Genomic DNA, 55,939 nt, shown 5'->3' with positions numbered 1-55,939 from the left:
TTCTGGCCATGCTTGCCGTCCTGCTGCTCGGATCGTCGATCGTCGTCATCGGCAGCGGCAAGCAGTCGGTTTTCTGGACGGATTACGCGTCGGCGTCGATGATCTATTGCGCGGTCGGCATCATCGCCGGGACGTACTTGTTCATCCGCCAATTCGCCGGCTGGCTGCTGCTGCGGCTGAGCCGGGGAAAGCGGTATTTCGGCGGCAATACCGTGCTGTGGTCGTCCTCGATCCGGTTCCAGATCCGCGGCAATACGCTCAACCTGTCGTTCATCTCGCTGTTCAGCACCGTCCTGATCTTGCTCATGTGCTTCGTGTCCATCAATTACTCCGTGCAATTCGAAGCGGTCGGCCGCAATCTGCCGAACGACGTCGCGTACGAGTCGAAGAGCAAGGCCGTCGACGACGACGTGAAGGGGGCCATCGCGTCTTCGGGGCACGGCATCGAAGACGAGCGCGCCTTGACCCTGCTCCGCGCCGAGGCCGTGACGGATCCCGGCGTCGCGTTCGAGAATCCGGAATACTTCTTTCCGGGCGTCCTGCTCGCCTCGGCGTCGGACTATAACGCGATCGTCGCGGCCCGGCATGACAACGGCAAACCGGTGCGGCTGGACGGCGACCAAGCCGTGTCGCTGTCCCAAGGGATGGACTTCCCGGAAACGATGCCGGACGGCGGCGCCCGCTTCACCGTTCGCGCCGCGTCGGAGACGACGCTCAAGCTGACGGAGAAGCGCGATTACGCGCTGCTCGGCTGGGCGTCGGATCCCGTCACGTCGATGGTGAAGAAGCCCGCGCTGCTCGTCGTCTCCGACGCGAAGTACGCCGAGCTGAAGGAGGGCGCGGAGACGGCGAGCTACATCATCTACGATATCGCGGACGCGGGCAACGCGGAGGAGCTGTCGAAGCGGCTGCACGCGATCGTCACGAAGGAGCCGGGCACGTACTATTCGTCGTTCGCGGACGTCTACTCCAAGCAGATCGAAGGCTCTTCGCTGCTGCTGTTCGCGAGCGCGTTCCTGGCGCTGATCGCGCTGTTCGCCCTGGCCGGCGTCATCTACTTCAAGCAGCTGCGCGAAGCGACGGAGGCGCAGCGGCAGTACGCGATTCTCCGCAAGCTCGGCGTCGGCAAGCGGGAGATGATGAGCGTCATCCGCAAGCAGCTGCTGTTCGTCTTCGCCCTGCCGCTGCTGCCGGGCCTGATCAACAGCTGGCTGATCATCAAGACGTACATTCTGGATTCCGTGCAGGATTTTCCGAATCTGAAGGGCATGGTGTGGGGCATCATCGCGCTCTACTTCCTCATCTATGCCGGCTTCTATCTCGCGTCCGCCAATCTGTATTACCGGATCGCGAATCGGTCGGCATAAGCGCCAAACACCCCGGGAGACGGCTTCGTCTCCCGGGGTGTTTGGCGTCGTTCCCTTGCATGGCGCGCAGTCGCCGTGGGGCCACCAGCCGGGGATGCTTGCGGCGTATCGCCGCTGCCCTGCGTACGGCGCCGCGATCGGCTTTGGCCTCGCGGATTCGGTTACGAGGCCGTCGGCTTCGGCCAGCCGGCCGTGCGGGGGCCGCGTCTATTCGACCCCCGCGGAAGAAGGCTGCAGCATCTCCCGGTACGGGTCGTGGCTGCGCGGGAAGTGCACGGTCATTTCCGTGAACCGGCCGAGTTCCGAGACGCACGTGATATAATGGCCCAGCTTCTTCGACAGCTCTTGGGCGAGATAGAGGCCCATCCCCGTCGATTTCATATGGATGCGCCCGTTCGTGCCGGTGAAGCCGCGGTTGAAGATGCGCGGCAGGTCGCGGGGTTCGATGCCGATGCCGCTGTCGCGGATGACGAGCCGCTTCTCCTTGTCGTCCGCTTCCGCCGCGATGCGGACTTCGCCGCTGACCGGCGTGTACTTCAGACTGTTCGACAGCAGCTGGCCGAGAATATAGGGCAGCCACTTGGAATCGCTCTGCACGATCGCCGGGCCGACGTCGAGGGACAGCCGGATTCTTTTGGCGATGAACGCTTTGGCGCTGCCTCTGACGACTTCCTTGACGAGCGGCTCCAAGTCGCAGTTGACGAGCTCGTAGTCTTGGTTGAAGTTGTCCAGCTTGGCGTAGTAGAGCGCCTGATCGACGTACTGTTCGATGCGGGTGAGCTGTTCCTCGAGCGTGCGCGGCTCCACCTCGGTCTGCTGCATGAGCCGCAGGACGGAGATCGGCGTCTTCACCTCGTGGAACCAGGACACGATGAAATCATAGTATTCCTTCTGCCTCGCGTGCACCTCGTTCAGCGCGCGGATGTGGCCGCGCTCCATCTCTTCGACGAGGTCCCGGTACGCTTCGGCTTCGAGCGAGAGCGGTTCGCCGTCTTCGCCGGCCAGCGTCCGGACCGCCTGCGCGCTGCGATAATACCGGTAGCCGAAGAAGGCGGCCATGAGCAGCGATTGCAGGACGACGACGTAGACGAGGCTTTCGAATCGCAGCCGGCTGCCCGGCTCCGCGTACCAGATCAGCATGACGAGTCCGAACGTCGCGGCGCAGAGCAGGATGTACGGCCGTTCGTAGCGAAGGAAGCGCAGCACGTTCATTCCGCGATATACCCCATTCCTTTGCGGGTCGCGATGAAGCCGTCCAGGCCGAGCTCGGCGATTTTGCGCCGGAGGCGGTTGACGTTGACGGTCAGCGTGTTGTCGTCGATGAATTGGTCGTCGCGCCACAGCGCCTGCATGAGGTCGTCGCGGGACACGATCGTCCCGGCCTTCCGCATCAGAACGCCGAGGACGATGAACTCGTTGCGGGAGAGCTCCGCCGTTCTGCCTTCGTAATCGACGGAGGAATTGGACAGATTGAGCCGAAGTCCGCGATGAACGAGCTGCAGGCTCTCTTCCTGGTACGTATAATTGCGGCGCAGCAGGGCATTGACCTTCGCGACGAGAATCTCGAGTTCGAACGGTTTTTGCACGAAATCGTCGCCGCCCATATGAATGGCCATGACGATGTCCATGTTGCCGCCGCGGGACGAAAGGAAGATGATCGGCACGTTGGACACGCCGCGAATTTGCCGGCACCAGTAAAAGCCGTCGTACACCGGCAGGTTGATGTCGAGCAGGATCAGATGCGGGCGCCGGGCTTCGAATTCGCGCTTCACGTCTTCGAACGCGGTCAGCTCGAAGACGTCGTACTGCCATTTGCGCAGCGTGGCGGCCACGATGGCCCGAATGTCCGCGTCGTCTTCCACGAGCATGATTTGAAACAAAACGGAACGCCTCCTTCGGTGCGTCGGGCGGGGGTTGTCTACGCCCCAGTATACCAGATGCAGGAAGGCGCGTCGCGCGGCGGAAGGCCATAGGGCCGCAGGCGGAGCGGGAAAGCCGGCGGGGCGGTTACCCTTCCCGCGCCGGGCGCAGGCTTCGGCCGCGGGCGAAGCCGTACAGCCCCGCGGCCAAGCCGAGCAGAAGCACGCCGGCCGCCAGCCACGGATGGAAGCGGAGCGTCGCCGCTTCCGCCAGCAGGGCGCCGCCCGCGCCGGCGCCGGCGGCCAGGCCGAGGTGGATCACGGACGTGTTCACGCTGAGAATCAGATTGGCCGACTCCGGCGCCTGCTGAATAAAATAGCTTTGGATCGCGGGACCGGCGGCGAACATGGCGAACACGACGACGCCGAGCAGCAGCGTGCCGGCGACCGGCGAAGGCGCAAGCAGCGGGAGCAGGAGGAGCGCGGCGGCGTGGAGCGCGACGCCGGCGGCGATCACGGGCGCTGCGCCCCAGCGGTCGACGCCGTAGCCGCCGATCCGCGAGGCGGCGGCGCCGACGGCGCCGAAGGCGAGCATCGCGGCGCCGACGCCGGACACCCCGTAATGGAGCAGCTGCTGCAAATACGGCGTCATGAACGTGAAGAGGACCGAGTTGCCGGATTCGCGGAAGAACGTGAGCGCGAGGGCGCTGACGACGACCATGCTCCCGATCGCCTTGAATTGGCGCCGAAACGGCACCGGCGCGTCGCCTTCGAGCTTCGGCAGCAGCCGGTACAGCAGGAAGACGAAGGCGAGGCTGACGGCGCCGAGCAACAGGAAGATCGCCTGCCAGCCGAACCGGCCCGCGACGGCGATGCCGATGGGCACGCCGAGGATCATCGCGCTGCTGAAGCCGAGCACGATCGTCCCGATGGCGCGGCCGAGCTTCTCCGGCGGCACGAGGCGGGCCGCGGCGCCGAAGGCGACGACAAGGTAGACGCCGGAGCTGACGCCGAGCAGCATGCGCGAGAGCAGCAGGTCGGCGAACGACGAGCTCGCGCCGGAGGCGAAGCTGCCGAGGATGAACGCGCCAAGCGCGGCAAGCAGCACTCGGCGACGTTCGAGCCTTGCCGTCAGGGAGACGACGACGGGCGTGCCGACGGCGAACGCGCCGGAATAAGCGGTAATGAGGAGGCCGGCTTCGGCCAGCGGGATCTTCAGGTCGGCGGCGATCACGTTCAGGATGCCGGAGACGACGAGCTCGGACGTCGCGGTGAAGAACGCGCCGAACGCCAAGGCGTATACGGCGAAGCTAGGGGTGGTTTTCATGGCTTTCATTCCCTTCCGGTCATTGGTAAGCTTGCTCTTGGCTGTAGTATAATAGAGCCGCTTACCTTTCGTAAGAAGGCAAATGAAACGGACCTAATACAACTTAATTGACTAACTAACCAAAAGTAAGTTAATGGCGGATGAAATGCATAGAAGGGGTGGGAGAAGATGAACGGGAAGAAGAACGATCCAAGAATCGGCCCGGCGTCGACCGAACCGCGGGACGCGCGCTTGAACGATGGCGGGGAGCCTGCGGCCGAACCGCGGCCGGCATCGCAGCCGGGGCAGCAGCCATCGCGGTTTACCAATATTTGCTCCGTGCTCGAAATTCTCGGCGCCAAATGGGCGTTTCTCGTCATCGCCGAGCTGACGTCGGGGCCGAAGCGCTTCAATCAGCTGAACCGGGATTTGAAGGTCGTCAAGACGCAGTCGCTGACGGACGTGCTGCGGCATCTGGAACGGAGCGGCATCGTTCGCCGGGACGTATTCCCGACCGTGCCGGTTTCGGTGGAGTATGCGCTGACCGAGAAGGGGTATGGGTTTCAGGACGCCTTGAAGGAGATGGAGAAGTGGGCCGTCAAATGGGGGGACGGCGCGAATAACGATCCCCGGCTGCAAGCGGACGGCTGAAGGCTCGCGCCGCCGCCGAAGCGCGAGATCGCCGCAGCCGCCGAAGCGCGAGATCGCCGCAGCCGCGCCGGGCCGCGAATCCAGTGCCGGGGCGGCTGCCGAACGCCGTCAATTCTGCCGGTGACGGAACGGCTTGCCCGCGGCCGATGCTCACGGACTTCCGTCTTGCCAGCCCATCCGCGCCTTCAGGGCGACGATCTGGGCGGTATGATGGCGGCCGTGCCAGACGAACCGCTCGATCGCCTGGTCGAGCGTCATCGCGCCGTGCGTCGGGCTCGTCACCGTGCGGGCGAACTGCTCCGGCGATAGCCCGCGCAGCAGCAGCGCGAACCGGCGATGGAGCGCGTCCAGCAGCGCGAGCGGCGCCGCGACGCGGGTATCCCGGTAGTCGCCGAGCTCCGCGAACGCGTTTTCGCGGAAAGTAGCCGCGAGCGGCGCCGGTTCCGTCAGCGCGCGCTTGAAGCGGATATACGCGTTCAAGTCGGCGTCGGCCAAGTGATGCACGATCTGAACGACCGTCCAGCCGCCCGTCCGGTACGGCGTCAGAAGCCGCGAAGCGGATAGCGGCTCCACCGCGGCGCGCAGCGTTCCCGCGAGATCGGCGACCGCTTCGATCAAGCGCAGCCGGTCGGCCTCGCCCAGCCGCGCGGCAGGCTGAAAGCGGCCGAGCGGGAAACGCAGAGCTTCGAGTTCCGAGTCTTCCATCGCCAACAACCTCCGTTTCGGTTTTCGGCGGCCGAATGAACCGGCGGCCTCGGTATGGCACGCCGCCCGCCTGGCCGTTCGCCCGGTCATTCGCCGATCGTTCAGCCCAGTCTTTCGCCAAGCCGACCTGGATCTCCTGCCGCTTGGCGATTGACAAGCTCCGGCGGCGGGGGTATCATTCAGCACATTGAAGATCACCAAGCGCGCGAATCGGCTTTATGGATCAACCACCCACGCCGCCGGCCTCGCTCGGGGGAGAAGGAGAGGACGAACATGTCGATGGAAAACAAGCCGGCCTGCTGCTGCGCGGCGGGAAGACGGACCATGGAGAAGCCGGGCGCGATCCGGGAGGATTCGGAAGCGCGGGCGGGAGATGAACTGGCGGCCGCGGCGGAAGCACCGCATGCGCCGCATGCGCAGGATCGTCTTCAGGGCATGGCGCTGCTGCCCGGCGGCGAATTTCTGATGGGCACGAACGACGCGGAGGGGTTCCCGCGGGACGGGGAGGGGCCGGTGCGGGAGGCGAGCCTGTCGCCATTTTATATGGATGCCTGCGCCGTGACCAACGCGGCGTTCGCCGCGTTCGCGGCCGAGACCGGCTATGTGACGGAAGCGGAACGGTTCGGCTGGTCGTTCGTCTTCCATCTCTTCGTGCCGGAAGCGGCGAAGGCCGCGGCCCGTCCCGCGCCAGGGGTGCCGTGGTGGCTCGCCGTCGACGGCGCCTGCTGGCATAAGCCGGAAGGCGAGGGCTCGGGCATCGAAGGGCGGGAGGACCATCCCGTCGTCCACGTCTCGTGGCATGACGCGGCGAGCTACGCGCAGTGGGCGGGCAAACGGCTGCCGACGGAAGCGGAATGGGAATACGCCGCGCGCGGCGGCCTGATCCAGAAGCGCTACCCGTGGGGCGACCTGCTGAAGCCGGACGGCGAGCATCGCTGCAACATTTGGCAGGGGAAGTTCCCGGACAAGAACAACGCCTCCGACGGGTATGCCGGCACGGCGCCCGTCCGCTCGTTCCGGCCCAACGGCTACGGCCTCTACAATATGGTCGGCAACGTCTGGGAATGGTGCGGCGACTGGTTCTCGGTCCGCCATGCCAAGCCCGGCAGCCGGGATCCGCGCGGTCCCGCTTCCGGCACGGCCCGCGTCATGCGAGGCGGCTCTTACCTGTGCCACCAGTCGTACTGCAACCGGTACCGCGTCGCCGCCCGAAGCTCGAACACGCCGGACAGCTCGACCGGCAACATCGGCTTCCGCTGCGCGGCGGACGCTTAATAGCTCGATGTTCGGCATCCCGGCCATGGGTGCCGCGCGACGAAACGAAGGGAGGCGGCTATCGCCGTCTCTACGGCGCAAAGCGCGCGTTTGCCCGGGAATGGTTGCGGTGCGGAGGGAACTGTGCTAAAATCGGCACAATAAGAGAGACAGGGGCGTTCACGAACATCGATGGCTCAATTGAAACGGTTTGGCTTCGGCCTTCAGGCGCTCATCGTGCTCGCGACGAACGACGAGCTGCGCACCAGCTCGGATATCGCGGAGCAGATCCAATGCGAGCCGACGGCGCTTCGCAAAATATTGGCGCAGCTCGCCGACGCCGGAATCGTCGAAGTCCGGCAGGGCCGCTCCGGCGGCTACGAGCTGACGCGCCCGCCCGGCGCAATCACGCTGTACGAGGTGTATTCGTCGCTTCACGACGAGCAGCCGCAGTGGGACCGGATGCTGGACACGACCGGCAACCACGGCTTCGGGCAGCGGGCGAACGAGTCGTTCCGGAAGATCATGGCCGACATCAACACGCAAGTTACGTTGGTGCTCGGCAATTATACCGTGGCGGACTTGATTCGGCCGGATTAAAACCGACGCGGCGTCCGACGCAAGAACGGCGCTCGAATTGACGGGCGCGGATGTCGAAGCGAATCCAAGATCCGAGTCGATCCCGGTACGCCAAGCGAATTTAGATGATGGAGTCGATGCCGGAGGTCGAAAGTAAATCCCGGCCCCTAGTCGATTCTGGAACTCGAAGCGAATGATCGAATCGATAACGGAGCTCGAAAGTAAATCCCGGCTATCGGATCCAGGCTCTCGAATCCAGGCTATCGAATCGAGCCTTCTAATCGACGCAATCACAGCCTCCGCATCGGGCACGGAGCGCGAACCGCCGAAAAGGCGAAATTTTTTTTGCTCAAAATGTGCAAATCATTGCTCATATTGCCCCTTTTCATAAAAAACGGCAACATATGGCATTCTGACAGAGAAAGCGAGGAGAAATGACCCATGAGCGAGCGCAAACCGCTCCGCCTCGGCAGCCTGGTCGCGACGATCGTCCTTGCGGTCGCCGGCGGGCTGCTGTTCAAGCTGCTGCACATTCCGATTCCGTGGCTGCTCGGGCCGATGATCGCGATGCTGATCGCGAACAACGCGATCGAGAACCGGTTTTACTGGCCGCAGCAGCTCCGCAATACGGCGCTTATCATCGTCGGCTACACGATCGGATTGTCCCTCACCGCGGCCGCGCTGAAGGAAATCGCGCACCAGCTTCCTTACATGCTGGTGATGGCCGTGCTGCTGCTGGCGTACTGCGCCGGCATCGCCTACGTCGTCTCGAAGTTCTCCGGCATGGGGTACAAAACCGCTTTGATGGGGAGCATCCCGGGCGGGCTGTCGCAGGTCATCCTGCTGGCGGAAGAGACGGAGGGCATCAACATTACGGCCGTCACGTTCACCCAGGTCACGCGGCTCATGATGATCGTCATCTGCGTGCCGCTGATCGTGTTCAGCCCGATCCTGGGCCAGACGCACGACGCCGCGGCGACGGCGGCCGCCGCCGCATCCGCCGTGCAGCCGACCTGGGGCGGATTGTTCCCGAACATCCTGATCTTCGCCGTCGCCGGCGTCGCGTGCGCCCTCCTCGGCAACCGAATCAAGCTGCCGACCGCGTACATGCTTGGCCCGGCGATCGGGACGGCGGCGCTGCAGCTCGCCGGAGTGCACGGACCGGCGCTTCCCGGCACCGTCATCGAAGTCGCCCAGCTGATGATCGGCATCTACGTCGGCTTGATGCTCCGGCCGCGGCAGCTGCCGAACAAGCTGAAGAACCTGTCGCTCGCGCTCGGCAGCAGCGTGCTCCTGATCGCCGGCGCGCTCGGCATGGCGCTGCTGCTGTCCGCGCTGCAGCCGGTCACCGAAGCGACGGGCCTGCTCAGCCTAGCGCCCGGAGGCATGGACCAGATGGGCATCATCGCGCACGAGATCCACGCGGATCTGTCGATCGTGGCCGGCTACCAGCTGTTCCGGATGTTTTTCATTTTCTTCGTCGTTCCGCCGCTGCTGCGGATGGTGCTCCGCATCCAGCCGGGCGACCGCGTGAAACGGCGCGGCGCCGCCTAAACCCATTTAACGGAGGTATCGGACATGGAAGCTTTGAACCTGGATTACGCCAAAACCGCGCTCGTCCTCATCGATTTGCAAAAAGGCATCGTCGGCCTGTCGCCGAAAGGGCCGGAGATCGTGGCCAACGCCGCGAAGCTGGTCGAACGATTCCGCGCGCGGAACGGCTTCGTGTCGTTCGTGAAGGTCGATTTTCTCGACGGCAAGGAAGCCTTGAAGCCCGCCACGGATCAGGAGCCGCGGTCGGGCGCCTACCCGGAGGGCTGGGCGGAATTCGCGCCGGAGCTCGAGGTCGGCCCCCGCGACCACGTCGTGACGAAGCGCCAGTGGGGCGCGTTCTTCGGGACGGATCTCGATCTGCAGCTCCGCCGCCGCGGCATCGGTACGATCGTGCTCCTCGGCATCTCGACGAACATCGGCGTGGAGACGACGGCGCGGGAAGCGTTTCAGCTCGGGTACGATCAAGTCTTCATTACGGACGCCATGGCGGCGATGAGCGAAGAAGAACATGATGCCACGTGCCGGTTCATCTTTCCGCGGATCGGGAAGCTCCGGACGACGGAAGCGTTCCTGGACGGCATCGGCTCCTGACGGCCGCTATTCGTCGCGTTGCGAATCAAGCAGCTTGCCCGCGCGGGCAGGCTGCTTTTTCGTCTGCCCGGAGGCTGGCTCGGCGGCGTCCGCCGCGTCCGGAGCGACGAACTCGCCCCGGCGAATGCGCCGGTCCCAATCCGCTTCGCGAAAGCTGCGTATCTTCTCGGCCACGTAGATCGTTTCCATCATGGGTTTTATTCCTCCCGGCATGCGGTATCGGTGCGCTGCATCCTCATTATCGCGTGACGGCAAGGGCGTAAAAAGTGTAGAATCATACACAACGCGTTCCCCTTTTGGCAACACGGAACCGAACGGAGGCTGAAGCAATGTTGACCTATGAACGGTATTTGGCGCTGTACGCGCGCTTCGCCGGCGAGGCGGGGGCGGGGCAGCCGGTGGAAGTCACGCTCGATCAGCTGGCCGAAGCGCTGTTCTGCTCGCCGCGCAACGTGAAGCTCATCCTGCGCAAGCTGATCGACGAGGGCTTCGTCGATTGGCAGGCGGGGCGCGGCCGGGGCAACCGGTCGCAGCTGACGTTTCTTCACGGGTACGAGGCGAAGCTGCTCGAGGCGGCGCGGCAGCTGGCCGCGACCGGCGAATACAAGCAGGCGTTCGAGCTGCTCGGCGAGCACGGCGGCGGGACGGGCGCGAGGGAGACGTTCGTGGCGTGGCTGAATGGGCAGTTCGGCTACCGGAAGGTGCGGTTCGGCGAGGACGAAGGGGCCGACATGCTGTCCCTGCCGGTCTACAAGCCGATCGTGACGCTCGACCCGCGGAATCTGTACTATGCGATCAGCGCGCATATGGTCAAGCAAATTTTCGATACGCTGCTGCTGTACGACCGCGAGACGGACAAATTCACGCCATCGCTGGCGCATGCCTGGTCCCATGACGAGAGCGGCACGGAATGGACGTTCCATCTGCGCAAAGGCGTGCAGTTCCACCACGGCAGGGAGCTGAGCGCCGCCGACGTCGTGTATTCGTTGGAGCGGCTGCGAGGCGACTATGCTTCCGGCTGGTTCGTCCGGTCCGTCGACAGCGTCGAGGCCGTCGGGCAGCGGACCGTCCGGATCGCGCTCGCGAAGCCCAACTGGCTGTTTCCGCGGTTTCTATGCTCGCCGGCGATGTCCATCGTCCCGCATGATTTGGCGGAGCGGGACGATGAATTTTGGAACAGGCCCGTCGGCACGGGGCCGTTCCGCTTCGAGGCATGGACCGCCGACCGGTTCGAGCTGCGCGCCAATCCCGGTTACTTCAAGGGGCGCGCCCACTTGGACGGCGTCGCGATCGTGACCATGCCGGCGGATACGATCGCCTACTCGAAGAGCTGGGAGCAGCTGCTCATGAAGGACGAGGCCGCCGTGGCGCGGCCGGAGAGCGATTGGGAGGTCATGGAGTCCGTCTGCAACGGCTGCTCCATGCTGACGTGGAACATGCGCAAGGAAGGGCCGCAGCGCTCCGCGGCCTTCCGGCAAGCCGCGCATCTGCTCGTCGATCGCGCCCGGCTCATCCGCGAGCTCGGCGAAGACCGGCTGTATCCGGCGGCAGGCTTCCATCCGGAGGAGCGGCTCGCCTTGGGGCCGATCCGTTTCGATCCCGACCGGGCCGCCGGGCTGCTTCGGGAAAGCGGCTACGACGGGCGTCCGATCGTCATCGGCACGTACGGGCTGCACGAGCCGGACGCCAGGTGGCTGCAGCGGGAGCTGGGCTCGGCCGGCATCGCGGTCGAGGTGCGCACCGGCGATCACGAATCGGTTCGCGAGCGGGGCATGCTGGGCGCGGTCGACGCTCTGCTGTACTGCGTCGTCTTCGACGAGGACGACGTCTCGCTCATCGAGCTGTACGCGCAGCACGGCAACTTCATGCGGGAGCATTTGGACGGCGAGCTGCTCGCGTGGACGGAAGAACGGATCGACGCGGCGCTCGGGCGCAGGCGGCCGGAGGACCGCGCGCGCGGGCTGGCCGAGATCGAGCGGCGGCTGCGGGAAGAGGCGCATGTCCTGTTTCTGACGCACAAGAAGCAAAACACGTTTTACAACCCCCACATCAAAGGCGTCGGCTTGAATTCGCTCGGCTGGATCGAGTTCAAGGACGTGTGGCTGGACGAGGACGAACCGCTCGCGGGGAGTGCCGGCTGAAGAGCCGGGATAAGCGGGTAAAGGTTGGATGGGAAGACGGAAGGCGGCGGCGGCGCCCGGCAACGGGAGCTGCCGCCTTTTTGCGCGTTCGCGCAAGGGAAGCCGGCCGCAGGCGCATGAAGCCGAAAAGCCGCTGCCGAGGATGAAGGAAAAATTTTTACTAAATCATTTACTTAATTAAGAATTTGGTTTATTATAAACCCATGGACACCTTTACAGCGATTGCAGACCCCACGAGAAGATCGATCATGGAGCTGCTGGCCGCGAACGGCCAGCTGTCCGCCACGGACATTTCCAGCCGGTACTCCATCAGTCCGCAGGCGATCTCGCAGCATTTGAAAATCTTGCGCGAGACGCGCGTCGTGGACGTGGAGAAACGGGCCCAGCAGCGCATTTACCGCATGAACCCGGACGCGCTTCTGGAAGTGGAAGAATGGGCCAAGCGGTACCGGAATTTGTGGAGCAGGCGGTTCGAGGCGCTGGATGCCGTCTTGAAGCGCGAGAAGGAGCGCTCGGCCGCCGATTCCGCAGCCGGTCCAGCCACCAAATCAATCGAAGGGAAGGATCGAAACGATGACGAACGGGTATGACACGCGGATTACGGCGGAGCCGGGCAAACAAACGATTGGCATCGAGAGGGAATTCGACGCGCCGCGGGAGCTCGTCTTTCGCGCGTTCACGGAACCCGAACTGTACGCCGAGTGGCTCGGGCCGCGCGAATTGACGATGAAGCTGGAGACGTTCGAGCCGCGCGACGGCGGCTTCTACCGGTACGTGCACATCGATGCGGCGGGCAACGAATACGGGTTCCGCGGCGTGTTCCACGAGGTGACGGCGCCGGAACGGATCATTCAGACGTTCGAATTCGAAGGCATGCCGGAACGCGGTCACGTGACGCTGGAGACCGCGTTGTTCCGCGAGCTGCCCGGCGGCCGGACGCGCATCGTCATGGAATCCGTGTTCCGCTCGGTCGAAGGCCGGGACGGGATGCTGCAATCCGACATGGAGCGCGGCGTCCGCGACTCGTACGCGCGGCTGGCCGACATGCTGGAGCGGCTGAAGTAAGCGCCGCGAACGATCGAGCTTGCGCAAGGCCGGCTGCCGGGAGCGGCCGGCTTCTTGCCGTCGGCGCGTCGTTCTGAAGCGGGGAGCGGGGTCCCATTTTCTTCCTCTTCGGGTGCAACCTATCCCGGCTTCGTTCGTCTAGGTAGCCAAAGGGGGAATCGCGATGGCACGGACGGGCGGACGACTGCTGCTCGCGCTTGCGGCCGCGCTTATCGCCGGCGGCTGCGACGGGGACGGCGGCTATTTGGCGGATCGGAAGGAACCCGCGGCAAGCAAGACAACCGCGATGCCGGCGGACATGCCGGCCGATTTCGATTTCGAGCTCAAGTACGGCTACGGCGGCGGCAAGAACGAGGTCGACACGTACGACGGTACGATCACGAAGGATCTTATTGTAAACGGCACGGCCACGGCCGATCTCGCACTGTCGGAACAAGAAATGCGGGACATCTATGCGCGGATGCGGGAAATCGACATCATGGGGAAGAAGAAGCTGGAGCCCGAGAACCCGGGATGCGGTCAGGATCCGCATACGGATGACAGCTGGACGGTTACCGCGGCCGGCGAAACGAAGTCGATGCATTTGTCGACGGAGCATTGCGACATCACGGACGACGCACGGCAGCTGGCGGATCTCAGAGAATACGTCCGCGGGATCGCGGAGAGCAAGGCAGCGTACAAGGCATTGCCGGAAGCGGAGGGCGGCTATGATTGAGAATTTGAGCGCGCAAGCATTGAAGTGGGCGGCCGCCGCGGTCGCTGCCGACGCGGAGGTCGTCGCGGCGAAGCGGCTGCGCGGCGGCACGTCGTCGCTAGTACACGCGCTGTGGATACGCGCCGGAAACGCGGAGCGGGAGTACGTCCTGCGGTTGTTCAACAACGCGGAGTGGCTGCGGGAAGAGCCGGACGCGGCCCGGCACGAGGCGTGGTGCCTGGAGACGGCGTCCGCGCTAACGGGCGTGAAGGCGCCGAAGCTCGTCGCGTTCGACGAAGCCGGCGACGGCTGCGGCATGCCGGCCGTGCTGATGACGCGGCTCGAAGGCGAGGTCGTTCTGGCCCCGCGGGAGATGGAGCGCTGGCTCGACGGCCTGGCGCGGGCGCTGGCGGCGCTGCACGCCGCGGAAGCGGGAGGCGGCGCGCGGTGGACGCATGCTCGCTACGCCGACGCCGCGAAGATGGACGCGTCCGCCTGGTCGCGGGTGCCGGATGCCTGGACGCAAGCCGCGCGCATCGCGCTCGCGCCGCCGCCGGCGTACGAGCCGCGGTTCATTCACCGCGACTTCCATGCGGCGAACGTGCTTTGGTCGGGCGGCGAGGTCAGCGGCATCGTCGATTGGCCGAACGGCTGCATCGGCGCGCCCGGTCTCGACGTCGGCCATTGCCGCGCGGATTTGGCGCAGCTGCACGGTCCGGCGGCGGCTGACGCGTTTCTGGACGCCTATCGCCGGCATGCGGGCGAAGCGTTCGCGTACCATCCGTATTGGGACTTCGTGTCGCTGATCGACATCGCGTACTGGGAGCCCGACGTATTCGGCGGCTGGACGGAGCTCGGCGCGCAGGGCTTGACGAAAGCGCTGATCGTGGAACGGCTGGACGATTACGTGCGGGGGCTGCTCGCGCGGACGTCGGCGCGGCGCGCATGATGACGATAGGAGCCGCGGCGTGCGGCTCTTTTTCTAAGCGCCAAGTGAAGAAGCGCCTATTTTTTGCCGTTTTATTTACAAACCGATGGTCTGTATGTATAATAAAGGCAACAACCGCAAAACGGGGGAACGCGCGATGAAGCAGGAAGAACGAAGACAGCAGACGACCCGGCAGCTGCTGGAGGCGACGAAGGCGCTGATCGGGGAGAAAGGCTGCCACGTCATTACGATGAAGGATATCATGGAACGTTCCGAGCTGTCGAAGGGGGCGATCTTCCATTACGTGAAGAGCAAGTACGAGCTGTTCGCATGGGTGCTGGAGGAAAGCCTGACGGCGACGAACGAACGGTTCGAGAAGCAAGTGGAGCGGCATCCCGGGGACTTCGAGCAGCCCATGGAGATGCTGGCGAAGCAGTTCGCCGAACTGGAGGACGCCGGCAGTCCCACCAACAAGGTGCTCATGTATCTGCTCGGCAAGGAAGACGACCCGGCCGTCGCCGACGTGCTGCGGCAATTTTACGAGCGGTCCGTCCTCTTCTCGCGGCGGTGGATCGAGACGGGACAGCGGCACGGGGTGATTCCGGCCTCGGTCGACGCGGCGCGGACGGCGGAGCTGTTCGTCGTCCTATCGCTCGGGCTGCGGGCGAGGACTTCGATACCGGGGGCCGGAACGGCGTTCACGGCCGGGCATTTCGCCGCGTTCGTCAGCGGCAGCCTGCGCGGCGGATTCAAGGGCTAAGGCGAGGTTAAGGCAAAGCAAAGGCGGATGCTTCAAGTGACGGTCGGGAATAACGGGAACGGCGTAAGCGACGGCCGCGATTTCGGCAGGCACGCGGTCCGGTTCAAACCACATCCAAATCGGAGGGGATTGGCTATGGCTCCATTCATCGTCTTGATCGGTTCGTTCGGGTTGTTCCGGCTGCTCGGCTATGCGGGCGTGCCTTATTTCGGAGACTGGCAGCATGCGCTGCAGGCGGCGGTCTCGGCCATGCTGCTGCTGGCGGCTTCCGCGCATTGGGGCAAGCGCCGGTCTGATCTCGTCCGGATGGTTCCCCGGCGGCTGCCATTCGCGGAGGCGCTCGTCACGGCGACGGGGCTGCTCGAGCTGGCCGGCGCCGCGGCGCTGTTCGTTCCTTCGCTTTCGCGCTATGCCGCGGCGGGCCTGGTCGCGCTCTTCGTGCTGCTCTTCCCGGCCAACGTCAAAGCGGCGCGGGAACGGCTGACGATCGGCGGGAAGCCCGTCCCCGGGCTGGCCGTCCGCGCGGCGATGCAGCTGATCTTCATCGCGGCGGCGTTGTTCGCGGTTCCGTTCGTTTCATAATCCGCGTCCGGCAAGCGCGCGGCGCCGTGTCGGCATGCGATGCGGCGCTTTTCGGCGTCCCGCGCCGAGGCCGCGCGTCCGCGGCATATCGCCCGCGGAGCGGTTCATACAATGGCAGTAATGAAATTATCGGCGAAAGGCGGTCGATCACGTTGACTGAAGCAATGAACGCCGAAGCGCAAGAACCCGCGGTCGGGGAACGCCGGGACGAGAACCGGGAAAGCCCGCGTCTGCGGCGCGTGGACCTCGGCTGCGGCGCGGCCAAGCACCGCGATTGCGTCGGGCTGGATGCCTCGGCTGCCGCGCAGCCCGATCTCGTCCATGATTTCGACGACCCGCTGCCGTTCGAGGACGATTCCGTGACGTTCCTGCTCGCCTGCCGCAGCCTGGAATACGCGAAGGACCTTCGCGGCCTCATGAAGGAGATCTATCGGGTGTGCCGGCACAAAGCGATCGTCTGCATCGTCGCGCCGCACGCCCAGGCGGCCGTTCATATCGCGAATCCGGGCGTTCGCAGTCCGTTCAACGAGTATACGCCGTATTATTTGACGCCGAAGGAGCATCATCGCGACATGATCGCCGCGGCGCAGTTTTCGCCGGAATTCATCCCCGCGGAGAGCGTCGAGGTCGATTTTCGGCTGCTGCGCATGGAGTTTTTTTATTTCCCGCTGTATTTGTCGCCGCTGTACGAACCGGCCGAGCGGATCGGACTCATGGAAGTGCAGCTGAACATGGTGGATGAGATTCTGTATCACTTCGTAGTCGCCAAAGCACCGATCGGGAAAGAGGAACTCGCCCGGCTGGCGGGCAATCCGCTCGAGGAGCCGGCGCGCATCACGGAGCGCCGCCGGCAGGACGGCCTGCTGGCCCGAAGCGGGACGGGGAACGTGATCGAACCGTCCGAGAATGCCGGGCCGGAGGGAAAGACGGGCAGGCCGAAGGACAAGGCGGTCGCTCCCGGAAGGAACGGCAGACCCGAGGCCAGGGCAGGGGAGAAAGCGAAGCCGGAGGGGAAGGCAAGGGCCGACGGCAAAGCCAAACCCGACGAGCAGGGCAGGGCGGGCGAGAAAACCAAGCCCGACGGCAAAGGGAGGTCCGACGGGAAAGGCAGGCCGGAATCGAAAGCGAAGCCGAAAGCCGCCAGATCCGGCGCAGGCCGCGCGTCCAAGAGGCAAATCCAGATCAAAATGGTCGAGCCGGAACGCGAGCTTGTGCGCAGGCCGTCCAAGGTCATGTTCGAGCGCAAGGAATGAACAAGGCGGTCTCGCGATGCCGGTTGCCGGCCGCGGGACCGCTTTGCTTCTTTCGTCATGCCCGGCGAAGGCTCGCCTGTTTGCGGATCATCGAGATCTGTCCGGCATGAATGCCGGAATGGTACATGAGCCGGCCGACCGCTTCGAGCGGCGTCGACGCGGGACCGCCCATGGGCGAGGCGACGGGCTCGGTCCAAGCCTCCTCGGGCAGATCGCGCATCGCCCCGCGCAGCTGCTCGTTGGAATCCCCGAGCAGCTGCAGCAGCGCGCCCAGGTCGGCGTCGTCCGCGAAGCCCGCAGGGCCGCCGCTCGTCGCGAGCTTCAAGCTCACCGGCATGGGCTTGCGGAAAAACCACTCCGCGAACATGTACTCCACCTCCGCGTTATGCCGCAGCATGTAGCCGATGGAGGCGGAACCGAAGGACAGCGCGAGGTCACCGGGCGCCAGTTCGGAGGCGGTGCGGAAAAATCGGGACTGGATGGCGCTCCAGACCGGAAGAACGGTGTCGAAATGGCTCATCGTCATGCTCCTTTAGAGGTGTTGTTTGGGTGGCGCGGACGCGGGCCGCTAGGCTTGCTCCGCCCCGCCATGGCCGGCGCGGTCGACGTGCGCGAACCCGCCGCCGGCGGGATCGATGTCGTAGGCGCGGCCGAAGCCGGCGACGTAGCGGCCGGTCCGGGGCTCGAGCGCGAACAGGGAGAAGTCGAGGCCGCGCAGCATCGCGATCGTCGACTGGCCGAACCGTTCGGCGAACAAGGCGAAGATCGCTTCATGCCCTTCGTTGCCGAGGTTCTCGGCCCGGCAGGCGAAGCGCGCGCGTCTGCGGGCGAACGGATTCGCCGTCCGCGATTCGTCTTCGATGAGCAGCGCGTCGGTCAGCGGGCTGCGCTCCAGATGGCGGTAATGGTCCGCGATTCGGCTGAGGTAGACGTAAAACAGGCCGTCCTTCCGCACGAACGGGGCGTAGGAGGCGTAAGGGCTGCCGAGCTCGTCGACGGTGCTCAGCACGAGCGTTTTCAGGCTGCCGACGAAGTTCAGCATCTGAGCGCGGATCGCTTCGTCATCGTGCGGTTTCATAGGCGTTCCTTCCTTTCTCGTAGGAGCGGTATGGGAAACAAATCGGATTCGGCGCGACGGCTGCCCGCGGGCGCAAGGCAGACGAGCCGGAATCGGGGCATAAGGTTGACGGCCTTGACGCGCCGCGCGAGTTGCCGAAAGGACGGCTGCCCGCGGCACGATTCCGCTCTAAGCGCTATTCTATGCGGCGCGGAGCCGTCTTCGGCTTAAAGCCGTTTCGTTCGCGGCGCCGCGGCGATGCAGCCTTCCGGGGCTCTAGATCCGGCGGGAGGCGCCGCCGTCGCGGAAGCCGGGACCGGCTTGCCCGGAGCCGGCCGGTTTGCCGGTCTTCCGGGACGAGGTCCCGGCATCGCCGGATTTGCCGCGGCTGCCGGCTGCGGCATCGCCGCTTCCGGCCGGACCGCCGGCTGCGGCAAGGGAGAGAAGCACGGCGAGCACGACGGCTTTGGCTACGGCTTGCTTCATGTGCGTGAAGTCCTCCGTGAATTAATTGATAATGATTTTCATTATCATTATATTCGCAACGGAAGCCGTTATCAATAGCGAACGCGGAAATCGCCGGCATGGCCGCCATTCGTTGGCAGCCATGATGCGCGCGGAAGCGGAGACGCCCGCTTCGCTGCGGGCGGAAGCAGATCGGCAACGGGCGCTGTACAAACAAGAGCCGGATGGGCCATAACCGGAGCGGCGAAGCGGGATCAGGACGTTCGCTGCGGTTGCTCGGCGCGGAACGCGCGGTCGCGCCCCGCGCGCTTGGCCGCGTACAGCGCCTGGTCGCAGAGGGCATAGAGCGGTTCCCACTGGGTGTCCCGGTCCGGGAGGACGGTCAGAATGCCGAGGCTGATCGTGAAGGCGGGCTCCGCGCCGGCCGCGGACGCCCGGATGCGCTCGGCGGCCGCGCTCGACTCCGCCTCGTCCCGGCCGGGCAGCAGGACGGCGAATTCGTCGCCGCCGTACCGGGCGAACAAGTCGTCCGGGCCGAGCACCGCCCGGATGCGCGCCGACAGCGTCTCGAGCACGCGGTCGCCGGCATCGTGGCCGTACGAATCGTTGATCGTTTTGAACCGGTCCACGTCGAACAGCAGCAGCGAGAGCGGCGCGTTCCGCCGCGCGCAGCCGGCGAGGCTTTCCCGCACGCTCTCCAGAAACGCGCGGCGGTTCAGCGCGCCCGTCAAATCGTCGTGCTGCGCCAGGCGGAGCAGCTCGCGATGCGCCCGTTCCCGCAGCAGCAAAATAAAGCCGGTATTGCTGGCGATCGTGATCAAGTACAGCGCGAGGAACGACATCGTTTGGAACGGTCCGGGCGCGAAGAAGCCCATCGGCGCGCCGGCGGCCAGCGCGGCCGCCGCCCGGCCGAGCAGCGACAGGACGGTCAGCAGATAGAAGGCGCCCATCGCGCGCGGCAGGACGGACTTGCCGCCTTCGCGCGCGAGGCGGACCGCCGGTCCGGCGACGAGGAGGGCCGTTCCGACGGACGCGAACGCGATCCGAAGAGACTCCCGGTTATCGAGCAGCAGAATCGCGTGGAACCCCGCCAGATTGACGGCCGTCATGATCGCGTACCGCCGTTTCTCCGGCTGTCCGAAGGCGCCCCGCAGCCGCAGGACCGCGGCCATTTCGAGCGCATAGCCGACGAACAGCAGCGAGTTCGCGAGCGAGACCGAGACGAGGTTCGGCATGCCGCCGTGCGCGACGAGGAAGAACCACGAGCCCGCCTGCGCGAGCTTCGCGAGCATGAAGACGCGAATCGTCCTCTCCTGCTTGTGCCGGCGCCAATAGCCGGCGATCAGCCCCGCCGTGAACAGATGGCCGAGGACGAGCGACAAAAAAATCGTGTTCCGATCCAGTACGAAGTTCATGATAGACCGCCATTCTGCCTGAAAAGCAAGCGTTACCGGAATTATACCAAAGGTTCGTCCGGCTGGCATCGACAAAATCGACGATCAACCGACATCGGCGGATGCCGCGTTTGACTTGGCCGAACGAATCCTCTATCCTGACGAAGAGGTGATCGAGAATGAGTATTCAATCCGATAAAATTTTCATCAATTTGCCGGTCAAGGATTTGAAAAAATCCGTGACGTTCTTCAACGAGGTCGGCTTCGGCTTCAATTCGCAGTTTTCCGACGAGAACGCGGCCTGCATGGTCGTGAGCGGGCATATTTTCGTCATGCTGCTGTCCGAGCCGTACTTCAAAAACTTCACGCAAAAGAAAGTGGCCGACGCGAGCAAGAGCACGGAAGTGATTCTGGCCATCTCCGCCGACAGCCGCGAAAAAGTGGACGAAATCGTCTACAAGGCGCTGTCCTCCGGCGGCAAAATCTCGAACGATCCGCAGGACCACGGCTTCATGTACGCCTGGAGCTTCCAGGACGTCGACGGCCATCTGTGGGAAGTCATCTATATGGACGAGAGCGCCGTTAACCAAGGCTAAGCTCGCTCCTTCGCGCAAAAAGAAGCCATTGCTTTCCGGCGGCAGCCGGCCGGCAATGGCTTCTTTTCGCGTCGGGGCCGGTTCCGCCCGCGGCGAGGTTGATCCCCGGGCGTTTCGTGGTAAACTAAGGGAAACCGCAAGCAGGAGGAGCGCCATGAAACGCATCGCAATCGTACTGACGGCGCTGTTGACCGTATTCGCCGCGGGCTGTTCGCTGTCCGCTTCGCCTTCGGCGACGGCCCCGGCCGGGCAAGACGGAATCCGAGCGGAATGGGCGTTCACGCAAGCCGGCCAGCAGCCGGAGAAGCTCTTGATCGGCGTCATCGACGGCGCCGAGCGGACGCTCGACATCGCCATTTACAGCTTGACGAAGCCGGATATCGTCGACGCGATCAAGCGCGCGAAGAACCGCGGCGTCGCGGTGCGCCTGATCACCGACCGCATCCAGGCCCAGGGCAAGAGCCAGAAGGAGGCGCTCAAGCTGCTCGGCAGCGCGGGCGTTCCGATGAAGCTGAACACGCACAGCGGGCTCATGCATCTCAAAATGACGATCGCGGACGGCAAAACCGCGACGACCGGCTCGTTCAACTATTCGAAGGCCGCCAGCACGGATAACGACGAGGTGCTGATGGTGCTGCGCGACGAGGGGGTCGCGGAGTCGTTCGCGCATCAATTCGAGTCGATGTGGACGGATACGTCGGCGTTTGCGCCGATCGCGCCGAGCATCGCGAGCGGCACCGGCGGCACCGGCGGCACCGGCGGCACACCGGGCTCGCCGCCCGACGAATCCGTCGAGTCTTCGACGGAAGCGCCCGCCGACGCGGGAGCGCCGAATGCGGCCGGCGCGGCCGTCTTCCGCAGCTGCGCGGAAGCGAAAGCCGCCGGCAAGGCGCCGCTGCGCCGAGGCGACCCCGGATACAGCGCCAAAATGGACGGGGACGGCGACGGCGTCGCCTGCGAGAAGTGACGGCGGCGACATCCGGCGTCCGGCGCAAGTCCGTATATCCGTTAATCCATATTGGCCCCTTTCCCGTTATTGCCCGGCAGCCGGCCGGTACCGGCACGGGCTGCGCACCGAAACCCGCTTAGGCGGGTTTTTTTGCTGCTTCTTCGGACAAAAACCGACAAGAAAGCGAGGTGAGTGAGAGGAATTGCCGGATTTTTGTCGAATTTATCAGTTTCGCCGCTTAGCAGTAAGGGGCAGCCATCCGCAAGGGAGTGACGCCGCATGAACGCCATGCCCCTCTTCGAACGAAAACCGACGCTGAACGACAAGCTGCGCTCGCTCGGCCTCGTCTTCGTCCTGATCGTCGGCTGCGCGTGCACGCTCATTTTTTCGTACATCGAGCTCGTGAACCAGCGCCAAACCATTCATCATCAGTTGCAGCAAACGCTGCTGCTCCAGCAGCAGTTCATCGATAAATGGCTCGGCGACCGGCTGTCGGACATCCGCGTCGTCGCGAACTACCCCGCCTTGAAGGACGGGGATGCCGCGAACGCGAACCGGTTGATCGCGCTCATGCAGCGCAATCACGCCGAATTCCGGTCGCTCAGCTTCGTCGGGCCGGACGGCTCGACGCCGGAAGGGCTGAACGTCGGGGACCGCGATTACTTCGCGGCAGCCAAGCAAGGGACGGAAACCGTATCGGACGTGCTGCGCTCGCTCAAGGACGGCTCGCGCATCATCGTCTTCGCGGTGCCGGTCCAAGGCGACGACGGGACCTTCAAAGGCGTGGCCATGGGCGCGGTCGAGCTGACGACCGTCGAGCAGCTGCTGGACCGGTTCACGTACGGGAAGCAGGGCCAGACCTATCTCGTCGATCGCGACGGCACGCTCATCACGGGCGAAGGCAGCGGCTCGGACAAGCCGGTGCATATCGGCGAAGGGCTGCTGGCCGATGCCAGAGCGGGCATCGGGACGGTTCGTTCGTACGACAATTACTGCGGCATCTCGGTGTACGGCGATTACCGGTGGACGAAGGACGGCAGCTGGCTGATCGTCGGGGAAGCCGCCAAAAAGGACGTGTACGCTTCGCTGTATACGGAGCTCAAATACGCCTCCCTGTTTCTCCTGCTCGCCATGCTGGCCGCGGTGCTCGTCATGCTGCGCACGTCCAAAAAAATCGCGATGCCGGTCAACCACCTGCTCCGCGGCGTGCGCCATATCCGCGAGGGCGGGTACCATTACCGGATCGAGCCTGGCGTGCTGGAAGCCTCGACGGTCGAGTTCCGGCAGCTCGGCCTGACGTTCAACGCCATGGCCGACACCGTTCTGGAGCATACGGAGGCGCTCCGCGGCGAGCGCAATTTCGCCGCCTCCATCGTCGACACGGCGGCGTCGCTGATCGTCGTTCTGGACGATCGCGGCCATATTTTGCGGTTCAACCGCAGCTGCGAGCTGGCGACGGGCTATGCGTTCGACGAATTGCGGGGCGCCTCCATCTACGACATGCTCATTCCGGATGAAGAACGGGCGGACGTGGAAGCGCGGCTGCGAGGACTGCTGGCCGACGGCGGGAGCACGGCGAACGAGAATCATTGGCGCTCGCGCGACGGGAAGCGGCGGCTCATCGCCTGGTCGAACACGATGCTGCGGGAACCCGGCGGCGCGCGGCATATCATCGGCATCGGCATCGACATCACGGAGCAGCGGAAGGTCGAGCAGGAGCTTAAGGCCAGCGAAGAGCGGTTCCGATTGATCGTCGGCTCCATGGACGAAGTGGTGACGACGTACGACGCCGAGCTCAAGCAGACGGGGATCCATGGGCGCACCATCGTCCATGACGGCGGGATGTTCCAGAACCGGTACGAAGGCCGGTCCATCCGCGAAGCGCTTGATCCCGTCAACGCCGGCCTGCACGAGGACGCGCAGCGGCTCGCGCTCGAAGAAAAGGCGTCCGTCGTCGAATGGACCGTTTCGGGATCGGGACAGGCGGACGGGGCAGACCGGCATTTTCAGACGTCGTACTCGACCCTGCGCGGCAACGGCGGGGAACCGAGCGGCGTCGTCTCGGTCACGCGCGACATTACGCCGCTGAAGGAAGCCGAGGCGGCGTACCGGGAGTCGCAGGCGCGCATTCGCAGCGTGCTCGAAAGCATCACGGACGCGTTCATGGCGTTCGACAACGACGGAACGTTCGCGTACGTGAACAGCGAAGCCGAGCGCATGCTGGGACAAGACCGTTCGGCGGTCTTGGGGCGGCCGCTCCGGGAGGCGTTTCCGGAAGCGGCGGAAGCCGCGCTCGCGGACGGCTTCCGCAAGGCGGCGGACGAGCGGACGCCGGTCTCGGCGGAAGCCTTCCTCCCGCGGTTGAACGCCTGGTACGAGATGCGGATTTATCCGTCGCGGGACGGGCTGTCCGTCTACTTCCAGGACGTGTCGGCGCGCAAGGAACTGGAGCAGGCCGCGCGGGAAAGCCGTCTGCGGCTCGTCACGATCATCGAGACGGTGCCCTCCGGCATCATCGTCGTGGAGGAAGACGGGATGATTTCGATGGCGAACCGGATGGCGGAGGATATTTTCGGCTTGCCGAAGACGTCGATCGAGGGCCGGGCTTTCCGGGATCCGAATTGGACGGTATACGGCTTGGACGGCGAGCGGCTCGCGCCCGAGGCGTATCCGGTGTCGATCGTCATGCGCACGGGACGGCCGGTGTCCGACTACGAATACGTCTTCGAGCGGCCGGACGGCGAGCGCGTCATGCTGTCCTGCAACTGTTCGCCGGTGCTCGACGGGTTCGGGCGCCTGCGGAGCGTGCTCGTCTCGCTGTCCGACATCACGGGCCGCATCGCGATTCAGACGAAGCTGCAGGAAGCGAACGACGAGCTCCGCAAGCTGTCGTCGCTCGACGGCTTGACCGGCGTGTTCAACCGGCGGTATTTCAACGAGCAGCTGCGCGCGGAATGGAACCGGCACGCGCTGAGGAAAGAGCCGCTGTCGCTCATTTTGCTCGACATCGATTATTTCAAGGCGTACAACGATACGTACGGCCATCTCGGCGGCGACATGTGCCTGCGGACGGTCGCGTCGCTGCTTCGCGCGGCGCTGAAGCAGCCGGACCGGTTCGTCGCCCGTTACGGCGGCGAAGAGTTCGCGGTCGTGCTTCCCGGCACGGACGGGCCGGAAGCCGCGGCGCTCGCGGAGACGCTCCGGGCGCAGGTGGAGGGCAAGGAAATCGCGCACGCGAACTCGAAGGTCGGCCGCTTCGTGACGATCAGCCTCGGCGTGGCGACGGTCGTGCCGGCGTTCGGCAGCGAGGAGGAAGCGCTCGTGTCCGACGCGGACATATGCCTGTACGAGGCGAAGCGCGCGCGCAACCGCGTGTCGTCGCGGAGCGGGATGCCGGAAGCGTCGGCGGTCCGGCACGGGAAGTCCGACTGATCGGGCTTGCGGCGCCGGGCTTGGAAGCGGTGTAAAGCATGGTTGCGCGCATAAGGCCGTCAAGGAGCCGAGAGCTTAGGGGCGGCTTTTTGCGCGTCGTTTCAGGCGTGCTTGCTGCCGCGAATCTTCGTAAGCGGGTGATGGGATAACCAACATGACCCGAAAGCGGGCCGAACTAGCGCAAGAAGGTGATGGGACAACCTTCTTGAGCTGAACCCGGTTCGAATTAGCGCGAGAAGGCGACGTGGCAACCCTCATGAGCGGAAAAGCGGCCCTTTTTGCAATGGCTATGTTAGGTCTTATTGTTGATTTTCAGCCAAAAGAAAAACCGCCCTTATAAAGGCGGTTTATTAAGCTAAAGTATCGTTAGTTCAGAAGTTTATAGTACTACGTTCCCAGTACATAACTAAACCAGCGTGCAATTTTTGGTCTCCGCGAATTACTCTTTTTAAATGTCTATTTGCCGACTCCAGAGAAGGGATATTTTGAAGAACGGGGATTAGTATCAGTTCAATCTGTGATAAGGGAATTATGGATTGGTATCCTTCTATGAACCATGATGACATAACCGCCTCATACCCCTCACTTTGCTGCAAAGAAAGCAAAAAAGTAGTTAAATCATATAACCTTGGTGCCCAACGACAGCACTCAAAATCAATAATGCCTGCTACATTTTCTCCGAGTGTCAACAGATTAGCAGGTGCGAAATCTCCATGACAAGGCAGATGAGGCAGCAAAGAGTATGGCTCTTGGTTCAAAAACTTTTCAGCATTTTTCATGCGTTGCAGCAGGTTTTCAACGCTGTCCCAAAATCCCGGGTACTCTGATAACGTTTGTTTATCTACGATTGTTCGGAGTTCTTCAACATGGATCGTTTCATTGCTGAATGTCTCGTTTAGGGGCTTCCACGGCAATTTATCCCTATACCCGTCAACAGAGAGGTGATATTTGGCGAGTGCTCTGCCCGCATCCCGCATCAGCTTTTCGTTATTGATATCGAATGCCGGGTCGGCATCAAGGTAGGGGAACAGACTATAGTCCGTCCCGTTCGGCAGTCTGGCAAGGCCAAGCATCGGAACGATCAGATCATTTTTTTCCGCCGCCCATTTCAAAATCATTTGTTCTGCCTTCAATTCGTCTACATGGCTGGAATATTGGGAAACTCTAATTCTATACTTACCTAGACTGGTCGTAAGCAAGTAATTATAGTTACTGAATCCGCTAGACATTTTTATAAGTGTTTTCGGTGTTCCTAAAGGAAATTCTATTGACCCTAAATAGTTTAGAATTAACTCCATTGATTCCACCGGCAATATCACCCTTTACGTTAAACTGCCCAATAGCTCAACCGTAAGCCATCCGTCGAAGTCTGGCGTTTGTATACTTCACAAAAAACAGGCAGGATGACACCAACCTGTTTTTCTTATTCGACGTTGTGTTCTCCTATTCCTTGCTGTCGAGAACATAGCCTTTGCAATAAGAAGGTAATGAGATAACCTTCTTGAGCAGAAAAGCAGCCTGGTTAGGCATAAGTAGGTGATGAGGTAACCTACATGACCTTAAAATCAGCCCGAGAAGCCCGGGAAGGTAACGGGCTCGCTTACGGGGGAGCTAACCGGCACCGGAGTCCGGCCGACGAACGTAAAAAAGCCTCCAATTCCGCCGAAGAATTGGAGGCTTTTTGTCGTGTACGCCGCTTGGTCGAACTTCGCCGCCCGCCGGCGATAAGGCAGCTAATACACGCCGTACGTCACTTTGCGCACCAGCTGCTCGAACCGCTCCGCCATGCCGGAGTCGTCTACCTGCTCGTAGACGGCCGGCTTGAACAGCTGCCGCTTCTTGATCGCGTAATAATCGGCCACGGCGCCCCGGAGCGTCAAATTATGCCGCATCAAGTAGTGGGGATCCAGCAAATGCCGGAACATCAGCTCATCCTGCACGATAAGCAGCGTCGCGTTGGCCTCGTGGAAAAAGCCTTCCGCCATGCCGCGTTCGCAGAACTGCCGAAGCCGGTCGTTCCGTTCGCTCACGGCGACGTCGATGGCGGCCATCAGCTGAGGGTAGACCTCGCGAAGATCGCCGAAGAACGCCTCCGTGCCGTAGTTCGCGATCAGCAGCGTCTGGGCGAACGAAGACTTGAAGCCTTTGACATAGGCGTCCAGACTGCCGGACTCGAGCTGGTTCTCGGAGCCGACGATGTACCGGATGAACAGCTGGGACAGGTGATCTATGATTTCATCGCGGGACGGAAAATATTTGTACAACGTAGCTTTGGACAGGTCCATCGTCTTGGCGATGTCGTCCATGCGCAGGCTCTGGAAGCCGTTCGTCTTCACGGGATGGAGTAGCTTGGCCACGTACTTGTTCTTGATCGTCTCGTCCGTATACCGGCAGCTTTGCGTGTCGTTGGTCGTTTCCATTAAGCGCTCACACTCACTTTCCTTACGTGTAAGTATACACAATCCGGCAAACGAAATAAACTATCTATCCTAACTAAACTAAAATCGATAAAATGAGTTTACTTTATCTAGGCGTTGGTGTATGATCGGTCTACAAAATGGCGTTGCGCTTATAAAGCCATTACCATGTAGCGAGGGAGAGAACCATACGTTATGAGCATTCCGTCCGCAGCGAACGTCCGCTTCTGGCCTATTATGATCGCCATCTTCTTCGGCGCGTTCCTCAGCATCCTCGGCATCAGCACGATCAACGTCGCGCTGACCATCTTCATGAGCGATTTCCATGCGAGCCTGAGCACCGTCCAATGGACCCTGACCGGCTTTATGCTGTCGCTCGGCACGATCGCCCCGCTTACGGGCTATCTCGGCGACAAGTTCGGCTTCAAAAACGTCTATTTGTACGCGATGGTCGGCTTCGTCGCGTTCTCGCTGCTGTGCGGATTCGCGTGGAACATCGAATCGCTGATCGTGTTCCGCATCCTGCAGGGCATCTTCACGGGACTGATCCTGCCGGCGACGATGACGATCATCTTCCAAGTCATCCCGCGCGACCGGCAGCCGTTCGCGGTCAGCATCTGGGGTCTGTCGGCCATGCTCGCGCCCGCGTTCGGCCCGACGATCAGCGGCTGGCTTATCGAACAGTTCAGCTGGCATTGGCTGTTCTTCATTAACGTGCCGATCGGCATCCTGGCCATCGCGTTCATCGCCGTCATGATCCCGAGCTACCGGATCGGCTCGCCGTCCAAGCTCGACAAGCTCGGCCTCTTCACCGTCGTGATCAGCAGCGCCTCCCTGCTCGTCGCCCTCAGCGAAGGCCGCGCTTGGGGCTGGGGCTCCGGCAAGACGATCGGCCTGTTCGCGGTCGGCGTCGTCTTCCTGATCGCCTTCATCGCGCTGGAGCTGCGATCGAAGAACCCGCTGCTCAATCTGCGGGTGTTCGGCAACTACCGCTTCTCGATCACGCTCGTGGCGAATACGATCATCACGATCAGCCTATACTCCGGCACGCTGCTCGTGCCGCTCTTCCTGCAGAACGTGCAGCAGACGACGGCGATGGACACCGGGCTGATCCTGCTGCCGTCCTCGCTGATCATGGCGCTCGCGATGCCGATCGCCGGCAAAATCTATCCGCGAGTCGGCGCGAAATGGATGACGTTCGCGGGTCTCGTGCTCATCATCTTCGGCAGCTACGAGATGACGCAGCTCCATACCGGCAGCTCGCATATCTATATTATTCTGTGGATGGCCGTCCGCAATCTCGGCGTGTCGCTCGCGGCCGCCGCGACGAGCACGGCCGGCATGGAAGAGATCGGGCCGTCGATGGTCGGCCACGCGTCATCCGTCACGAACTGGGTGCGCAACGTCGGCGGCTCGTTCGCGATCGCGCTCTTCACCTCGCTGCTCGCGTCCCATACGCTGACGCACGCGGCCGAGTTGACGCAGAGCGGCGAAGGGAACGCGCAGACGATCCCGCTGTTGTCCTTCACGATGAGCGTCAACGACGTCTTCCTGATCGCGACCTTCATCGCGGTGGCGGCGATTCCGTTCACGCTGATGATCCGCAAGAAGCTGCTGGCCGCGAAAACCGAATCCGTGGCCGCCTAATTCGGCTTGTTCGCCAAAGAGCGCCTCTCCGGGCCAAGGGAAATCCCTTGCCAGGCGAGGCGCTCTTTTTCGCTTACGTGTGATCCTGCTGCTTGTACGTGCGCGGGTTGACGCCGAACCGTTTGCGGAATTGACTCAGGAAGTGGTTGTAGTTCTGGAACCCGACCTCGGCCGCGACCTCCGCCGCCTGGCGCCCGGAATGCTCGAGCAGCACCGCCGCCTGGCGGATCCGCATGTCGTTCAGCGAATCGATGATCGACGAGCCGGTCGAGGCCTTGTACAGATGCGCCAGCCGGGATGCCGACAAGCCGACCTCCCGGGCCAGGTCCTCGATCCGCACCGCCTCGCGCATGCGGGCGACGAGCAGATGCTGCACTTCCTCGATCCGCGGGTCGAACGGCTTCGAGAGCCTGCGGGCAAGCAGCAGGATGACCTCGCGGATCGCGTTCTCGGACAGCTCGCCCCAATACGCGCCCCGTTCGATGGCGTCCGCCAAAATCCGGTCGAACGCCGAGCGGACGCGCCGGCGCGCGGATTCGTTGTCCATCGCGTGCACGATCAGCTTGTCGCCCGGGAGCAGGCTCGTCTCCGTAATGCGCGGGGTAAAATGCGCCCACATGAAATGCCACCGGCCGCCCTTGCGCGTGCCGTACCGGTGGGGCACGCCGGGCTGCATCAGCGTGACGTCCCCGGCCTGGCAGAATCGTTCGATTCCGTCGATCTCGAAGCAACCGCTTCCGTCGATCGTGTACGTCATCAGCCAATCGCCCATGCCCTCCGGCCGCCGGATGGCGTACGAGTCGGGATGATTGAAATGTCCGGCAATGACGGCATATTCGCCCTGTTCCTTGATGACGGACGGCGGATGAATCCGTTTGGCGCTCATGCTCCTTCTCCTTTCGCCCGAAAACCAGATTACTGCCATTATAGCAGGATCGATGGAGTTTTTAGCATGATTGTTACTTCAGCTTCGCCGCCGGCGGGACTACAATGGAGGCAAGGGAAGCGCATCGCTTCGAGATGAGATGGAGGGATAGGGCAATGGCCAACGCACTGCGGGCGCTGACGGAAGAGCAGAAGCGCCACTTCGACACGGAAGGCTATTTGATCGTGAAAGGGCTGTTCGCGCCGGAGGATCTGGCGGAAATCACGGAAACGTTCGATAAGCTGAGCCACGAGACGATTCCCGGCTATTTCGAGCCGGACTTGAAAGGCGACGCCGCAGACCCGCTCAAGCGGTACCCGCGCGTCATGCATCCGCACCGCTTCAACGAAACGGCGAAGAAATTCATGCTGCATCCGCCGGTCATGGCGGTGCTCGCCGATCTGTACGGCGAAGAAGCTTACGCGGCGCAAAGCATGTTCTATTACAAGCCGCCGGGTTCGAGAGGACAGGCGCTGCACCAGGATAATTTCTACCTGAAAGTGGAGCCGGGCAACTGCATCGCGGCGTGGACCTCGGTCGATCCGGCGTACGAGGAGAACGGCGGGCTGCTCGTCGTGCCGAAGACGCAGGCGCACGAGATCTCCTGCCCGGAGGAAGCGGATACGCGGGAATCGTTCACGAGCCATTACGTGAAGCCGCCGAAGGACGGCGTCGTCATGCCGGTCGTCATGGACAAGGGGGACGTGCTCTTCTTCAACGGCAACCTCATTCACGGTTCGTACCGCAACAAGACGAAGGACCGGTTCCGCCGCGCCTTCATCTGCCATTACGCCAATGCGTCCGCGACCGCGATCAACGTCCACTACAATCCGCTGTACAAGGCCGACGGCACGGAGCTCGTGCTCGAGGGCAATCCCGACGGCGGTCCGTGCGGCGTGGAGGTGGGCGAGTTTACGTACCACTGAGTCCGCATTCACGCTCTGCGCGCCGCTACGGCGCCCGTCCGCGGCCGCAGCCGTTCCGGCTGCGGTTTTTCGGCCATCCGAAGATAAGCATACTTTATCGGTGAAGATGTAAAGCGCTTCCGCCGCGATCGCGCGATAATGATGCCATACCGTTACGGCATCGCCGTAGCATCGCGGGCAAACCGCAATCCAGGGAGGCGGAACAGATGTCAAACCTCGCAAACCGCAAATTGACGCAGGCGGACGTGGACCATTACGACGCGCAGGGCTATACGCTGTACCGGAATCAGCTGTTCGGCGCCGAGAAGCAGGCGGAGCTGTCCGCGATCTTCGAAGAGCAGTGGGAAACGGTGGGGCGCCGGCTTAACAGCGAGCTCGACACGCCGCATTTTCGCGACGAACGGCTGCTGAAGTTTCTGCTGGCCGACGAAGTGCTCGACCTCGTCGAACCGATTTTGGGACCGAACATCGGTCTCTGGTCCAGCCATTTCATCTGCAAGGAACCGCTGATCGGCAAGCAGACTCCGTGGCACGAGGATTCCGCGTACTGGAAGGGCCGGCTCGACCGCTTCGACAAGATCGCCACCGTCTGGCTCGCCATCGACCGCAGCACGAAGGAGAACGGCTGCATGCGCGTCATTCCGGGCACGCACAAGAACGGCTTTTCCGATTACGAGGCGGTCAGCGAGGACGAGAATATTTTCGCCACGCAGATCAAAAATATCGACGAATCGCGGGCGGTCTATTTCGAACTGGAGCCCGGCCAGTGCTCCATTCACGATTCCCGCATCATCCACGGCGCGACGCCGAACAAGAGCCCGTACCGCCGCTGCGGCTATACGATGCGGTATTTCTCCACGGAGGCGAAGGTTCTTCCCGAGAAAAACCCGGGCTTCAAAATTTGGCTGGCGCGCGGCAAAGACGTCGCCGGCAATCCGTTCGTCAACGCTTGAAGCGGCGTCTGCGGACAACGGCGCGGGCGCCGAAAAAACGACTTCCCTGCCGACCGCAGCATCGCTTACTATGGAAGGACAACGCCCATCCTACGGCGGATAGGCGCAAATTCGGACGGTGTGCCGCGGACCATACGGCGCGGGCGGAAGGAGGCGCAAGGGCATGCAGGCATACGGCGGACCCGAAAGGCTGATGAACGAGAGCTACATGACGCTGTCCGCGCCCGTCCGGCTGTTCCGGCATCACGTCGACGGCCGCATCGACACGCATTGGCATGAATTTTTCGAAATGGGGTTCGTGGTCGCGGGCAGCGGCACGCACGTCCTGAACGGCGTCCCTTCGCGCCTCGCGCGCGGCTCGGCGTTTCTGCTGACGCCGGCCGACTTCCACAGCCTGGAGCCGGATCCCGGCGAGACGCTGCGGCTGTACGATCTCATCTTCACCGACCGGGGCATCCGGGAGCCGCTTCTGGCGCTGCTGTTCGGCCAGGGCGGCGGCCATGCCGCGGATTACGGTCCGGAGGAGACGGAGGCGGCGGAGCGGGAGTTCGCGCTGATCTGGGAGGAGTCCGCCGAGCGCAGGGCGGGCGGCGACCTGCTCGTGCAGGGCAGCGTCGAGCGGCTGCTCGTCGGGCTGTCCCGGCGCAGCCGGACGCGGCAGGAAGGCGACGGCCTTCAGGGCGGCGACGGGCCGGTGGCGCCGGCCGTCCGCAAGGCGCTCATCCATATCCAGCATCATTTCCGCGACCCGCTGCCGCTCGAGGAAGCCGCCGCCAGCTGCGGCCTGTCGCCGAACTATTTCAGCGAATGCTTCCGCAAGGCGACGGGCGTCACCTTCCAGACGTACGTTCAGGAATTGCGGCTGCGGTTCGCCAAGTCGCTGCTCATGACGACGCGGCTGCCCGTGACGGAGATTTGCTTCGCCTCCGGCTTCGGTACGCTGCCGCATTTCGAACGCGCCTTCAAGAAGCGGTTCGGTTCGACGCCCCGGGCTTGCCGCGCGGAGACGCGGTGACCGGGGCGGGGCGCGGCCGCGCGAATCGCCTTTCCGGCTTCCGGCCGGCTGCACGCAGGACGCAGCCGGCTTTTTTGCGCGCGCGTCGCATTTCCGTCCCCGACTCGCTATACTAATAGGATAGGCCGTCTGATAGACGGAATCGATAGGTTCGAGCGAATCGGAAGGGTGTGAAGCGGTCGATGCGCCACTTGCCGGCAAGGGTCAGAAGAATGCTAATGCTGCTGCTGTTCGTGGGATTGCAACTATACGCGGGCTGGCACGCGCAGCTGTATATCGGGGAGCTGACGGGCGCGTCCGGGCTGGCGTACGGCTTGACGTTCTGGTCGGCGTATCTCGTCCTCGCGTTCGGCTATCTGCTCGCCAGGCTGCTGCGCCGCCGGCTGCCGGCATTCGCCGCGCTCGGCTTGAAATGGGCCGGGTCGTACTGGATCGCGGCTTTCCAATACAGCGTCCTGCTGCTGCCGTTCGCGGATCTGGCCGCTTGGCCGCTGCGCGCGTCCGGCGTCTCGAACGCCGGCGCGATCCTCTATACCGGAAGCGCCGTCACGCTGCTTCTGCTCGGAATCCTGCTGCTCGGCTCGCGCAACGCGTGGTCGCCGGTCGTGAAGGAATACGCGGTCACGGTTCCCAAACCGGGCGGCGCCTTGAAGGAGCTGCGCATCGCGGCGGCGTCCGATCTTCACCTCGGCACGACGGTCGGCCGCCGCCACTTGGAGCGGCTCGTCCGGCGCATCAACGGGCTGCGGCCGGACGTGGCGCTGCTCGTCGGCGACGTGCTGGACGACGACGTCGAGCCGTTCGTGCGGCGCGACGACGGCAGCCGGCTGGCGCAAATCCGGACGCCGTACGGTACGTACGCGGTGCTCGGCAACCATGAATACTACGGCGGCGGCATCGACACGTACATTGAAACGATGAGCGGGTACGGCATTCCCGTGCTGCTCGACGAGACCGTTACGATCGCCGGCAGCGTCCACTTGATCGGCCGCAAGGACAAGACCGACCGCGAACGGGCATCCGTCGCGGAGCTGACGGCCACGCTGGACGACGGCAAGCCGCGCATCCTCATGGACCATCAGCCGGCGGCGATCCGGGAAATCGCCGACGCGGGCATCGACGTGTCGTTCCACGGCCATACGCACCGCGGCCAGATGGCCCCGAACCATTGGATCACGCGGCGGATCTTCGAGCTGGACTGGGGGTACAAGGCGTTCGGCGCGCTGCACGCGTTCGTGTCCTGCGGCTTCGGCACGTGGGGACCGCCGATCCGGATCGGCAGCCGAAGCGAAATCTTGTGCGTCACCGTCCGGTTCGATTCCCAAGCGTGACAACAACTGCGTCTTGGTCGCGGCCGGGAACCGTCGTATAATCGAAGAATGCGAGATTCGCGAATAGATTCAAAGCTTAAACCGTCCAATGATTGCTATAGATTCCGCGCGTTTCAATTCATAAGGCTCATACGGCCATTAGAACGACAAGCCTGGACGACGAGGAGCTGAGCGCAGATGGAACTCGAACTGAATACGCCAATCGCGCCGCTGCCGCTCCCGCCGCGGCGGGATCCGGCGATGAAGCGGATCTGGGCCTGGCTGCTGCGCCGCGGCCGGGCGACGCTCCGCTTCGATACGCCGATCTGGCGGGCGTCCGTCGCGGGCCTATGGCTCGCCCTCAGCGCGGTGCTCGTCGCGACGGCGCTCGGCATGCCGACGGGCATCGGCATGCTCTTCGACGCCGCGGTCGCGGTGCTGCTCGGCACCGTCGGCATGGCGGTCGCGGGCTTGGCCGTCGCGTACCTGCTGTCGCTCGCGTACGCGCCGATTCCGCGGCTGACGGCGGGGGCGCTCGCCTTTGCCGCGTTCGCCCTCTGGTTCGTCGCGGACAAAGCGAACCTCGGCGACTGGATGTCGATCGTGCTCGCCGCCATCGTCGCGGGCATCGGGCTCGCCGGCGGCCTGTTCATCGGCGCGCTGGCCAGCGAGCGGGTGCCGATGGCGCTCAAGGCGGCGCTGATCGTCGCGATCACGCTGGCGGGCCTGACGTTCGACAGCTGGCCGATCAACGTGTACGGCGACGTGCCGGCGGACGCGCAGCTGATCGCGGGCGAACCGGACGTCGCGCGGCTCGCGGCGGATAACCCGGCCGCGGACGGAACGTACGCCGTGAAGTCGTTCACGTACGGCAGCGGCACGGATTCGAAGCGAAGCGAATTCGGCTCGGGCGCCGCGCTCAAGTCGGACACGGTCGACGCGTCGGCGTACATTCACCGCTGGAAGTGGCTCCGCAGCCTGTTCTGGGGCTTCGACGAGACGAAGCTTCCCCTGAACGGAAGGGTGTGGATGCCGGAGGGCGACGGTCCGTTCCCGCTCGTGCTCGTCGTGCACGGCAACCACCTGATGGAGCAGTTCTCGGACGACGGCTACGCGTACTTGGGCGAGATGCTGGCCAGCCGGGGCTTCATCGCGGTCTCGGTCGACGAGAACTTCCTCAATTATTCCTTCTGGGGGAACATCCCCGACAACGACATGAAGGTGCGGGCGTGGATCCTGCTCAAGCATCTGCAGCAGATCGAAGCGTTCGATCGGCAGGCGGACAGCCCGTTCTACGGACGGGTCGACCTGAACCGGGTGGCGCTGATCGGCCACTCCCGCGGGGGCCAAGCGGTCGCGATGGCCGCGGACCGCGGCAAGTGGTTCGCCGCGGACAAGACGCTCGCGGGCCTGGACGCCGTCCATATCCAGGCCGTCGTCGCCATCGCGCCGACCGATACGACGGTCGACAAGCAGAAGGCGCAGCTGAAGGATACGTACTACTTGTCCCTTCAAGGCGCGAGCGACGGCGACGTCGATACGTTCGGCGGCGAGCGCCAATACATCCGGTCGAGCTTCTCGCCGGGCTCGGACCGGTTCAAAGCGACGCTCTATATCGGCGAGGCGAACCACAGCCGGTTCAACACGAGCTGGGGGACGATGGACGACAGCCTGCCGGGCGGCCTGCTGCTGCGGAAGGACGAAATGATGGACGCGGACGACCAGCGGCAGGTCGCGAAGGTGTACGTCTCGGCTTTCCTCGAGACGGCGCTGCACGACAGCGGGGATTACCGGCGGCTCTTTCAGGATTACCGCACGGGCGAAGCGTGGCTGCCGCAGGCGACGTACTTGAACCGTTACGAGGACGGCAGCTTCGTGGCGCTGGCGCGCATCGACGAGGATTACGACAAGACGAAGCTGACGAACGGGGTCACGGCGTCGGCGGAGCGCCTGCAGTGGTCCGAGGCCGCGGCGGAGGACCGGGACGGCAACGACAAGGGCACGCGCGGCGCGGTGCTGGAGTGGAAGCAGGGGGACGGCAGCTACGCGCTGCGGCTGCCGGCGTCGTTCGACGCGCTGCATGCCGGGGGCGAGCCGCAGGATTTCGTCTTCAACATGACGAATCTGGAGAGAGACCTGCCCGGCTTCGACGGGGACGGCGCGAGGAACGGCGGCACGGGTATTCCGCTGCCGGAGATCGAGGTCGAGCTCGAAAGCCGCAACGGCGCGGCCGTGCGCATGCCGCTCGCCGCGTTCAAGGCCGTCACGCCGCTGCCGTACACGCACTTCACCTTGTTTCCGTGGATGGAGAAGCGCGTGATGAACGGGAAGTACAAGGATCCGACCGAACCGGTGTTCCAGACGTACAGTCTGCCGCTCGAACGGTTCCGGGCCGGCAATCCCGCGTTCGAGCCCGAGCATTTGTCGCGGGCGACGTTCTACTTCACGAGCGACCGGGGCAAGGTGATGCTGGACGACATCGGGATCGCCGACGCGCCGTTCCCTTGACGCTTCGGGTAAGAAGCCGGCGGCGCGGAAGACAAGCCCGCGTTCGCCATTCCGACTGGAGGCATGCAATTATGCTGGTGGGCATACCCAAAATCATTTCACCCGATTTGCTGAAAATCATGATGGAAATGGGCCATGGCGACGAGCTCGTGCTGGCCGACGCGAACTTCCCGGCCGCCAGCCACGCGCGGCGGCTCGTTCGCTGCGACGGACACGCCATACCGGAGCTGCTGGACGCGGTGCTGACGCTCTATCCGCTCGATCAGTACGTGGACAAGCCCGCGTCGCTTATGGAGGTCGTGCCCGGCGACAAGGCCGAGACCCCGATCTGGGAGGCATACGGGCGAATCGTCCGCGAGCGGACCGGGCTGGAGGCGTCGTTCGAGAAGCTGGAGCGGTTCGCGTTCTACGAACGGGCGCGAGGCGCGTACGCCATCGTCGCCACGGGCGAAGGGGCGCAATACGCGAATCTGATTTTGAAGAAAGGCGTCATTTTTCCTTGACCTGCGCGCCGTATCCGGCCGTTCCCGAATCGACTCGGGGACGGCCGGATTTTTTTGCGGGCGGATTGGCAAAGCTATGCCGAAAACGGAATCGTTGGAGGCGATGCACCCCATGAAGGAAAGGTCGCTCAGCCACTGGCCGGTCTTCATGATGCTGACGCTGTCCGCCCGGCTGTCCGCCCACGTCATCGTGCTGCCGGCCGTGCTCGACGTCAGCGCCCGAGATGCCTGGCTATGCGGGCTGCTGGCTTTCGCCATCGTCATCCCTTGGCTGGCCGTCTTCCTGTACGGCAGTGTCAAACGGACGAACGGCATCCATATTCGCGCCTGGCTGCGCACGCGGGCGACGCCTTTCGGCGCTTGGCTGATCGTCTTGCCGGTCATGCTGGAGTTGCTCCTGACCAGCTACCAGGCTTACATCGAGACGGCGGTCTGGACGTCTACGACGTTCTTGCCGATCACGCCGGAAATCGTCGTGCTGATCGTGCTTATGGCGCTTAACGTGGCCGCGGCCTATTGCGGGCTGCGGGCGATCGCGTACATGTCCTGCCTGCTGCTGCCGGTCGTCGTCGTGCTGGGCGACTTCGTCATGTCCGCGAACATGCCGCATAAGGACTACAGCGTCCTCCTGCCGATGCTCGAGCATGGCTGGGGCGGCGCGCTGCACGGCACGATTTACGCCGCCAGCAGCCTGATGGAAATATTTTTGTTCCTGTTTCTGCAGCATTATATGAAGAATCGGATTCGTCTGTGGGAGCTTGTCTTGTTTTGCGTCTTCATCGCCGTGCTGATGATCGGGCCGACGATCGGCGCCATCACTCAGTTCGGTCCGGTAGAGGCGGAGAAGCTGCGGTACCCGGCTTTCTCGCAATGGCGGCTCGTCTCGATCGGCAAATATTTCGAGCACGTGGACTTCTTCGCGATCTTTCAGTGGGCGTCCGGGTCCTTCATCCGCGTGACGCTCGGGCTTGTTCTGATCATGGAGTTGGTCCCGATCCGCGGTAAGAAAGGCCGGCTCTGGTTTCTCGCCATCGCGGGGGCGGTCTATATCGTCGTTTCGCGGCTGCTGGCCTCCGTGATGATTCAAGCCGAGCTCGTCATGCGCGCCATCTTCGTCGTCGACTTGGCGATCGCGTTCGGCGTTACCGCCGCGATCTGGCTGCTGTCGTTCAAAGGAGTTCCGAAGGGAGGAATGCTGGATGACCGAACGCCGCAACCCGCAGGCGCCGGAGAAGGAAGCGGTACCGCGAATAACCTCTGAGTGGCTCCGCGAGCGGCTCGGCCGGTGCGGGGACGTCCAGATCCGGCAGGTAATCCGGCACGGCAACGACGCGGAAGAGACGCTGCATTATACGGCCGCATACAGCCCGGGCATGGTCGACTTCGCCTACATGCAGTCGCTGTTCGGAAGGGATGGCAGCTTGGACCTGGACGTCAAGGTCAATCCGCTGGTTCAGCCGGTGTCGCCGGAGGAGGACGGGAAGCAGATCTTCGATCTGCTGTTCGGCGGCCAGATCATCCTGCTGCACGAAGAGAGCGGCACGGTCTATTCGATTAGCAGCCCCGGCCAGCCAACGCGAGCCATCGAGGAATCGACGCTGGAGCTCTCGGTCAAAGGGCAGCGAGACGGCTTCGTGGAAGATATCTCCGTGAATCTGTCGCTCGTCCGCAGGCGGTTTCGCAGCCCGAAGATGACGGCCGAATGGTTCACGATCGGCACCGACTCGCAGTCGCGGGTGTGCCTGCTGGCCGTGGACGGGATCACGGCGCCGGAGATGCTGGACGAGGCTAGACGCAGGCTCGACAGAATCAATATTCAAGCACTGCACGGTGCCGGAGAGCTGGAGATCGCCATCGCGGACCGGTCGCTCGCGATCGTGCCGACGATCGAATACGTCGGACGGCCGGATTACGTCGTGCAATCGCTGATGAACGGGCGGTTCGCGATTCTCGTCGACGGCACGCCGGTCGCGCTGATCGCGCCGGCCAACATCTCTTTTCTCGTCAAGTCGCCGGAAGACGCCTACTCGCCGTATTATTTCGCGTCCTTCGAACGGCTGCTCCGCCTGATCAGCATGCTGCTCGCCGCGCTGCTGCCCGGCTTCTGGCTGGCGCTGCTCGCGTTCAACAACGACCAAGTGCCGTTCACGCTGCTCGCGACGGTCACGGTCTCCCGGTTCGGCCTGCCCCTCAGCCCGCAGATGGAGCTGTTCGTCATGATGCTGATGTTCGAGATTTTCCGCGAGGCCGGCATCCGGCTGCCCGCGCCGTCGGCCAGACCGTGACCGTCGTCGGGGGCCTGATCGTCGGCGACGCGGCGATCCGCGCGGGACTGACGTCGCCGACGATGCTCGTCGTCACGGCGATCACGGCTGTGTCGACGTTCACGCTGGTGAACCAGTCGCTGAACGGCTCCGTCACGGTCATCCGTTTCTTCATCATTACCGCGTCGGCGTTTCTGGGGTTATTCGGGTTCTTCATCGCGTTATTCGGCGTCTTGCTGTACATCTGCTCCCTGGAATCGTTCGGCATGCCGTACTTGAAGCCGCTCGCGCCGATCGAATTCCGCAAACTGGCCACCGCGCTGCTGCAGATGCCCTGGAAGTACCGCGTCAAACGCGATCCATGAAGGCCGGGGCGATAAATGCGCGCAGGCCCGCTTTGCTGCTGGCCGTGCTGCTGTCCTCGGTCCTGCTCGGGGGCTGCTGGGATTCCAAGGACTTGGGAGACGAGGCGTTCGTGACGGGCATCGGCGTCGATTACGAGAAGGGCGCGTTCGTCGTCAGCCTGCAGCTGTTCGATTTCGGCGCGATCGCCAAGACCGAATCGGCGACGCCGGGACCGGCGAACGTCTGGATCGGCAAAGCGAGCGGCAAGAGCGTGACCGAAGCGATCCTGAATCTCTCCCTCTCCGCCCAGATCGAGCTGACGCTGGAGCAGCTGAAGGTCGTCGTCATCCGCGAACCGGCTATGTTCAAGATGGACGAAATCCTGGACGCGCTGAACCGGGTCCGCGTTTCCCGCTACACGGCCTGGATCTTCGGCACGCGCGGGCAGATCGAGGACGTGTTCGCGTCGAACACGTTTTTCGAGCGGTCCCAGCTGGCCAGCATGCTGTACAATCCGGAGGTGCAGTACAAGCAGAACAGCACCTTCAAGCCCGTCACGATGCAGAAATTCGTCTCCGATTACAACGAGCGGGCCGAGACGGCGCTGCTGCCGAGCCTGACGATCGACCGGAAATCCTGGCGCCAGCGCAAGAAGCTGATGGAGATGGAAGAAGTCGACGGGGTATTCGCGTTCAAGTACAAGGATTAGCCGGCATTCTTTCCGATGGCGGACGTGGAAGGGCTCCGCTGGATCAGCAAGCATTTCGGGCGGCAGGTCATTACCCTGGAGGACGGGGACAGGGGCAAGGCGGCCGTGGCGATCCGGGAGCTGAAGGTCAGCCGGCATGTGGAGATGAAGGACGGCAAGCCGATCCTTCGGCTGCGCGTGCGCATCAAGGGCACCCTAAGCGAGCTGTCGGGCCAAATCGACCGACAGACGATCAACCGGCTGGCCGAGCAGAAGATCGAACAGGAGATCCGGCGGGCGTACGAGGCGGGCATCAAGAAGCATGCGGACTTGTTCAATTTGGAGGAAATGCTGTACCGGTACCACCTGAAGACGTGGCGCGCGCTGCAGGCGCGGCACTGGAAGCCGGACGCCCGGGAGCTGGAAGCGAACGTCGAGTTCGTCCTGAAATACGCCGGCGTCTTCGAGTTGAAATAGAGACAACCGTCCTACAAATCTCCATAGGATGGCTTCAAGCATCCATGTCCTGCCGGGCTTGTTCCACCTATACTTGTAGACGACTGACGTAATGGATTGCCGTTCGTACAGCATCGTTTATTCCATAGGGAGGATGTACCGCCATGCCGATCGCCTTTCACGCCGAGAGCGGCCTGTTCCACTTGCAGACGCGCTCGATGAGCTACATGTTCCAATCGCTCCGGGGCTACCCGGCCCACGTCTACTGGGGACGCAAGCTGAGCGAAGCCGCGGCGAACCGGCTGCTGCAGCGCGCCGAGCGCGCTTCGTTCAGCCCGAACCCCGTGCCGGAGGACCGCTCCATCTCGCTCGATACGCTGCCGCAGGAATATCCGGGCTACGGCTCGAGCGATTTCCGCAATCCGGCTTACGCCGTCCAGCTGCCGAACGGCACGACCGTGACGGAGCTGCTGTACGTCTCGCACGAGATCGCGCCCGGCAAACCCTCGCTCGAAGGACTGCCCGCCGTGTACGCCGAGCGGGCGGACGAAGCGGAGACGTTGACCGTACGTCTGGAGGACAAGCAGTCCGGCCTGAAGGCGGAGCTGTCCTATACCGTCTTCGAAGCGTTCGACGCGGTCATCCGTTCCGCGCGCATCGTGAACGCCGGCGCCGAGGCGGCGCAGCTGACGCGCGCGCTCAGCTTCAGCGTCGACCTGCCGCACGACCGCTTCGAGCTGCTGCAGCTGTCCGGCTCTTGGACGCGGGAACGCTACATCCACAAGCGCGCGCTGACGCCGGGCGTCCAAGCGATCGAAAGCCGCCGCGGCTCCAGCAGCCATAACAACAACCCGTTCTTCGCGCTGCTCGCCGAAGGGGCGACGGAAGACCACGGCGACGTCTACGGCTTCAGCCTCGTCTACAGCGGCAGCTTCGCCGGCGGCGTCGAGGTGGATCAATTCCATACGGCGCGCGCGTACATGGGCATTAATCCGTTCGATTTCTCGTGGCGCCTGGAAGCGGGCGAGTCGTTCCAGACGCCGGAGGCGGTGCTGGTCTTCTCGCACGAAGGGCTCGGGGCCATGTCCCGGACCTACCACGAATTGTACCGGACGCGGCTGTGCCGGGGCGCGTTCCGCGACGCGGTCCGTCCGATCCTGGTCAACAACTGGGAAGCGACCTACTTCGATTTCAACGCGGACAAGATCGAAGCGATCGCCGAGGCGGGCAGCGCGCTCGGCATCGAGCTGTTCGTGCTCGACGACGGCTGGTTCGGCCGCCGGGACAGCGACAACAGCTCGCTCGGCGATTGGGTCGTCGACAAGAAGAAGCTGCCGAACGGGCTCGAGGATCTGGCGGAACGGGTGCGCAGCCACGGCCTGGAATTCGGCCTCTGGTTCGAGCCCGAGATGGTCTCGCCGGACAGCGACCTGTACCGCGCGCATCCGGACTGGTGCCTGCACGTGCCGGGACGCCGCCGGTCCGAAGGCCGCCGGCAGCTCATCCTCGACCTGTCGCGCGCGGACGTGCAGGACTACATCGTCGAAGCGGTCGGCGGTATCCTGCGCAGCGCGCCGATCACGTACGTCAAGTGGGACATGAACCGCAACATGTCCGAGATCGGCTCGGCGCTGCTGCCGCCGAACCGCCAGCGCGAAACGGCGCATCGTTACATGCTCGGCTTGTACGGCGTGCTCGAGCGCATCACGTCGACGTTCCCGAACGTGCTGTTCGAGAGCTGCTCCGGCGGAGGCGGCCGGTTCGATCCCGGCATGCTCTACTACATGCCGCAGACGTGGACGAGCGATAATTCCGACGCGATCAGCCGGCTCAAGATCCAATACGGCACGAGCATCGTCTATCCCGTCAGCGCCATGGGCGCGCACGTGTCCGCCGTGCCGAACCACCAGGTCGGCCGCCTGACCCCGCTCAAGACGCGCGGCGACGTCGCGATGTCCGGCAACTTCGGCTACGAGTTGGATTTGACGAAGTTCACCGACGAGGAGAAGGAAGAAGTGAAGCGCCAGGTCGCGCTCGTGAAGGACGTGCGGGGGCTTGTGCAGTACGGCAGCTTCTTCCGCCTGCTCAGCCCGTTCGAGGGCAACGAGACGACGTGGATGTTCGTCTCGTCGGACAAGCGCGAAGCGCTGGTCGTGCACGTGACCGTGCTGAACGAATCGCACGCGCCGCTCGGCCGTCTCAAGCTGAAGGGGCTCGACCCGGATTTCCGCTACGAATGGCTCGGCACGGACGAGATCGTCGGCGGCGACGAGCTGATGTACGCCGGCGTGGCCAAAGAGCGGGCGCACGGCGACTATCACAGCGTCGTTTACCGTTTCATCGCGAAGTAACGGGCAGCGCCCGCGCCGAAGGACGGCCCGCGCGATCGCGGCCGCGGCAGGGACAACCCGCCTCCCTCATGCATATGCTGTAGAGCAGCGTATTTGGAAAGGGGAGTGGGAAACGTGCCGCATATGCTTGCATGCAGCGCGTCCGCCGCGTTCGGCGCGGTGCTCGTCTTCTCCTTCGGCATCTGGCCGGAATCCCTCACGTTGCTGCTGGTCGCCATGGGGATCGACTACGTGACGGGCATTACCGCCGCCTTGAAGGAGAAGCGCTTGAACAGTTCGGTCGGCTCCTGGGGATTGGCGCGCAAAGGCCTCATGCTGCTTGTCATCATGCTGGCGCACCGCGTCGACATCGTGATGGAGCTGGACAATATCGCGATGGGCGGAGCGATTTATTTCTATTTGGCCAACGAGCTGATTTCGGTGACCGAGAACCTGGGACGGATCGGCCTGCCAATGCCGGACCGGCTCCGTCAGCTGATCGAAGTGCTCAAAAATAAAAAATAAGCCGCGCATAGCGCGCATTCGCCTAGGCCATCCTGAATCGGGACGGCCATTCTTTTTTTTCGAAGCCCGGCGCGTTGCGGATTCGGCATCCGTCTGCTATAATGGGAACAAATGTTCGCGTTAACGCGATGTATGGAGGGACACCTATGGCGCTGGATACGGAGCCGCGGCCGGCGGAGGCGGGCGGGAAGGCGGAGGCGGGCGCTCCCCGGATGCTGCTCGGCAAGGAGATGGAGCTCGTCAAGCGGTACGCGCTGCTCGGCATCGTGAACGCGATTTTGGAGCACGATATCCGGATCGTCGGCGCGGCGAAGACGAAGCTGCCGCGGCTGTACGAATCGATGCTGCGCGGGCTGCAGGACCGCGTGCTGCTCGAGCTCGCCGGTATCCGCAGGCAGTTCAAGGCGAGCGGGATCGTCGGCTTCGGCGAGAAGCGGACGAAGGAATCGCTGACGGCCAGCTACCGGTGCATGGGCTACCAACGGTCGTTTTCGATGCCGTGGACGTTCGTGAAGGCGGAAGCAGAGCGAGTGCTCCGGGGGTATTTGGAGAAGCGGCGCGTGTAGGGCGAAGACGGTTAATATTGTCAAAAAACGTTCATCGATTTGTCAAAAAAAGAAAAAAGTTTGACGCGCGGATTAGTTTAAGGTTGAGAATAACGGACGATCTTAGGTAATATAAGGAGTAGACATTTGATGAAAAGGGGAGCAAGTGACAATGCATAAGTGGATTATGTTCGTCGTTTTCGCAGCGGCTTGCGTTTTGGGCGTTGTTCTTCTTACGACCCAGCTTCCGGACAAGCCCGTGGACGAAGCGGCTTCGCTGCCGCCGGGCGAATCGCTGCTGAAGGTGGAAGCTTCGCAGGACTTCGTCTTCGACCAAAAGGAATACCACGTCAAGAAGGGCGATAAAGTGAAGCTGGAGCTGGTGAACAAAAGCGGTCTTCACGGTCTTGCCATTCCGGATCTCGGCATCGAATTGAAAGGCGACAAGCTGTCGCAAGAAGTCACCTTCGATAAAGCGGGCACGTTCGAAATGCACTGCGCGGTCATGTGCGGCGTGGGCCATGCGGATATGAAATCCGTGCTCATCGTCGAATAAGCAAACAAAAGGAGCCCGAAGCGGCTCCTTTTTTATCATCCGGGCATGCGGCGCGGCCGCGTTCAATCGTACGAGCGCCGGCGGCTGCGTCCTCTAGCGACGGCCCGGTCGCAGATATAGCCGAGCAGCGCCCAGGAAGCAACCGTCAGGACGTACATCAGATACACGTTGACCGCGTGAATGTCGACGATCATGTCCGCGATCCAGGCGGGGACGCTGAACATGAAGAAGACCATATTATGCGGATCGTACCCCGTGGAATTGTACAGGCATAACGCGACGCCGATGAGCGTGGCCGCGATCGTAACCGGATAACGCATGAGCTGCCTCTCCTTTGCTGGAAGATTGCCGAGTCCCGGCACCTTGCGTTATTATGTGACGAAAGGGTGCAGCGCATCCCCACCACAATTTATGAAGGAGCGAACTGATCATGATTACGCATATCGTACTGTTCAAACTGAAGGACGGCAGCCCGGAGAGCGTGGCGCGGACGGTCCAGGTGCTGAAGAACATGGAAGGCAAGATCGACGAGCTTCGTTCCATCGAAGTCGGCACCGACGTGCTGCATTCCGAGCGTTCGTACCATATCGCGCTCGTGACGACGTTCGACTCGATGGAAGCGCTGAACGCGTACCAGGTGCACCCGGTCCATCAAAACGTCATCGCGCATATGAGCGAAGTCCGCGAAGCTTCCGCGAGCGTGGATTACGAAACCTAGGGACGGGGCATAACGAATGGGTGACGTATTCGAAATGATGACGTACCTGATCGTCGTCATCGTCAGTTTGATCGTGATGACGGTCTGGCTCAAGCGCAAGGCGCGCAAAAACAAACGGTCTTAACCGGAATTCGAGGTACAAGCAACCATGTATTATGTAAATCGCGAACAAATCGCGGTCCGTCTCGCGGCGCTGCCGGGTGTGGGCGAGGCGCTCCGCGCGCTCCGCGCGGAGTGGAACGGCGGCCTGATTCAAGGCTTGGCGCAGGAACGCGCGCTGTACTTGGCGATCGAGATCGTCACCGACGTCGGGAGCTATCTGATCGACGGCTTCATCATGCGCGACGCCAGCAGCTACGAGGATATCGTGACGGTCATCGCGGGCGAAGGCGTGTTTCCGGAAGCGCTGACCGCGCCGCTGCTCGAGCTCGTGCAGCTGCGCCGGCCGCTCGCGCAGGACTATTTCGACTGGAAGCGGGCGGAGCTTCACCGGTTCGCGGCGGAGCTGCCGGACACGCTGGCGGCGTTCAAGCAGGCCGTGGAAGCCTACTTGCTCCGGGAGCTGGGCGAGTAACCCGGGACGGCCGGCGTCGATTTACGAATCGGCCGAAATGGGGTACAATGACCTCAAACGCAGCAGCCTGAATAGGCCGAAGGTGGTGGATGGAATGGGAATGGAACCGGGCGGAACGCCGTTCATGCGCAAGGAGCAGGCGGTCCGGCAGGAAGGCTCGACGCGGCAGACCGTGCTCACGCTGCTGAAGACGAACGGCCAGATGAACGCCGGCGAGCTGGCGAAGCAGCTGCAGATCACGGAAATGGCCGTGCGCCGGCATCTCGGCACGCTGGAGCGCGACGGCTTGATCGCGCCGACCGTCGTGCGCCAGGCCATGGGCCGGCCGACGCACATGTTCAGCCTGACGGAGCAAGCCGAGCTGCTGTTTCCCAAAAACTACCACGTTCTGGCGATGGATCTGCTGGAGGAGCTGGAAGACGATCCCGAGACGGCCGCGATCATCGACCGGCTGTTCGAAGGCCGCAAGCGCAAGCTGCTGGATCGCTACGCGCACCGGATGGAAGGCAAGTCACTGGAAGAGAAGGTGTCGGAGCTGGCCGCGATTCAGAACGACGGCGGTTATATGGTGCAGGTGGAGGACGATGGCGAAGGTCTGGTACTCCACGAATACAACTGTCCGATCGCGCACGTGGCGAACCGGTATCAGCAGGCTTGCCAGTGCGAGCTGGCGCTGTTCCGGCAGCTGCTCGGAACGGACGTGGAACGGACGGAATGCCTGGCGAAGGGCGGCGGCAAATGCAGCTACCGCATCGCGGGCGCATGATCGGATTCGGGAAGAACGACGCGGGAGCGAGACTCCGGCGTCTTTTTTTATTGTCGAAAGCTGTGTCAAGCCAAGCCCATGCTGTGTATATAAGTAATACGAAATGGGCTCGCGCCCAATCGTACAGAGAGTTGGAATGGAGGTGGGCCGTGAATGGTCATTTGGTTTGAAGGCGCTGCGGCTGTCGCGTTCGTCGCCTTGGTCGTCGGCATCCTGCTGTGGCTGCGGTCGTTGGATAAGCGGATTGGAAAGATGATGCAGCTGGCCGAATCGTTGGAGCGCCGCACCGAAGTCGCCGTCGCGCAGGTCAGCGATCTGCTCGACCCGGTAACGGACACGGTACGGACGGTCCAAAAATCGGTGGACGGCATTACGAAACTGACGGAAGCGACGAAGCGCATCGGAGAATCGGCGAACCAGCTTTCCTTCACCGTCAACCGGATCTCCAGCGAGCTGAACGACGCGGTCGATCGCTACGCGAGCAAGTCCGGCGACAAAGCGAAGCGCGGAATTGCGGACGCGATGAACTGGGCGGAAGTCGGTTACGCGGTGTACCATTTCTGGAAAGACAAACGGAAAGAGGACACCGCTGCCGAAAGGGTGCATGCCCAGACCGTGAAACAGGGCACGATATGAAGTAATAAGCGACTGCGAGCGCGGCGGGCCGAACCGGCTGGCCGGGCAGTCAATCATCACGCCGGCGGTGCAGGCGGACGAAACGGCCGAGCCGCGGCGAACTAAAAAGGAGTGTTCAATCATGGCGAAAAAAGGATTTATGTATGGCGCGATCGCAGGCGGCGTAGTCGGTTCCGTGGCAGCCTTGCTGCTGGCTCCGAAATCGGGCAGGGAGCTTCGGAGAGACATCGCCGACAAAACGCAAACCGTCTCCGAGCACACGGCGCGCATCGCCGGCCAAGTCGGCGACAAGACGGTGCAAATGGCAAAGCAGGTCGGTTCGACGGCGAGCACCGCTGCGGTCAAAGTGAAGGATACGGCGGCTTCCGTCGTGGATAACGTGCGCGGCTGGCGCGCCGACACGAAGGAAACGCTCGAGGAAACGGGCGAACAGGTCAAGGATGCCGTGGAAGACGTGAAGGACAAGGGCCAGGAGCTTATCGCGGAGCACCGCGAAGAGCTGCACACGGTCAACAACTAACGGCCGGCGGGCTCCATGAAGCATGGCAGCGAGGCTTTCGAAGGGACGGACGCCGCAAGGCGCCAACGTTCCTTGAACGGGAACAGGCTTTGCTTCCGGCAACGATGCCGGAAGCAAAGCCTGTTTGCGCGATCGGGCGTCCCGCGGGGGAGGCGGCTGGACGCGCTTCTAGCTGCCGAGCGTGTGCCGCGCGTCTAGCCGCCGCGGGCTTGCGCCCGGTATTCGGAGGGCGAGCAGCCGAACGTTTTGCGGAACTGCTTGGAGAAATACAGCGCGTCGGGATAGCCGACGGACGAAGCCACCTGGTCGATGGACAGGTGGCTTTGCTCGTTCAGCAGCTCCTTGGCCCGCTCCATTCGCACCTTCAAGAGGAACTGCATCGGCGAGACGCCGGTTACTTGCTTGAACATTTTGGAGAGATGCGTCCGGTGATAGCCGAGGCTGCGCGAGAGCTCCTCGATCGAGATCGGCTGCGCGTATTGATAGGACAGCCAGCGGACCGCTCGTTTGATCTGGCGCTCGATGTCCGGCAGAATGGCGAGCGAATTGAACACCAGCTTGCCTTCGTTCTGAAGCCCAAGCTCCTTGAGCAGCACGCGCAGGTAGCCGCCCGCCTCCAGATCGGCCAGCTCGGGGAACGGCGTTTGCTCCAGCGTCCCGCGGATTTTGCGGTACAGCGAACCGAGCGGACGGAGGTCGCGCGCGCGGACGATCGGGTTCGCGGCCGAGAAGCCAAGGCCGAGCAGGAGGTGTTCGGCGGCAAGGCCCTTGAACGCCACCCACGCGTAATGCCACGGATCGCGTTCGTCGGCGGTATATGTGAACAGCTCGTCCGGGAAGATGATGAACGTGTCCCCGCGCGCGCACGGATAGCGCCGGCCGTCGATTTCGAACGCGCCCCTGCCGCCCATGACCGTATGGATGAGGTAATAATTATGAACGGCCGGCCCGATGCCGTGCCCGGGGTTCGGCTTGCCTTCGCCGCTGAACATGACGGACAACTCGCCTTGGGCCGGCTGCGTATTGTTCATCACGGTGAACGCGGAATGGTCGGGATTGCGCGAAGACGCGACGCGCGCGCCGGCTGCGGGCGGTTTCATGAGAACGCCTTCCTTTCGGGTGGACTGACCTTCTTAGTGTACGGGATGAAACTACAAATGTACATATAAATCATGCTTTAATTCCTACTCAAACCGGGGTTTCTTGCTCTATAGTAAGGATTAGCAGAAGACATTAATCCGCTTCCAAAGCGGACTTATCCGAGGAGGATTTTCCATGCCGAAGATTACTTTCATCGGTGCGGGCAGCACCGTGTTCGCCAAGAACGTCCTGGGCGATTGCCTCGTCACCGAATCGCTGCAAGGCTTCGAGATCGCGCTGTTCGACATCAATCCGGAGCGCCTCTCCGATTCCGAATCGATGCTGAACCACATCAAGAACACGTTCGGCAGCACGTCCGTCATCAAGGCGTATTCCGACCGCAAGGAAGCGCTCCGCGGCGCGAAGTACGTCGTCAACGCCATTCAGGTCGGCGGCTACGACCCGTGCACGATCACGGACTTCGAAGTGCCGAAGAAATACGGCCTGCGCCAAACGATCGCGGACACGGTCGGCATCGGCGGCATCTTCCGCAACCTGCGCACGATTCCGGTCATGCTCGACTTCGCCCGCGACATGCAGGAAGTGTGTCCGGACGCGCTGTTCCTGAACTACACGAACCCGATGGCCGTGCTCACGAACGTCATGAACACGTACGGCGGGATCAACACCGTCGGCCTCTGCCACAGCGTGCAGGTGTGCGTGCGCGACCTGTTCAAGAACCTCGGCATGGACGATACGGGCGTCAAGTCCAAGATCGCGGGCATCAACCATATGGCCTGGCTGCTCGAAGTGTCGAAGGACGGGGTCGACCTCTATCCGGAGATCAAGCGCCGCGCCCGCGAGAAGCAGCAGGAGAAGCACCACGACATGGTCCGCTACGAGATGATGCTGAACTTCGGCTACTATATTACGGAATCGTCCGAGCATAACGCCGAATACCATCCGTACTTCATCAAGCGTAACTATCCGGAGCTCGTCGACCGGTTCAACATTCCGCTGGACGAGTATCCGCGCCGCTGCATCGAGCAGATCGGCAACTGGAAGAAGCTGAAGGAAGAGCTCGTGAACAACCCGACGCTCAATCACAAGCGCACGCACGAATACGCGTCGTACATCTTCGAGGCGATCGAATCGAACGTGCCGTTCCGCATCGGCGGCAACGTCATGAACACGGGGCTGATCACGAACCTGCCGCGCGAAGCATGCGTCGAGGTCACCTGCCTCGTCGACCGCAACGGCATCACGCCGACGTTCGTCGGCGACCTGCCGCCGCAGTGCGCCGCGCTCAACCGCACGAACATCAACACGCAGCTGCTGACGATCGAAGCGGCCATCACGGGCAAACGCGAGCATATCTACCATGCCGCGATGCTGGATCCGCACACGAGCGCCGAGCTGTCGATGGACGACATCAAGGCGATGTGCGACGATCTGATCGAGGCGCACGGCGACTGGCTGCCCGCCTACAAATAAGCCGTCCTCCCCTAAGCAGCACGCCGGGCCGCCCGGGCCGCCGGAGCCGAACGATATCGCGACGCTCCCGCCGCCCCGGCGGCTTTTTTCGCGTTATCCGGCGTTCCCGCGGGGCGGCGCCGCGTGTTGAACCTTGTCCCGATTTGCGCTAAGATGTAGGTACCTTTTCGTCAACGTATTCATACTCTATTGAAGTTCAGTCAAAACGTTCAAGAAAGCGGTGTGTCTGTGCAACAACCGATCGCAATTTTGGATTCTGGCGTAGGCGGCTTGACCGTCGTGAAAGAGATCATGCGCCAGCTTCCCCGGGAAAAAATCATGTATTTCGGCGATACGGCCCGTACGCCATACGGTCCTCGGCCGGCCGAAGAAGTGACTCGGTTTACGAGGCAAATCGTGGAATATCTGATTCAATACCGCCCAAAGATGATCGTCATCGCCTGCAATACGGCTACGGCCGTCGCGCTTGAGGATATCCGTTCCCGGGTCGCGATACCCGTCGTGGGCGTCATTCACCCCGGCGCCCGCGCCGCCAACGGACGGACCCAATCCGGCGTCGTCGGCGTCATCGGCACGGAAGGCACGATTCGAAGCGGCGCCTACGAGACGGCGCTGAAGCAATTGTCGCCCGCGATCAACGTGATCAGCCTGGCTTGCCCGAAGTTCGTGCCGCTCGTCGAACAGGGCAATTTCCGCTCGCCGGAGACGCAGGAGGTCGTGGAATCCTCGCTTCGGCCGCTTCAGGAGCGCAACATCGACACGCTGATCCTGGGCTGCACCCATTATCCGTTCCTGTCGGAGACGATCGGCTCGGTCATGGGCGAGCAGGTGAAACTCATCAGCTCCGCCAACGAGACGGCGCGCGAGATCAGCACGATCCTGCACGACCGCAACCGGCTGACCCGCGACGGAGAGCTGCCGGTGCATCAGTTCTTTTGCAGCGGCGAACCGCGAATGTTCCGCATGATCGCGCAGCAATGGCTCGGCGAACAGATCGAATTGACGCCGGTCGTCTGGCAGGTTCCGAAAATCGTATAATGCGCAGGGCAACCCGCAACCGGGCCGCCGACGTTCATTCGTCGGCGGCCCTTTGGCTGCCTGCGTAGGCATGCGGGGTCGGGCGCCGGCATAGCATGTAGCATAATGACATGCCGCGATACGATTCCGACCGAGGTGATACCATGCTGCCCTACGTCGTGCAGCCCGGCGATACGCTGCTGCGCATCGCCCGCGCGTTCAACGTGAATCCGGAGTCGCTGCTGGCGGCGAATCCGGGACTCGATGCCGCCGCTCCGCTGCTTCCAGGCCTGCTGCTGTCCGTTCCCGCGCAGACGGCTTTTATTTATCGCGTCCAGCCGGGCGACACGCTGCTCGGCATCGCGGGCAAGTTCGGCTTGACGCTGCAGGCGCTGGTGCAGGCGAACCGCCGCCAGGAGCTGAAGCAGCTGCAGCCCGGCCAGCTCCTCACGGTGCCGCGCGCGGACAACGCTCCCCGGATCGTGGACGGGCGCGCCGAATACGGCCAGCGCGAGTTGACCGCGGATACCGAAGCATTGCTGAAGGCCTACCCGTTTCTCCAGGTGGAGAAAATCGGGGAGAGCGTCATGGGACAACCGCTCATCGCCATCCGGCTCGGGGATGGGCCGGTGAAAGTGCACGTCAACGCCGGCATGCACGCCAACGAATGGATCACGACGCCGCTCCTGATGACGTTTCTCGAAGACGCCGCGAAAGCGGCGGCGTCCGGGGAGAAGCTGTGCGGCGCGGACATGCGCGAGCTGCTGCGGCAGGTTACCCTGTGGGCCGTCCCGCTCGTCAACCCGGACGGCGCGGAGCTCGCGCAGGAGGGGCTGCGGCCGGACCATCCGCGCGCAGCGGAGCTGCTTCGGTGGAACCGCGGCTCGCGCCGCTTCCGGAAGTGGAAGGCCAATATCCGCGGCGTCGACTTGAACGATCAGTTCCCGGCGTTCTGGGAAGAAGAGAGCGCACGCCGGGATGCGGACGGTCCGGGTCCGCGGGATTATCCCGGGCCTTCGCCGTTCTCGGAGCCGGAAGCGGCCGCGCTCGCCGCGTTCACGGCGGAGCAGGCGTTCGATCTCGTCGTGGCGCTGCACACGCAGGGCCAGGAGATCTATTGGAACTATCGCGGGTACGAGCCGCCGGAATCCGAACGCATCGCCCGCAGCCTGGCGAAGGCAAGCGGCTACAAGCCGGTGAAGCTGTCCGGCAGCGACGCCGGCTACAAGGACTGGTTTATTTTGCAATACCGCAAGCCCGGCTACACCGTCGAAGTCGGATGGGGCGTCAATCCGCTGCCCCTGGACGCGTTCCCGGACCTGAACGACGAGGTGCGGGCGCTGCTCGTCGCCGCTTTGGAGGAAGCCCGCTCGCTTGTGCTATAATAAGCGCAAGAAGGAGGCGGATGCCTGTTGCGCAAATTGTGGTCGCTCCGCCATTGGCGGAACGTGTTCGCCCGAATCTTCCGGCTGCTCGCCGCCAAGGAAGTTCGGCTGACGGACAAGCTCCTCTATTTGGTGCCGGTGCTGCTGTATTGGGTGCTTCCGGACGTCATGCCGTTCGTTCCGATCGACGACATCGCCGTGACGATGATCGCCGCGGAGCTGTATACCCGGTACATGGAACGGAAATACGGCAAGGCGCTGAAGTAGCGGTTGAACAATGGCCAAGCTTTCTATACAATAGAGTAAATAAAGTTTGCAATCACGTGGAATAAGGGTTGCGAGCCAATGAAATCGCGTATGCCATCGCGCGGGTCGAGTTCGTAGCGAGTTACGGTCGCGCCGGTCGCATCGCATCCGAGAATCGGAGAGCGCCCGCCGGACAGGCGGGCTTCATCCATAAAGGAGCTGAAGAAGCAATGAAAGTCAAAATTTCGCGCAACGCCGCCAAAATGCTTCGCGAGGAGATCGACAATCCGGAGAACGAGGGCAAATTCCTGCGCGTGTACGTCACGCATTCCCACGGCGACCACGCCCACTACGGCATGAAGATGGACGACGCGACCGAGAAGGACGAAGTCGTCGAGACGGACAAGGACATCAAGGTCGTGCTCGAGCAAGGCAACGAATGGCTCGACGGCGTGCGCATCGATTATTTCTACGTGCCCGAGGAAGGCTTCATGATTTCGAACCCGGCGAAAGGCAACGGCGGCGACCACTAAACGATTTTCGGCTTGGGGAGAGGAACATGGCGAACGACATCCGCATTTGCGACAAATGCAAACATATCCGCCCGAAGACGATGGTGCCGAAGCTGCAGAAGCTGGCGCCGGACGCGGAGATTCAAGTCGCGTGCAAATCGTACTGCGGGCCTTGCTCCCGGTACGCCTTCGTCTTCATCAACGGCCGCTATATCACGGCGCCGACGGAAGACGAAGCGATCGAGAAGGCAAGCAAATATATCAAGAAGAGCTAAACGAAAAGACCCTTCGTTCCGGCATTCCCGGACGAAGGGTCTTTTCGTTTGGCCGCGCGCGCCTTCGCGCAACCCGCTCCGGCTGCCCGCGGGATCAAGGCTCGCGGCGCATCGCCGGCACCAGGTCGCGCGTCACGGCGAGATCCGACGCCTGCAGCTCGCGGACCGCGTCCTGGGCGCCCGGCGAGCAGCGGGATGCATCGGGCAGCAAGCCGCCGCTCGCGAAGTCGTAGCAGCGGCTGTGCTCCGGCAGGCCGTCCTCGGGCGGCACGTACAGCACCTTGCCGTCGATGAACGCGCCGCTGCGGAAGACGACTTCCTTGCCCGCGAGCGGCTGCGCGGTGACGAGCGGCGTGCCGAGCATGGCCTTCCCGCCGCTCGGGATGCCGAGCAGATGGAGCGCGGTCGGCGCGACGTCGAGCTGCCCGCCGGCCTGGCGGTACGTGCCCGCGCGGGCGCCGTCCGGCAGGTGGACGAGGAACGGCACGCCCTTCAGGACGCGGAACCGCTCGGCGTCGTTCAACCGATGGCCGAGGAACGTCTCGAACGGCTGCCAATCGTCGATCGAGTTGTCGTGGTCGCCGTAGAACATGAAGATCGAGCGCTCCCACAGGCCGGCCGCCTTGAGCTCGCCGACCAGCTGGCCGATCGCCGCGTCGACGTAATGGACCGCCTCCAGGTAGTCCCCGAACATCGTGCCCTTGAACGCGCCGACGTCAAGCGTTTGGACGCTGGCGGGCAGCGCGTACGGATGATGGCTGGACAGCGAGATCAGAAACGAATAGAACGGCTGCGGCTGCGCGGCCATGAGCCGGACGGACTGCTTGAAGAACGACTTGTCCCCGAGCGACCAGCCGAGCGGCTCGTCGATGGCATAGGCGTTCTTGCTGTAGAACTCGTCGTAGCCGAGCGTGTCGTACATCATGTTCCGGTTCCAGAAGCCGCCGTCGTACGCATGGAACGCGTTCGCCGCATACCCGCCGTCCTTCAGCGTCAGCGCCAGGCTGTCGTACGCGTGCTGGGCGAACCGCGTGAACACGGAGCCGGACGGCAGCGGCTGCAGCGATGCGTTGGCGGCCAGATCCGCGTCCGAGGTGCGGCCTTGGGCGGTCTGATGATAGAAATTATCGAAGTAGAGGGAGTCCGCCTTCAGCTTGTCGATATTCGGCGTCACCGGCTGTCCGCCGATCCGCTGCCCGACGACGAAGCTCTGGAACGCTTCGAGCTGCACGAGAATCACGTTCGAACCCTTGTACCGGCCGAACAGCGGGTCGGTCGCGTCCAATTGATCCCGCGCGTCGCCGCGCTCCCGGAACACCTCCTTCGCTTCGGCGACTTCCGCGGGCGCCGGGGTGCCGCCGCGCATCCAGTGCTCGTCCGCGTACCGGTACAGGTCGTAGCCGTGGAAGCCGAGGACGCCGGTCACGTTGTACAGCGACAGGTTCCACCAGTTGCCCGTGAACAGGTCCGCGGCCCACGTGGTCCGGGCTTTGTGGACCGGCGCGTACACGAGCGCGAAGCCGAGCTCAAGAACGGCGGCAGTGCAGTCCAGCTCACGAATTACTATCTGTCTTCGGTGCTCCTAGCTCGCACAACCTCACGTCCACTCTTCGTCGCAGTT

General features: G+C 63.2%; 57 protein-coding genes and 1 pseudogene (1 of these 58 cut by a window edge). 43 read left to right on the top strand and 15 right to left on the bottom strand.

The window, feature by feature from the left end; genetic code table 11:
- Positions 1-1,367 carry the 3' portion of an FtsX-like permease family protein gene (locus tag I8J29_RS18085; RefSeq protein ID WP_208848919.1) on the top strand. Its footprint begins 598 nt before the window's first position, so 1,367 of the gene's 1,965 nt are visible here — the last part of the coding sequence; its start codon lies beyond the left edge, outside the window; its stop codon occupies positions 1,365-1,367.
- Between the two features lie 207 nt (positions 1,368-1,574).
- Here I8J29_RS18085 and I8J29_RS18080 read toward each other — a convergent pair whose 3' ends face one another.
- The 3 genes from I8J29_RS18080 to I8J29_RS18070 form a co-directional block, all read right to left on the bottom strand.
- Positions 1,575-2,579 carry a sensor histidine kinase gene (locus tag I8J29_RS18080; RefSeq protein WP_208848918.1) on the bottom strand — a complete coding sequence of 335 codons (1,005 nt, stop codon included), beginning with the start codon at positions 2,577-2,579 and terminating at the stop codon, positions 1,575-1,577.
- The gene (locus I8J29_RS18075) at positions 2,576-3,235 is read right to left on the bottom strand and encodes a response regulator (RefSeq protein ID WP_338113214.1); all 660 of its coding nucleotides are present in this window, start codon (positions 3,233-3,235) and stop codon (positions 2,576-2,578) included. The genes I8J29_RS18080 and I8J29_RS18075 overlap by 4 nt, the downstream gene beginning before the upstream one ends.
- 139 nt (positions 3,236-3,374) lie before the next feature.
- Positions 3,375-4,553, bottom strand: coding sequence for an MFS transporter (locus I8J29_RS18070; protein ID WP_208848916.1), 1,179 nt, complete (start codon positions 4,551-4,553; stop codon positions 3,375-3,377).
- A 318-nt stretch (positions 4,554-4,871) separates the two neighbouring features.
- Between I8J29_RS18070 and I8J29_RS33850 the strand changes: the two genes are divergently transcribed.
- A complete protein-coding gene (locus I8J29_RS33850) occupies positions 4,872-5,183 on the top strand; it encodes a winged helix-turn-helix transcriptional regulator (RefSeq protein ID WP_338113213.1) in 312 nt (103 codons plus the stop codon).
- A 150-nt stretch (positions 5,184-5,333) separates the two neighbouring features.
- Here the strand turns inward: I8J29_RS33850 and I8J29_RS18060 are convergent, their stop codons facing one another.
- The gene (locus I8J29_RS18060; RefSeq protein WP_208848914.1) at positions 5,334-5,888 is read right to left on the bottom strand and encodes a YfiT family bacillithiol transferase; all 555 of its coding nucleotides are present in this window, start codon (positions 5,886-5,888) and stop codon (positions 5,334-5,336) included.
- A gap of 279 nt (positions 5,889-6,167) precedes the next feature.
- Between I8J29_RS18060 and I8J29_RS18055 the strand changes: the two genes are divergently transcribed.
- The 4 genes from I8J29_RS18055 to I8J29_RS18040 all read left to right on the top strand — a co-directional run bounded on the left by I8J29_RS18055 (position 6,168) and on the right by I8J29_RS18040 (position 9,866).
- The gene (locus I8J29_RS18055) at positions 6,168-7,163 is read left to right on the top strand and encodes a formylglycine-generating enzyme family protein (protein WP_208848986.1); all 996 of its coding nucleotides are present in this window, start codon (positions 6,168-6,170) and stop codon (positions 7,161-7,163) included.
- 171 nt (positions 7,164-7,334) lie between these two features.
- Positions 7,335-7,742: an RrF2 family transcriptional regulator gene (locus I8J29_RS18050; RefSeq protein WP_090641806.1), complete on the top strand. Its 408-nt coding sequence runs from the start codon at positions 7,335-7,337 to the stop codon at positions 7,740-7,742.
- 420 nt (positions 7,743-8,162) lie between these two features.
- The gene (locus I8J29_RS18045; RefSeq protein WP_208848913.1) at positions 8,163-9,275 is read left to right on the top strand and encodes an AbrB family transcriptional regulator; all 1,113 of its coding nucleotides are present in this window, start codon (positions 8,163-8,165) and stop codon (positions 9,273-9,275) included.
- A 24-nt stretch (positions 9,276-9,299) separates the two neighbouring features.
- Positions 9,300-9,866, top strand: a complete 567-nt coding sequence (locus I8J29_RS18040; RefSeq protein ID WP_208848912.1) for an isochorismatase family protein — start codon at positions 9,300-9,302, stop codon at positions 9,864-9,866.
- Between the two features lie 6 nt (positions 9,867-9,872).
- On the opposite strand, the gene I8J29_RS18035 is transcribed toward I8J29_RS18040, so the two are convergent.
- Entirely contained in the window at positions 9,873-10,058 is a 186-nt protein-coding gene (locus tag I8J29_RS18035) for a hypothetical protein (protein WP_208848911.1), read from the bottom strand.
- Between the two features lie 137 nt (positions 10,059-10,195).
- On the opposite strand from I8J29_RS18035, the gene I8J29_RS18030 reads away from it, so the two are divergent.
- The 8 genes from I8J29_RS18030 to I8J29_RS17995 all read left to right on the top strand — a co-directional run bounded on the left by I8J29_RS18030 (position 10,196) and on the right by I8J29_RS17995 (position 17,289).
- On the top strand, positions 10,196-12,007 hold the full coding sequence (locus I8J29_RS18030; RefSeq protein WP_208848910.1) for an ABC transporter substrate-binding protein: 1,812 nt from the start codon (positions 10,196-10,198) through the stop codon (positions 12,005-12,007).
- 203 nt (positions 12,008-12,210) lie between these two features.
- Positions 12,211-12,597: an ArsR/SmtB family transcription factor gene (locus I8J29_RS18025; RefSeq protein WP_208848909.1), complete on the top strand. Its 387-nt coding sequence runs from the start codon at positions 12,211-12,213 to the stop codon at positions 12,595-12,597.
- Positions 12,581-13,072 (top strand): SRPBCC family protein, encoded by a 492-nt coding sequence (locus I8J29_RS18020; protein ID WP_208848908.1) that lies wholly within the window; start codon positions 12,581-12,583, stop codon positions 13,070-13,072. The genes I8J29_RS18025 and I8J29_RS18020 overlap by 17 nt, the downstream gene beginning before the upstream one ends.
- Positions 13,073-13,235: 163 nt before the next feature.
- Entirely contained in the window at positions 13,236-13,787 is a 552-nt protein-coding gene (locus tag I8J29_RS18015) for a hypothetical protein (protein WP_208848907.1), read from the top strand.
- Positions 13,780-14,715 (top strand): phosphotransferase family protein, encoded by a 936-nt coding sequence (locus I8J29_RS18010; protein WP_208848906.1) that lies wholly within the window; start codon positions 13,780-13,782, stop codon positions 14,713-14,715. Before I8J29_RS18015 ends, I8J29_RS18010 begins: the two co-directional genes overlap by 8 nt.
- A 136-nt stretch (positions 14,716-14,851) precedes the next feature.
- Positions 14,852-15,454: a TetR/AcrR family transcriptional regulator gene (locus I8J29_RS18005; RefSeq protein ID WP_208848905.1), complete on the top strand. Its 603-nt coding sequence runs from the start codon at positions 14,852-14,854 to the stop codon at positions 15,452-15,454.
- A gap of 135 nt (positions 15,455-15,589) precedes the next feature.
- Positions 15,590-16,036 (top strand): hypothetical protein, encoded by a 447-nt coding sequence (locus tag I8J29_RS18000; protein ID WP_208848904.1) that lies wholly within the window; start codon positions 15,590-15,592, stop codon positions 16,034-16,036.
- A 152-nt stretch (positions 16,037-16,188) separates the two neighbouring features.
- Positions 16,189-17,289, top strand: a complete 1,101-nt coding sequence (locus I8J29_RS17995) for a methyltransferase domain-containing protein (RefSeq protein ID WP_208848903.1) — start codon at positions 16,189-16,191, stop codon at positions 17,287-17,289.
- Positions 17,290-17,344: 55 nt separating this feature from the next.
- On the opposite strand, the gene I8J29_RS17990 is transcribed toward I8J29_RS17995, so the two are convergent.
- The 4 genes from I8J29_RS17990 to I8J29_RS17975 form a co-directional block, all read right to left on the bottom strand.
- Positions 17,345-17,809, bottom strand: a complete 465-nt coding sequence (locus I8J29_RS17990) for a DinB family protein (RefSeq protein ID WP_240546292.1) — start codon at positions 17,807-17,809, stop codon at positions 17,345-17,347.
- A gap of 48 nt (positions 17,810-17,857) precedes the next feature.
- Positions 17,858-18,367 (bottom strand): pyridoxamine 5'-phosphate oxidase family protein, encoded by a 510-nt coding sequence (locus I8J29_RS17985; RefSeq protein WP_208848901.1) that lies wholly within the window; start codon positions 18,365-18,367, stop codon positions 17,858-17,860.
- A 255-nt stretch (positions 18,368-18,622) separates the two neighbouring features.
- On the bottom strand, positions 18,623-18,832 hold the full coding sequence (locus I8J29_RS17980) for a hypothetical protein (protein ID WP_208848900.1): 210 nt from the start codon (positions 18,830-18,832) through the stop codon (positions 18,623-18,625).
- 233 nt (positions 18,833-19,065) lie between these two features.
- On the bottom strand, positions 19,066-20,226 hold the full coding sequence (locus I8J29_RS17975) for a GGDEF domain-containing protein (RefSeq protein WP_208848899.1): 1,161 nt from the start codon (positions 20,224-20,226) through the stop codon (positions 19,066-19,068).
- 158 nt (positions 20,227-20,384) lie between these two features.
- Here I8J29_RS17975 and I8J29_RS17970 point away from each other — a divergent pair, with 158 nt between their 5' ends.
- The 3 genes from I8J29_RS17970 to I8J29_RS17960 all read left to right on the top strand — a co-directional run bounded on the left by I8J29_RS17970 (position 20,385) and on the right by I8J29_RS17960 (position 25,182).
- Positions 20,385-20,801 (top strand): VOC family protein, encoded by a 417-nt coding sequence (locus I8J29_RS17970; RefSeq protein WP_090641791.1) that lies wholly within the window; start codon positions 20,385-20,387, stop codon positions 20,799-20,801.
- A 154-nt stretch (positions 20,802-20,955) separates the two neighbouring features.
- Entirely contained in the window at positions 20,956-21,768 is an 813-nt protein-coding gene (locus I8J29_RS17965; protein ID WP_240546291.1) for a phospholipase D-like domain-containing protein, read from the top strand.
- Positions 21,769-22,029: 261 nt separating this feature from the next.
- Positions 22,030-25,182, top strand: coding sequence for a PAS domain S-box protein (locus I8J29_RS17960; RefSeq protein ID WP_208848898.1), 3,153 nt, complete (start codon positions 22,030-22,032; stop codon positions 25,180-25,182).
- 371 nt (positions 25,183-25,553) lie between these two features.
- Here I8J29_RS17960 and I8J29_RS17955 read toward each other — a convergent pair whose 3' ends face one another.
- A complete protein-coding gene (locus I8J29_RS17955; RefSeq protein ID WP_240546299.1) occupies positions 25,554-26,480 on the bottom strand; it encodes a phosphotransferase in 927 nt (308 codons plus the stop codon).
- 435 nt (positions 26,481-26,915) lie between these two features.
- Positions 26,916-27,602: a TetR/AcrR family transcriptional regulator gene (locus tag I8J29_RS17950; protein ID WP_208848896.1), complete on the bottom strand. Its 687-nt coding sequence runs from the start codon at positions 27,600-27,602 to the stop codon at positions 26,916-26,918.
- A 192-nt stretch (positions 27,603-27,794) separates the two neighbouring features.
- Here I8J29_RS17950 and I8J29_RS17945 point away from each other — a divergent pair, with 192 nt between their 5' ends.
- A complete protein-coding gene (locus I8J29_RS17945; RefSeq protein WP_208848895.1) occupies positions 27,795-29,246 on the top strand; it encodes a DHA2 family efflux MFS transporter permease subunit in 1,452 nt (483 codons plus the stop codon).
- A gap of 73 nt (positions 29,247-29,319) precedes the next feature.
- Here I8J29_RS17945 and I8J29_RS17940 read toward each other — a convergent pair whose 3' ends face one another.
- Positions 29,320-30,132: a helix-turn-helix domain-containing protein gene (locus I8J29_RS17940; RefSeq protein ID WP_208848894.1), complete on the bottom strand. Its 813-nt coding sequence runs from the start codon at positions 30,130-30,132 to the stop codon at positions 29,320-29,322.
- 155 nt (positions 30,133-30,287) lie between these two features.
- On the opposite strand from I8J29_RS17940, the gene I8J29_RS17935 reads away from it, so the two are divergent.
- The 14 genes and pseudogenes from I8J29_RS17935 (at position 30,288) to I8J29_RS17865 (ending at position 45,095) form a co-directional block, all read left to right on the top strand.
- Complete coding sequence (locus I8J29_RS17935) at positions 30,288-31,097, top strand: phytanoyl-CoA dioxygenase family protein (protein ID WP_208848893.1); 810 nt, start codon at positions 30,288-30,290, stop codon at positions 31,095-31,097.
- A gap of 206 nt (positions 31,098-31,303) precedes the next feature.
- A complete protein-coding gene (locus I8J29_RS17930) occupies positions 31,304-32,050 on the top strand; it encodes a phytanoyl-CoA dioxygenase family protein (protein ID WP_208848892.1) in 747 nt (248 codons plus the stop codon).
- A gap of 163 nt (positions 32,051-32,213) precedes the next feature.
- Positions 32,214-33,065, top strand: coding sequence for a helix-turn-helix domain-containing protein (locus I8J29_RS17925; RefSeq protein ID WP_208848891.1), 852 nt, complete (start codon positions 32,214-32,216; stop codon positions 33,063-33,065).
- Positions 33,066-33,277: 212 nt separating this feature from the next.
- Positions 33,278-34,396 (top strand): metallophosphoesterase, encoded by a 1,119-nt coding sequence (locus I8J29_RS17920; protein WP_240546290.1) that lies wholly within the window; start codon positions 33,278-33,280, stop codon positions 34,394-34,396.
- A gap of 177 nt (positions 34,397-34,573) precedes the next feature.
- On the top strand, positions 34,574-36,883 hold the full coding sequence (locus tag I8J29_RS17915) for a poly(ethylene terephthalate) hydrolase family protein (protein ID WP_208848889.1): 2,310 nt from the start codon (positions 34,574-34,576) through the stop codon (positions 36,881-36,883).
- Between the two features lie 71 nt (positions 36,884-36,954).
- Complete coding sequence (locus I8J29_RS17910) at positions 36,955-37,386, top strand: RbsD/FucU family protein (protein WP_208848888.1); 432 nt, start codon at positions 36,955-36,957, stop codon at positions 37,384-37,386.
- Positions 37,387-37,498: 112 nt separating this feature from the next.
- Positions 37,499-38,647 (top strand): GerAB/ArcD/ProY family transporter, encoded by a 1,149-nt coding sequence (locus tag I8J29_RS17905; protein WP_208848887.1) that lies wholly within the window; start codon positions 37,499-37,501, stop codon positions 38,645-38,647.
- Positions 38,586-40,015, top strand: a pseudogene (locus I8J29_RS17900) (spore germination protein). The gene I8J29_RS17905 and the pseudogene I8J29_RS17900 overlap by 62 nt, the downstream one beginning before the upstream one ends.
- A gap of 32 nt (positions 40,016-40,047) precedes the next feature.
- Positions 40,048-40,704 carry a Ger(x)C family spore germination protein gene (locus I8J29_RS17890; RefSeq protein WP_208848884.1) on the top strand — a complete coding sequence of 219 codons (657 nt, stop codon included), beginning with the start codon at positions 40,048-40,050 and terminating at the stop codon, positions 40,702-40,704.
- Between the two features lie 15 nt (positions 40,705-40,719).
- On the top strand, positions 40,720-41,160 hold the full coding sequence (locus tag I8J29_RS17885; protein WP_208848883.1) for a Ger(x)C family spore germination C-terminal domain-containing protein: 441 nt from the start codon (positions 40,720-40,722) through the stop codon (positions 41,158-41,160).
- 143 nt (positions 41,161-41,303) lie between these two features.
- Entirely contained in the window at positions 41,304-43,490 is a 2,187-nt protein-coding gene (locus tag I8J29_RS17880) for an alpha-galactosidase (RefSeq protein ID WP_208848882.1), read from the top strand.
- A gap of 123 nt (positions 43,491-43,613) precedes the next feature.
- Complete coding sequence (locus I8J29_RS17875) at positions 43,614-43,994, top strand: phage holin family protein (protein WP_208848985.1); 381 nt, start codon at positions 43,614-43,616, stop codon at positions 43,992-43,994.
- Positions 43,995-44,140: 146 nt separating this feature from the next.
- Positions 44,141-44,560 carry a YhjD family protein gene (locus tag I8J29_RS17870; RefSeq protein WP_208848881.1) on the top strand — a complete coding sequence of 140 codons (420 nt, stop codon included), beginning with the start codon at positions 44,141-44,143 and terminating at the stop codon, positions 44,558-44,560.
- Between the two features lie 151 nt (positions 44,561-44,711).
- Complete coding sequence (locus I8J29_RS17865) at positions 44,712-45,095, top strand: cupredoxin domain-containing protein (protein ID WP_208848880.1); 384 nt, start codon at positions 44,712-44,714, stop codon at positions 45,093-45,095.
- A 62-nt stretch (positions 45,096-45,157) separates the two neighbouring features.
- Here the strand turns inward: I8J29_RS17865 and I8J29_RS17860 are convergent, their stop codons facing one another.
- Positions 45,158-45,415, bottom strand: a complete 258-nt coding sequence (locus tag I8J29_RS17860) for a hypothetical protein (RefSeq protein WP_090641762.1) — start codon at positions 45,413-45,415, stop codon at positions 45,158-45,160.
- Between the two features lie 110 nt (positions 45,416-45,525).
- Here I8J29_RS17860 and I8J29_RS17855 point away from each other — a divergent pair, with 110 nt between their 5' ends.
- From I8J29_RS17855 to I8J29_RS17835, 5 genes are all read left to right on the top strand, one after another.
- Positions 45,526-45,813, top strand: coding sequence for a Dabb family protein (locus I8J29_RS17855; RefSeq protein WP_090641760.1), 288 nt, complete (start codon positions 45,526-45,528; stop codon positions 45,811-45,813).
- Between the two features lie 148 nt (positions 45,814-45,961).
- Positions 45,962-46,387 carry a DUF86 domain-containing protein gene (locus I8J29_RS17850; RefSeq protein WP_208848879.1) on the top strand — a complete coding sequence of 142 codons (426 nt, stop codon included), beginning with the start codon at positions 45,962-45,964 and terminating at the stop codon, positions 46,385-46,387.
- 100 nt (positions 46,388-46,487) lie between these two features.
- Positions 46,488-47,153: a helix-turn-helix transcriptional regulator gene (locus I8J29_RS17845; RefSeq protein ID WP_240546297.1), complete on the top strand. Its 666-nt coding sequence runs from the start codon at positions 46,488-46,490 to the stop codon at positions 47,151-47,153.
- A 153-nt stretch (positions 47,154-47,306) separates the two neighbouring features.
- Positions 47,307-47,789, top strand: coding sequence for a DUF948 domain-containing protein (locus I8J29_RS17840; RefSeq protein WP_208848878.1), 483 nt, complete (start codon positions 47,307-47,309; stop codon positions 47,787-47,789).
- A gap of 121 nt (positions 47,790-47,910) precedes the next feature.
- Positions 47,911-48,309: a YtxH domain-containing protein gene (locus I8J29_RS17835; protein ID WP_208848877.1), complete on the top strand. Its 399-nt coding sequence runs from the start codon at positions 47,911-47,913 to the stop codon at positions 48,307-48,309.
- A gap of 194 nt (positions 48,310-48,503) precedes the next feature.
- On the opposite strand, the gene I8J29_RS17830 is transcribed toward I8J29_RS17835, so the two are convergent.
- Positions 48,504-49,409, bottom strand: a complete 906-nt coding sequence (locus tag I8J29_RS17830; protein ID WP_240546289.1) for a helix-turn-helix transcriptional regulator — start codon at positions 49,407-49,409, stop codon at positions 48,504-48,506.
- Between the two features lie 175 nt (positions 49,410-49,584).
- Between I8J29_RS17830 and melA the strand changes: the two genes are divergently transcribed.
- The 6 genes from melA to I8J29_RS17800 all read left to right on the top strand — a co-directional run bounded on the left by melA (position 49,585) and on the right by I8J29_RS17800 (position 54,318).
- Complete coding sequence (melA, locus tag I8J29_RS17825) at positions 49,585-50,883, top strand: alpha-glucosidase/alpha-galactosidase (protein ID WP_208848876.1); 1,299 nt, start codon at positions 49,585-49,587, stop codon at positions 50,881-50,883.
- 228 nt (positions 50,884-51,111) lie between these two features.
- Positions 51,112-51,921, top strand: a complete 810-nt coding sequence (gene racE / locus I8J29_RS17820; RefSeq protein ID WP_090641753.1) for a glutamate racemase — start codon at positions 51,112-51,114, stop codon at positions 51,919-51,921.
- 143 nt (positions 51,922-52,064) lie between these two features.
- Positions 52,065-53,285, top strand: a complete 1,221-nt coding sequence (locus I8J29_RS17815) for a M14 family metallopeptidase (protein ID WP_208848875.1) — start codon at positions 52,065-52,067, stop codon at positions 53,283-53,285.
- A 27-nt stretch (positions 53,286-53,312) separates the two neighbouring features.
- Positions 53,313-53,552 carry a hypothetical protein gene (locus I8J29_RS17810; RefSeq protein ID WP_090641751.1) on the top strand — a complete coding sequence of 80 codons (240 nt, stop codon included), beginning with the start codon at positions 53,313-53,315 and terminating at the stop codon, positions 53,550-53,552.
- Between the two features lie 209 nt (positions 53,553-53,761).
- On the top strand, positions 53,762-54,064 hold the full coding sequence (locus I8J29_RS17805) for an iron-sulfur cluster assembly accessory protein (protein ID WP_208848874.1): 303 nt from the start codon (positions 53,762-53,764) through the stop codon (positions 54,062-54,064).
- Between the two features lie 26 nt (positions 54,065-54,090).
- A complete protein-coding gene (locus I8J29_RS17800) occupies positions 54,091-54,318 on the top strand; it encodes a YuzB family protein (RefSeq protein ID WP_090641748.1) in 228 nt (75 codons plus the stop codon).
- 94 nt (positions 54,319-54,412) lie between these two features.
- Here the strand turns inward: I8J29_RS17800 and I8J29_RS17795 are convergent, their stop codons facing one another.
- Positions 54,413-55,828: an LTA synthase family protein gene (locus I8J29_RS17795; protein WP_338113206.1), complete on the bottom strand. Its 1,416-nt coding sequence runs from the start codon at positions 55,826-55,828 to the stop codon at positions 54,413-54,415.
- Positions 55,829-55,939: the final 111 nt, after the last annotated feature.

Source organism: Paenibacillus artemisiicola, from assembly GCF_017652985.1.
Taxonomy (GTDB): Bacteria; Bacillota; Bacilli; order Paenibacillales; family Paenibacillaceae; genus Paenibacillus_Z; species Paenibacillus_Z artemisiicola.
This window is presented reverse-complemented; position numbering and strand designations above follow the sequence as displayed.

Bases quoted from the DNA above. Each gene is read 5' to 3' on its own strand.
- I8J29_RS17975 (WP_208848899.1), bottom strand. From the start codon at position 20,226: ATGAACTTCGTACTGGATCGGAACACGATTTTTTTGTCGCTCGTCCTC.
- I8J29_RS18080 (WP_208848918.1), bottom strand. From the start codon at position 2,579: ATGAACGTGCTGCGCTTCCTTCGCTACGAACGGCCGTACATCCTGCTC.
- I8J29_RS18040 (WP_208848912.1), top strand. From the start codon at position 9,300: ATGGAAGCTTTGAACCTGGATTACGCCAAAACCGCGCTCGTCCTCATC.
- I8J29_RS17945 (WP_208848895.1), top strand. From the start codon at position 27,795: ATGAGCATTCCGTCCGCAGCGAACGTCCGCTTCTGGCCTATTATGATC.
- I8J29_RS18045 (WP_208848913.1), top strand. From the start codon at position 8,163: ATGAGCGAGCGCAAACCGCTCCGCCTCGGCAGCCTGGTCGCGACGATC.
- I8J29_RS18075 (WP_338113214.1), bottom strand. From the start codon at position 3,235: ATGCTCGTGGAAGACGACGCGGACATTCGGGCCATCGTGGCCGCCACG.
- I8J29_RS17880 (WP_208848882.1), top strand. From the start codon at position 41,304: ATGCCGATCGCCTTTCACGCCGAGAGCGGCCTGTTCCACTTGCAGACG.
- I8J29_RS17910 (WP_208848888.1), top strand. From the start codon at position 36,955: ATGCTGGTGGGCATACCCAAAATCATTTCACCCGATTTGCTGAAAATC.
- I8J29_RS17905 (WP_208848887.1), top strand. From the start codon at position 37,499: ATGAAGGAAAGGTCGCTCAGCCACTGGCCGGTCTTCATGATGCTGACG.
- I8J29_RS17875 (WP_208848985.1), top strand. From the start codon at position 43,614: ATGCTTGCATGCAGCGCGTCCGCCGCGTTCGGCGCGGTGCTCGTCTTC.
- I8J29_RS18035 (WP_208848911.1), bottom strand. From the start codon at position 10,058: ATGATGGAAACGATCTACGTGGCCGAGAAGATACGCAGCTTTCGCGAA.
- I8J29_RS18070 (WP_208848916.1), bottom strand. From the start codon at position 4,553: ATGAAAACCACCCCTAGCTTCGCCGTATACGCCTTGGCGTTCGGCGCG.
- I8J29_RS18020 (WP_208848908.1), top strand. From the start codon at position 12,581: ATGACGAACGGGTATGACACGCGGATTACGGCGGAGCCGGGCAAACAA.
- I8J29_RS17935 (WP_208848893.1), top strand. From the start codon at position 30,288: ATGGCCAACGCACTGCGGGCGCTGACGGAAGAGCAGAAGCGCCACTTC.
- I8J29_RS18030 (WP_208848910.1), top strand. From the start codon at position 10,196: ATGTTGACCTATGAACGGTATTTGGCGCTGTACGCGCGCTTCGCCGGC.
- I8J29_RS18005 (WP_208848905.1), top strand. From the start codon at position 14,852: ATGAAGCAGGAAGAACGAAGACAGCAGACGACCCGGCAGCTGCTGGAG.
- I8J29_RS17930 (WP_208848892.1), top strand. From the start codon at position 31,304: ATGTCAAACCTCGCAAACCGCAAATTGACGCAGGCGGACGTGGACCAT.
- I8J29_RS17840 (WP_208848878.1), top strand. From the start codon at position 47,307: ATGGTCATTTGGTTTGAAGGCGCTGCGGCTGTCGCGTTCGTCGCCTTG.
- I8J29_RS17990 (WP_240546292.1), bottom strand. From the start codon at position 17,809: ATGAGCCATTTCGACACCGTTCTTCCGGTCTGGAGCGCCATCCAGTCC.
- I8J29_RS17850 (WP_208848879.1), top strand. From the start codon at position 45,962: ATGTATTATGTAAATCGCGAACAAATCGCGGTCCGTCTCGCGGCGCTG.
- I8J29_RS17870 (WP_208848881.1), top strand. From the start codon at position 44,141: ATGGCGCTGGATACGGAGCCGCGGCCGGCGGAGGCGGGCGGGAAGGCG.
- I8J29_RS17960 (WP_208848898.1), top strand. From the start codon at position 22,030: ATGAACGCCATGCCCCTCTTCGAACGAAAACCGACGCTGAACGACAAG.
- I8J29_RS18025 (WP_208848909.1), top strand. From the start codon at position 12,211: ATGGACACCTTTACAGCGATTGCAGACCCCACGAGAAGATCGATCATG.
- I8J29_RS17805 (WP_208848874.1), top strand. From the start codon at position 53,762: ATGAAAGTCAAAATTTCGCGCAACGCCGCCAAAATGCTTCGCGAGGAG.
- I8J29_RS18015 (WP_208848907.1), top strand. From the start codon at position 13,236: ATGGCACGGACGGGCGGACGACTGCTGCTCGCGCTTGCGGCCGCGCTT.
- I8J29_RS17965 (WP_240546291.1), top strand. From the start codon at position 20,956: ATGAAACGCATCGCAATCGTACTGACGGCGCTGTTGACCGTATTCGCC.
- I8J29_RS17855 (WP_090641760.1), top strand. From the start codon at position 45,526: ATGATTACGCATATCGTACTGTTCAAACTGAAGGACGGCAGCCCGGAG.
- I8J29_RS17970 (WP_090641791.1), top strand. From the start codon at position 20,385: ATGAGTATTCAATCCGATAAAATTTTCATCAATTTGCCGGTCAAGGAT.
- I8J29_RS17925 (WP_208848891.1), top strand. From the start codon at position 32,214: ATGCAGGCATACGGCGGACCCGAAAGGCTGATGAACGAGAGCTACATG.
- I8J29_RS17920 (WP_240546290.1), top strand. From the start codon at position 33,278: ATGCTAATGCTGCTGCTGTTCGTGGGATTGCAACTATACGCGGGCTGG.
- I8J29_RS17940 (WP_208848894.1), bottom strand. From the start codon at position 30,132: ATGAGCGCCAAACGGATTCATCCGCCGTCCGTCATCAAGGAACAGGGC.
- I8J29_RS17915 (WP_208848889.1), top strand. From the start codon at position 34,574: ATGGAACTCGAACTGAATACGCCAATCGCGCCGCTGCCGCTCCCGCCG.
- I8J29_RS18060 (WP_208848914.1), bottom strand. From the start codon at position 5,888: ATGGAAGACTCGGAACTCGAAGCTCTGCGTTTCCCGCTCGGCCGCTTT.
- I8J29_RS17985 (WP_208848901.1), bottom strand. From the start codon at position 18,367: ATGAAACCGCACGATGACGAAGCGATCCGCGCTCAGATGCTGAACTTC.
- I8J29_RS17830 (WP_240546289.1), bottom strand. From the start codon at position 49,409: ATGAAACCGCCCGCAGCCGGCGCGCGCGTCGCGTCTTCGCGCAATCCC.
- I8J29_RS17860 (WP_090641762.1), bottom strand. From the start codon at position 45,415: ATGCGTTATCCGGTTACGATCGCGGCCACGCTCATCGGCGTCGCGTTA.
- I8J29_RS17950 (WP_208848896.1), bottom strand. From the start codon at position 27,602: ATGGAAACGACCAACGACACGCAAAGCTGCCGGTATACGGACGAGACG.
- I8J29_RS18010 (WP_208848906.1), top strand. From the start codon at position 13,780: ATGATTGAGAATTTGAGCGCGCAAGCATTGAAGTGGGCGGCCGCCGCG.
- I8J29_RS17980 (WP_208848900.1), bottom strand. From the start codon at position 18,832: ATGAAGCAAGCCGTAGCCAAAGCCGTCGTGCTCGCCGTGCTTCTCTCC.
- I8J29_RS17955 (WP_240546299.1), bottom strand. From the start codon at position 26,480: ATGGAGTTAATTCTAAACTATTTAGGGTCAATAGAATTTCCTTTAGGA.
- melA (WP_208848876.1), top strand. From the start codon at position 49,585: ATGCCGAAGATTACTTTCATCGGTGCGGGCAGCACCGTGTTCGCCAAG.
- I8J29_RS18050 (WP_090641806.1), top strand. From the start codon at position 7,335: ATGGCTCAATTGAAACGGTTTGGCTTCGGCCTTCAGGCGCTCATCGTG.
- I8J29_RS17800 (WP_090641748.1), top strand. From the start codon at position 54,091: ATGGCGAACGACATCCGCATTTGCGACAAATGCAAACATATCCGCCCG.
- I8J29_RS17885 (WP_208848883.1), top strand. From the start codon at position 40,720: ATGGCGGACGTGGAAGGGCTCCGCTGGATCAGCAAGCATTTCGGGCGG.
- I8J29_RS17815 (WP_208848875.1), top strand. From the start codon at position 52,065: ATGCTGCCCTACGTCGTGCAGCCCGGCGATACGCTGCTGCGCATCGCC.
- I8J29_RS18000 (WP_208848904.1), top strand. From the start codon at position 15,590: ATGGCTCCATTCATCGTCTTGATCGGTTCGTTCGGGTTGTTCCGGCTG.
- I8J29_RS17865 (WP_208848880.1), top strand. From the start codon at position 44,712: ATGCATAAGTGGATTATGTTCGTCGTTTTCGCAGCGGCTTGCGTTTTG.
- I8J29_RS17845 (WP_240546297.1), top strand. From the start codon at position 46,488: ATGGAACCGGGCGGAACGCCGTTCATGCGCAAGGAGCAGGCGGTCCGG.
- I8J29_RS17835 (WP_208848877.1), top strand. From the start codon at position 47,911: ATGGCGAAAAAAGGATTTATGTATGGCGCGATCGCAGGCGGCGTAGTC.
- I8J29_RS18055 (WP_208848986.1), top strand. From the start codon at position 6,168: ATGGAAAACAAGCCGGCCTGCTGCTGCGCGGCGGGAAGACGGACCATG.